General features: G+C 71.2%; 48 protein-coding genes and 1 pseudogene. 21 read left to right on the top strand and 28 right to left on the bottom strand.

What is annotated here, in order from left to right:
• Positions 1-853 precede the first annotated feature (853 nt).
• Entirely contained in the window at positions 854-1,561 is a 708-nt protein-coding gene (locus ABTZ58_RS23735; RefSeq protein WP_351360082.1) for an anti-sigma factor, read from the top strand.
• Positions 1,562-1,760: 199 nt separating this feature from the next.
• Here the strand turns inward: ABTZ58_RS23735 and ABTZ58_RS23730 are convergent, their stop codons facing one another.
• Both ABTZ58_RS23730 and ABTZ58_RS23725 read right to left on the bottom strand, forming a co-directional pair.
• Complete coding sequence (locus ABTZ58_RS23730) at positions 1,761-2,441, bottom strand: response regulator (RefSeq protein WP_351360265.1); 681 nt, start codon at positions 2,439-2,441, stop codon at positions 1,761-1,763.
• Complete coding sequence (locus tag ABTZ58_RS23725; protein ID WP_351360079.1) at positions 2,426-4,774, bottom strand: sensor histidine kinase; 2,349 nt, start codon at positions 4,772-4,774, stop codon at positions 2,426-2,428. Before ABTZ58_RS23725 ends, ABTZ58_RS23730 begins: the two co-directional genes overlap by 16 nt.
• Before the next feature lie 210 nt (positions 4,775-4,984).
• Here ABTZ58_RS23725 and ABTZ58_RS23720 point away from each other — a divergent pair, with 210 nt between their 5' ends.
• The 3 genes from ABTZ58_RS23720 (at position 4,985) to ABTZ58_RS23710 (ending at position 7,642) form a co-directional block, all read left to right on the top strand.
• A complete protein-coding gene (locus tag ABTZ58_RS23720) occupies positions 4,985-6,022 on the top strand; it encodes a CPBP family intramembrane glutamic endopeptidase (RefSeq protein WP_351360076.1) in 1,038 nt (345 codons plus the stop codon).
• A gap of 90 nt (positions 6,023-6,112) precedes the next feature.
• On the top strand, positions 6,113-6,934 hold the full coding sequence (locus ABTZ58_RS23715; protein ID WP_351360073.1) for an AfsR/SARP family transcriptional regulator: 822 nt from the start codon (positions 6,113-6,115) through the stop codon (positions 6,932-6,934).
• Between the two features lie 372 nt (positions 6,935-7,306).
• Positions 7,307-7,642 (top strand): WhiB family transcriptional regulator, encoded by a 336-nt coding sequence (locus tag ABTZ58_RS23710; protein ID WP_351360070.1) that lies wholly within the window; start codon positions 7,307-7,309, stop codon positions 7,640-7,642.
• A gap of 447 nt (positions 7,643-8,089) precedes the next feature.
• Here the strand turns inward: ABTZ58_RS23710 and ABTZ58_RS23705 are convergent, their stop codons facing one another.
• From ABTZ58_RS23705 to ABTZ58_RS23695, 3 genes are all read right to left on the bottom strand, one after another.
• Positions 8,090-8,347 carry a hypothetical protein gene (locus ABTZ58_RS23705; RefSeq protein WP_351360067.1) on the bottom strand — a complete coding sequence of 86 codons (258 nt, stop codon included), beginning with the start codon at positions 8,345-8,347 and terminating at the stop codon, positions 8,090-8,092.
• Between the two features lie 138 nt (positions 8,348-8,485).
• Positions 8,486-9,160 (bottom strand): DUF4232 domain-containing protein, encoded by a 675-nt coding sequence (locus ABTZ58_RS23700; protein ID WP_351360064.1) that lies wholly within the window; start codon positions 9,158-9,160, stop codon positions 8,486-8,488.
• A gap of 254 nt (positions 9,161-9,414) precedes the next feature.
• Positions 9,415-11,478, bottom strand: coding sequence for an AAA family ATPase (locus tag ABTZ58_RS23695; RefSeq protein ID WP_351360061.1), 2,064 nt, complete (start codon positions 11,476-11,478; stop codon positions 9,415-9,417).
• Positions 11,479-11,673: 195 nt separating this feature from the next.
• Between ABTZ58_RS23695 and ABTZ58_RS23690 the strand changes: the two genes are divergently transcribed.
• Together ABTZ58_RS23690 and ABTZ58_RS23685 are read left to right on the top strand one after the other, a co-directional pair.
• Entirely contained in the window at positions 11,674-12,078 is a 405-nt protein-coding gene (locus ABTZ58_RS23690) for a winged helix-turn-helix transcriptional regulator (RefSeq protein ID WP_351360058.1), read from the top strand.
• Positions 12,079-12,442: 364 nt separating this feature from the next.
• Positions 12,443-14,299 carry an ATP-binding protein gene (locus ABTZ58_RS23685; protein WP_351360055.1) on the top strand — a complete coding sequence of 619 codons (1,857 nt, stop codon included), beginning with the start codon at positions 12,443-12,445 and terminating at the stop codon, positions 14,297-14,299.
• A gap of 259 nt (positions 14,300-14,558) precedes the next feature.
• On the opposite strand, the gene ABTZ58_RS23680 is transcribed toward ABTZ58_RS23685, so the two are convergent.
• Positions 14,559-15,419 carry an SGNH/GDSL hydrolase family protein gene (locus ABTZ58_RS23680; protein WP_351360052.1) on the bottom strand — a complete coding sequence of 287 codons (861 nt, stop codon included), beginning with the start codon at positions 15,417-15,419 and terminating at the stop codon, positions 14,559-14,561.
• A gap of 441 nt (positions 15,420-15,860) precedes the next feature.
• Between ABTZ58_RS23680 and ABTZ58_RS23675 the strand changes: the two genes are divergently transcribed.
• From ABTZ58_RS23675 to ABTZ58_RS23665, 3 genes are all read left to right on the top strand, one after another.
• On the top strand, positions 15,861-17,234 hold the full coding sequence (locus ABTZ58_RS23675; protein WP_351360049.1) for a DNA primase family protein: 1,374 nt from the start codon (positions 15,861-15,863) through the stop codon (positions 17,232-17,234).
• 162 nt (positions 17,235-17,396) lie between these two features.
• Complete coding sequence (locus ABTZ58_RS23670) at positions 17,397-18,401, top strand: CPBP family intramembrane glutamic endopeptidase (protein WP_351360046.1); 1,005 nt, start codon at positions 17,397-17,399, stop codon at positions 18,399-18,401.
• Positions 18,402-18,757: 356 nt separating this feature from the next.
• Positions 18,758-20,101 (top strand): class I SAM-dependent methyltransferase, encoded by a 1,344-nt coding sequence (locus ABTZ58_RS23665; protein ID WP_351360043.1) that lies wholly within the window; start codon positions 18,758-18,760, stop codon positions 20,099-20,101.
• A gap of 215 nt (positions 20,102-20,316) precedes the next feature.
• Here ABTZ58_RS23665 and ABTZ58_RS23660 read toward each other — a convergent pair whose 3' ends face one another.
• The 3 genes from ABTZ58_RS23660 to ABTZ58_RS23650 all read right to left on the bottom strand — a co-directional run bounded on the left by ABTZ58_RS23660 (position 20,317) and on the right by ABTZ58_RS23650 (position 22,526).
• A complete protein-coding gene (locus ABTZ58_RS23660) occupies positions 20,317-21,252 on the bottom strand; it encodes an AraC family transcriptional regulator (RefSeq protein WP_351360040.1) in 936 nt (311 codons plus the stop codon).
• Between the two features lie 78 nt (positions 21,253-21,330).
• Entirely contained in the window at positions 21,331-21,927 is a 597-nt protein-coding gene (locus tag ABTZ58_RS23655; RefSeq protein ID WP_351360037.1) for a hypothetical protein, read from the bottom strand.
• A gap of 140 nt (positions 21,928-22,067) precedes the next feature.
• Positions 22,068-22,526 carry a nitroreductase family deazaflavin-dependent oxidoreductase gene (locus ABTZ58_RS23650; RefSeq protein WP_351360034.1) on the bottom strand — a complete coding sequence of 153 codons (459 nt, stop codon included), beginning with the start codon at positions 22,524-22,526 and terminating at the stop codon, positions 22,068-22,070.
• 204 nt (positions 22,527-22,730) lie between these two features.
• Here ABTZ58_RS23650 and ABTZ58_RS23645 point away from each other — a divergent pair, with 204 nt between their 5' ends.
• A complete protein-coding gene (locus ABTZ58_RS23645) occupies positions 22,731-23,651 on the top strand; it encodes an MBL fold metallo-hydrolase (RefSeq protein ID WP_351360031.1) in 921 nt (306 codons plus the stop codon).
• Positions 23,652-23,735: 84 nt separating this feature from the next.
• On the opposite strand, the gene ABTZ58_RS23640 is transcribed toward ABTZ58_RS23645, so the two are convergent.
• Positions 23,736-24,920 (bottom strand): hypothetical protein, encoded by a 1,185-nt coding sequence (locus ABTZ58_RS23640; protein ID WP_351360028.1) that lies wholly within the window; start codon positions 24,918-24,920, stop codon positions 23,736-23,738.
• Positions 24,921-25,500: 580 nt separating this feature from the next.
• On the opposite strand from ABTZ58_RS23640, the gene ABTZ58_RS23635 reads away from it, so the two are divergent.
• The gene (locus ABTZ58_RS23635) at positions 25,501-26,619 is read left to right on the top strand and encodes a glycosyltransferase (RefSeq protein ID WP_351360025.1); all 1,119 of its coding nucleotides are present in this window, start codon (positions 25,501-25,503) and stop codon (positions 26,617-26,619) included.
• A 66-nt stretch (positions 26,620-26,685) separates the two neighbouring features.
• Entirely contained in the window at positions 26,686-27,690 is a 1,005-nt protein-coding gene (locus ABTZ58_RS23630) for a zinc-binding dehydrogenase (RefSeq protein ID WP_351360022.1), read from the top strand.
• A gap of 35 nt (positions 27,691-27,725) precedes the next feature.
• Here ABTZ58_RS23630 and ABTZ58_RS23625 read toward each other — a convergent pair whose 3' ends face one another.
• The 3 genes from ABTZ58_RS23625 to ABTZ58_RS23615 form a co-directional block, all read right to left on the bottom strand.
• The gene (locus ABTZ58_RS23625; protein ID WP_351360019.1) at positions 27,726-29,723 is read right to left on the bottom strand and encodes an ATP-binding protein; all 1,998 of its coding nucleotides are present in this window, start codon (positions 29,721-29,723) and stop codon (positions 27,726-27,728) included.
• 397 nt (positions 29,724-30,120) lie between these two features.
• Positions 30,121-31,929 carry a sensor histidine kinase gene (locus ABTZ58_RS23620; RefSeq protein ID WP_351360016.1) on the bottom strand — a complete coding sequence of 603 codons (1,809 nt, stop codon included), beginning with the start codon at positions 31,927-31,929 and terminating at the stop codon, positions 30,121-30,123.
• Positions 31,926-32,750 (bottom strand): response regulator transcription factor, encoded by an 825-nt coding sequence (locus tag ABTZ58_RS23615; protein ID WP_351360013.1) that lies wholly within the window; start codon positions 32,748-32,750, stop codon positions 31,926-31,928. The genes ABTZ58_RS23620 and ABTZ58_RS23615 overlap by 4 nt, the downstream gene beginning before the upstream one ends.
• 455 nt (positions 32,751-33,205) lie before the next feature.
• Between ABTZ58_RS23615 and ABTZ58_RS23610 the strand changes: the two genes are divergently transcribed.
• The 4 genes from ABTZ58_RS23610 to ABTZ58_RS23595 all read left to right on the top strand — a co-directional run bounded on the left by ABTZ58_RS23610 (position 33,206) and on the right by ABTZ58_RS23595 (position 37,369).
• Positions 33,206-34,699 (top strand): efflux RND transporter periplasmic adaptor subunit, encoded by a 1,494-nt coding sequence (locus tag ABTZ58_RS23610; RefSeq protein ID WP_351360010.1) that lies wholly within the window; start codon positions 33,206-33,208, stop codon positions 34,697-34,699.
• A gap of 95 nt (positions 34,700-34,794) precedes the next feature.
• Entirely contained in the window at positions 34,795-35,448 is a 654-nt protein-coding gene (locus ABTZ58_RS23605) for an ABC transporter ATP-binding protein (protein ID WP_351360262.1), read from the top strand.
• Positions 35,445-36,701: an ABC transporter permease gene (locus ABTZ58_RS23600; protein WP_351360007.1), complete on the top strand. Its 1,257-nt coding sequence runs from the start codon at positions 35,445-35,447 to the stop codon at positions 36,699-36,701. The genes ABTZ58_RS23605 and ABTZ58_RS23600 overlap by 4 nt, the downstream gene beginning before the upstream one ends.
• 47 nt (positions 36,702-36,748) lie before the next feature.
• Complete coding sequence (locus ABTZ58_RS23595; protein ID WP_351360004.1) at positions 36,749-37,369, top strand: hypothetical protein; 621 nt, start codon at positions 36,749-36,751, stop codon at positions 37,367-37,369.
• 163 nt (positions 37,370-37,532) lie between these two features.
• Here ABTZ58_RS23595 and ABTZ58_RS23590 read toward each other — a convergent pair whose 3' ends face one another.
• Complete coding sequence (locus ABTZ58_RS23590; RefSeq protein WP_351360001.1) at positions 37,533-38,684, bottom strand: FAD-dependent oxidoreductase; 1,152 nt, start codon at positions 38,682-38,684, stop codon at positions 37,533-37,535.
• A 78-nt stretch (positions 38,685-38,762) separates the two neighbouring features.
• On the bottom strand, positions 38,763-38,960 hold the full coding sequence (locus tag ABTZ58_RS23585) for a hypothetical protein (protein ID WP_351359999.1): 198 nt from the start codon (positions 38,958-38,960) through the stop codon (positions 38,763-38,765).
• 633 nt (positions 38,961-39,593) lie between these two features.
• Between ABTZ58_RS23585 and ABTZ58_RS23580 the strand changes: the two genes are divergently transcribed.
• Entirely contained in the window at positions 39,594-40,307 is a 714-nt protein-coding gene (locus tag ABTZ58_RS23580; RefSeq protein ID WP_351359996.1) for a TetR/AcrR family transcriptional regulator, read from the top strand.
• Between the two features lie 319 nt (positions 40,308-40,626).
• Here the strand turns inward: ABTZ58_RS23580 and ABTZ58_RS23575 are convergent, their stop codons facing one another.
• The 3 genes from ABTZ58_RS23575 to ABTZ58_RS23565 all read right to left on the bottom strand — a co-directional run bounded on the left by ABTZ58_RS23575 (position 40,627) and on the right by ABTZ58_RS23565 (position 43,888).
• Entirely contained in the window at positions 40,627-40,953 is a 327-nt protein-coding gene (locus ABTZ58_RS23575) for a hypothetical protein (protein ID WP_351359993.1), read from the bottom strand.
• Between the two features lie 39 nt (positions 40,954-40,992).
• A complete protein-coding gene (locus ABTZ58_RS23570) occupies positions 40,993-42,360 on the bottom strand; it encodes a carotenoid oxygenase family protein (RefSeq protein ID WP_351359990.1) in 1,368 nt (455 codons plus the stop codon).
• Positions 42,361-42,424: 64 nt separating this feature from the next.
• Entirely contained in the window at positions 42,425-43,888 is a 1,464-nt protein-coding gene (locus ABTZ58_RS23565; RefSeq protein WP_351359987.1) for an MFS transporter, read from the bottom strand.
• A 577-nt stretch (positions 43,889-44,465) separates the two neighbouring features.
• Here ABTZ58_RS23565 and ABTZ58_RS23560 point away from each other — a divergent pair.
• The gene (locus tag ABTZ58_RS23560; protein ID WP_351359984.1) at positions 44,466-44,636 is read left to right on the top strand and encodes a hypothetical protein; all 171 of its coding nucleotides are present in this window, start codon (positions 44,466-44,468) and stop codon (positions 44,634-44,636) included.
• A gap of 708 nt (positions 44,637-45,344) precedes the next feature.
• Here the strand turns inward: ABTZ58_RS23560 and ABTZ58_RS23555 are convergent.
• A complete protein-coding gene (locus ABTZ58_RS23555) occupies positions 45,345-45,875 on the bottom strand; it encodes a DUF6518 family protein (RefSeq protein ID WP_351359981.1) in 531 nt (176 codons plus the stop codon).
• Between the two features lie 549 nt (positions 45,876-46,424).
• On the opposite strand from ABTZ58_RS23555, the gene ABTZ58_RS23550 reads away from it, so the two are divergent.
• The gene (locus ABTZ58_RS23550; protein WP_351359978.1) at positions 46,425-47,012 is read left to right on the top strand and encodes a TRIC cation channel family protein; all 588 of its coding nucleotides are present in this window, start codon (positions 46,425-46,427) and stop codon (positions 47,010-47,012) included.
• 167 nt (positions 47,013-47,179) lie between these two features.
• Here ABTZ58_RS23550 and ABTZ58_RS23545 read toward each other — a convergent pair whose 3' ends face one another.
• From ABTZ58_RS23545 to ABTZ58_RS23525, 5 genes are all read right to left on the bottom strand, one after another.
• A complete protein-coding gene (locus ABTZ58_RS23545) occupies positions 47,180-47,560 on the bottom strand; it encodes a PIN domain-containing protein (RefSeq protein ID WP_351359975.1) in 381 nt (126 codons plus the stop codon).
• Positions 47,557-47,814 carry a hypothetical protein gene (locus ABTZ58_RS23540; protein ID WP_351359972.1) on the bottom strand — a complete coding sequence of 86 codons (258 nt, stop codon included), beginning with the start codon at positions 47,812-47,814 and terminating at the stop codon, positions 47,557-47,559. Before ABTZ58_RS23540 ends, ABTZ58_RS23545 begins: the two co-directional genes overlap by 4 nt.
• Positions 47,815-48,131: 317 nt before the next feature.
• Positions 48,132-48,674 carry a hypothetical protein gene (locus tag ABTZ58_RS23535; RefSeq protein ID WP_351359969.1) on the bottom strand — a complete coding sequence of 181 codons (543 nt, stop codon included), beginning with the start codon at positions 48,672-48,674 and terminating at the stop codon, positions 48,132-48,134.
• 64 nt (positions 48,675-48,738) lie between these two features.
• Positions 48,739-52,719 (bottom strand): non-ribosomal peptide synthetase, encoded by a 3,981-nt coding sequence (locus ABTZ58_RS23530; protein WP_351359967.1) that lies wholly within the window; start codon positions 52,717-52,719, stop codon positions 48,739-48,741.
• 77 nt (positions 52,720-52,796) lie between these two features.
• Positions 52,797-53,009, bottom strand: a complete 213-nt coding sequence (locus ABTZ58_RS23525) for an MbtH family protein (protein ID WP_351359964.1) — start codon at positions 53,007-53,009, stop codon at positions 52,797-52,799.
• Positions 53,010-53,675: 666 nt separating this feature from the next.
• Here ABTZ58_RS23525 and ABTZ58_RS23520 point away from each other — a divergent pair.
• On the top strand, positions 53,676-53,951 hold the full coding sequence (locus tag ABTZ58_RS23520) for a hypothetical protein (RefSeq protein ID WP_351359962.1): 276 nt from the start codon (positions 53,676-53,678) through the stop codon (positions 53,949-53,951).
• Positions 53,951-54,349: a PIN domain-containing protein gene (locus ABTZ58_RS23515; RefSeq protein WP_351359959.1), complete on the top strand. Its 399-nt coding sequence runs from the start codon at positions 53,951-53,953 to the stop codon at positions 54,347-54,349. Before ABTZ58_RS23520 ends, ABTZ58_RS23515 begins: the two co-directional genes overlap by 1 nt.
• 260 nt (positions 54,350-54,609) lie before the next feature.
• On the opposite strand, the gene ABTZ58_RS23510 is transcribed toward ABTZ58_RS23515, so the two are convergent.
• From ABTZ58_RS23510 to ABTZ58_RS23495, 4 genes and pseudogenes are all read right to left on the bottom strand, one after another.
• Positions 54,610-55,113, bottom strand: a complete 504-nt coding sequence (locus ABTZ58_RS23510; RefSeq protein WP_351359956.1) for a sensor histidine kinase — start codon at positions 55,111-55,113, stop codon at positions 54,610-54,612.
• A 97-nt stretch (positions 55,114-55,210) separates the two neighbouring features.
• A complete protein-coding gene (locus ABTZ58_RS23505; RefSeq protein WP_351359954.1) occupies positions 55,211-55,504 on the bottom strand; it encodes a hypothetical protein in 294 nt (97 codons plus the stop codon).
• A gap of 1 nt (position 55,505) precedes the next feature.
• Positions 55,506-55,775 carry a hypothetical protein gene (locus tag ABTZ58_RS23500; RefSeq protein ID WP_351359951.1) on the bottom strand — a complete coding sequence of 90 codons (270 nt, stop codon included), beginning with the start codon at positions 55,773-55,775 and terminating at the stop codon, positions 55,506-55,508.
• Positions 55,776-56,427: 652 nt separating this feature from the next.
• Positions 56,428-56,569: pseudogene (locus ABTZ58_RS23495) on the bottom strand (IS5/IS1182 family transposase); the annotation flags it as partial.

Raw genomic sequence — 56,569 nt, 5'->3', positions numbered from 1 at the left:
GGGCAACGTCGGCGTCGATGCGGCTGCCTCAGACGAGTTGCCCGTCAGTGCCGGTTTTTCCGCACTGCGTGACGCGGGAGTGGAGCCTGCCATGAGCGCCCGCAGGAGTGGGTCCGAAGCACGTGTCGATGTGTTCCGTGCTGGCTGCCACGGCGTGCGGACCGCCGCGTGGCGCTGCGCGGAGGGGCAGTCTTGCGACCGGCTCGGGTGGCCGCGCGGCACAGGCTGAAGCAGCCGGCCCCTGTGGGGCGGTGCCAACTGTCCGGATGTGGTGGTGTCTCAGCGCCTGAACGACGAACAGACGGTGAACCGGACCGGCACCGCGCCCGTAGTGGTCAGTGGATCCTGGCTTCAGCCCGCGGGACAGTGCGCTTCTGACCCCCGGCAGAAATCGCCCGCCCTGCGCTGGCGGCCGGATCAACGGAGCGGGCCACGTCAGCCCCCCCCCCCCCGCGCGGACGCGGCCCGCTCCACCGCCCGTTCTGGCCGGGCCGGACCAGTGTCCCTTTTCCGGCGAATTCCCGGCAGCAATCGTCTGGGCCCACGCGTCACGTACGCGAGCCACCTGGGAACTCCCCCGCACGCATCATCGGAAGCGCGCCGTCATCCCCCGTCGGCAGCGGACGAGGGCAGCCCATGACGCGCACCGCACACCATGTCCGGTATGAGGTCCCCTCGGTTGGGATGACCTCCGCCTTGGGATGCACCGCACCAGATGCCGCGGCCTGATCTGAGGTGATCCAACGACACCGCCAGGCTCGCCGACCTGCCCGGAAAGCGAAGTGAACCGGCGAGTAGGTCACGACGTAGCAAGAGGCGAAGCGCGGGGACCCGACAGGCGCAGGAGTGGTTCATGAATTGTGAACAAGTGGGGTTCGATCTTGCGGTGGAAGCCCTGACCGGAGGGCGTGAGACGACGGACGCGGCAGGCGATGCCCATCTCGCGCAGTGCGCGTCGTGCAGGCGGAAGCGCGAGGAACTGCGCGGTCTGGCCGGGCTGCTGGCGAGCGTCACGCCGTGGAGCCAGGAGGAGATGCCCGCCCCTGATCCGCAGCGGGCGATCTCCGCGTTGCGCGGGCAGACGGCCGCGCCGCCGACGATCGGCGCCGCCGGGCCGGCACGCGCGCGTCCTTGGCCACTGTCCCACACCGTCCTCGCGCTCGGCTTCGCGTTCGCGGCGGGTCTGCTGGTCCACCGCGGTCTGCTGACCGCCGTTGAAGTCGGCCATCGCGGCACCAGGCACCGGCACGGAGCGCTACGTGTGGTGTCGGCCGTCGACAGCGCCGGCGGTGCCGACGCCGACGCCGAGTTGCACGCGCGGCCCTGGGGCACCGAGATCACGTTGTCGCTGGAGTGGGAGAGGCTGAGCGGTCCGCGGCGGTGCCGCCTCGTCGCCGTCTCCGCGTCCGGTGAGCGCGAGGCGGTGGTGAACTGGCGGGTGCCCGCGGGAGGATACGCCGTGTCCGCCCGCCGGGACAGGCTGACGCTGACCGGCAGCAGTTCTCTCGCCCTTGACGAGATCGCCGCTCTGGAAGTGGAGACGGCGGCAGACTGCGACTGACGTTCTCGTAGCGGCGACGGCGGCGCCGGGCTCGTCACCGCGCCGCACCGGCCCGGGCCCCGCTGGTCGTCCGCTGGGAACCTGCGGGCCGCCCGATCGGCACGGGAACGTCTGCGGAACAGGTGAGTGCCGTAGGTGCCCAGGCTGTGGTCATCCACGGCACGTCAGCCCTGCGTACCACGACCGGTGGCAGAACCCGTCAGTGAGCCTCGCCCCCCGACGTGCCGCGGGGCCGGATCAGTCCCGTCTCATAGGCGAGGATCGTCGCTTGGACGCGGTCACGCAGCTGTAGCTTGGTGAGCAGGGCGTTGACATGGGACTTCACCGTGCCGGTGGTCACGCCGAGCTCGACGCCGATCTCCGCGTTGGTCAGGCCGGAGGCGATCAGCAGCAGCACCTCGCGCTCCCGTGGCGTCAACTCCGCCAGCTGCCCGGAGATGTCAGGCGGTACGGGCGCCCCGCGCGCGAACTGCCCGATGAGCCGGCGGGTGACGGCCGGGGCGAGGATGCCATCCCCGACGGCGACCACACGGATCGCGGCGAGCACGTCCTCGGGCATGGCGTCCTTGAGCATGAAGCCCGACGATCCGGCCCGCAACGCCTCGTACACGTAGACGTCGAGGTCGAAGGTGGTGAGCACCAGCACCCTGGGAGCGTTCTGCAGGGCGGTGATCAGCCGGGTCGCGGTCAGTCCGTCCATGCCGGGCATCCGGATGTCCATGAGCACCACGTCGGGCGCGGTCCGTTCGGCGAGCGACACCGCCGTCGCGCCGTCGCCGGCCTCGCCGACGACGGTCAGGTCGGGTTCGGCGTCGATGACGGCGGCGAAGCCGGCGCGCACCACCGCCTGGTCGTCGACGACCATCACGCGTATGGCGATGTCGGAACCTCCTCGACAGGGGCCGAAGTGTTTCCGGCCGGCAGAGACACGCGCAGCGTACCGGCCGCGTCGACGGTCATCTTGCCCTCCGCCGACTCCGCCTGGATCCGCAGGCGTTCGGCCACCGGTCCGGCGACGGCCAGCGGCACCCCGGTGACCGTGATGTGGACCTGTCCCCGGCGCCGCAGCAGCGTGACCCGGCCGGGGCCGCGGTCGCCCGCGCCGAGTGCGGTCTCGACGAAGCGGTACGCGGTCAGGGACACCGGCGCCGGCAGCCCCTCGGCGGCCCGGGGCAGTCCGCGCAGCGTCACGTCGCGTCCGGCCGAACGCAGGACACGGCACAGTTCGGTCAGGTCCTCCGCAGCGGGCTGCGGAGCGTGCCGTTCCGCGTTGTCGGCGGCACCGCGGAGGCCGCGCAGCAGTTCCCGCATCGACGCCAGTGCCGCCCGGGCCTCGGAGGCGACCTCGTCGAGTCCGCCCTGTTCCGCCTGGCACACCATGCGGGTGGTGCGGTCGAGCACGGTCGCGTGCAACTCGACGGCCATGCGGTGGCGTTCGGCGGCGGCTTCGGCGGCCGCCTGCCGCTCGGTGTCGGTGACGGCGTTCTCCTCGCGTGTCACCACGCGCAGCCGTCGCCTGCGCACGCCCAGGCCGGTCCCCCACAGCGCCAGCAGCAGTGGACCGAGCACGCAAGTCAGCAGGAACGCCGTCCGCATGACGGCACCGGGCTCGCCGGGTGGCAGCGCGAGCACGCCGTCGACGGCGGCGGTCACGGTCATCGCGGCCACCAGGTTCACCGTGGCCGCGATGACCGCGCCGAGGGAACGCACGGCACCGCGGCCGTAGGTGGCCACCGCGTACACCGCCATCGCCTCGGCCGTCACGGCGCCCGGCAGCAGGCCCGTCCAACCGGCCGGCATCAGGTCGGCGGCGCAGGCGGCGGGCACCAGCCAGGCGGTCGCGGCCACTCCCCACAGCGCGCCCCATGCCGAGCGGCGCCGCCACAGCAAGGGCCCGGCGTGGGCGGACAGCAGCAGGGCCAGTACCGCCATGCCGGAGGCGCTGCCCGGCTGCACTCCGTCCGCGACGGTGGACAGCACCAGGAACAGCGGGACCACCACGGCGAGGAACACCAGCGAGGCGTCTGTCAGGCGCTGCTCGCGCAGCAGGTCGCGCCGCCGGGCGGGCCCCTGCTGGGGCAGCGGGCCGGTGCTGTCCGGCAGCGTGGCCGCCACCCGCCACCCGTCGTCGCCGTGCGGCGCCGCGTGCAGTTCGCCGCCGACGGCCGCCGCCCGCTCCCGCATGCCGGTCAGCCCGTTGCCCGAGCCGAGACCGGCGGTGGCCCGCGCCCGGTCCGCCGCGGCCCGTGGTGCCCCGTTGTCGACGGTCAGGCTGAGCGCGCCGTCGGTACGCCGGATCCGTACCCGTACGGGCGCGCCAGGGGCATGCCGCAGCGCGTTGGTGAGGGCCTCGCGGGTGATACCGAAGGCGGCCTCGGCCGCCGGACCGGCCAGGTCGTCGGGGATCTCGGCGTCGATGGGGCGGCCAAGTCTGCTGAACCCGGCGACCAGTTCGTGCAGGTGTCCGCTCATCGGCCGCGGGTCGGCCGGTTCGGTGTCCCGCATGACGGCCATCAGCCGCCGCAGTGCCGTCACTGTCTCCTCACCGGCGCGCACTGCGAACGCCAGCGCCTCGGCGAGCAGTTCGGGCCGGCTGCCGCCGAGCCGGCGGGCGGCGTCGACGGTGACCACCACGGAGGTCAGATGGTGGGCGCTGACGTCGTGCAGTTCCCGGGCCAGCCGATTGCGTTCGGTATGGCCGGCTCGCCGCCGCTCTCCATCTGCCGTGGCCAGCCGCCCGGCCGCCGCCCACCGCCTGTCACGCCACTGCCGCCGTGCCTCGCCCAGACCGGCGCAGGCCATGTACAGCGAGGCGGTGAAGCCCAGGTCGGTCAGCAGTGCGGCCGGGGAACCGCCGTCCAGGACCTCCGGCAGCCACGCGCAGCCGACCGCGACGGCCGTGGCGAGTGCTGTGACGCGCCCGCCGCACCGCAGCGCCACGCAGTACATCGCGACCGGTGCGGAGAGGTTCACGAAGTGCTCGGGAGCGGTCAGTCTGCCGGCCAGCAGCGCGGCCAGGGTTCCGGCGAGCGCCCATAGCGGGGCGCGGTGGCGTTGTCCCAGCGCGGCCACCTGGAGCACGAAGGCGGTCAGCAGACCCGCGGGAAGAAGAGGTCCGGTGGACGCGCCGCCCGGCAGCAGCACGAGCACGGCGAGGACTCCGTTGGGCAGCGCCACCAGGGCCGGGAGCAGCCAGTTCCGTATGCGTTGCATGTCAGGTGCGAGCGTAGAGGAGCGACCCGGCGGCGTCTGCTGCAGGTACGGGAGATGGAGCCGCCCGGCGGTGTCTGCTGCAGGTACGGGAGATGGAGCCGCCCGAAGGTGTCTGCCCCAGGTACGGGGGGTGTCTCCACCCTGGGATAGAGGGGCACTTCGTGCCGGTGACGGACGCCGCCGCCGTGACCCGCCGCAAAGCTGGTGGCCATGACTCGCCCGCCTCTGCTCGCCGCGCTGCCCTACCACCGTATGGCCCGCTATACGGGGCGCCACCGCTGGTGGCGGCCGCTGCTCGGTGCCTTGCTGGTGATAGGCGGCTGGCTGCTCCTGTTCCTCGTCCTGGACACCGCGGCCCACGCCCTGGGGAAGGCGGCCGGTTATCCCGAACTGTTCGACGGCATGCTGGACTTCGGGCCGCTGCGGGGAACGGTGATGGACCTGGTGTTCATCGCGATGGTCCTGCCGCTGGTGCTGCTCACCGTTCGCTGGGCGGGGCGCCGCCCGGCGGGGACGGTGTCGTCGGTGACGGGGCGGCTGCGTGGACGCTGGCTCGCACGGTGCCTGGTGGCCGCCGTACCGCCCGTGACGCTGCTGGCGTTCGCCGTGTTCTGGCTGCCGGGCGACGACGGCGGGCCGGGTGGGCCGATGGCGTGGGTGGGGTGGCGACCGTTCCTCGTCTCGCTAGCGGTGCTGGCCGTCCTCGTCCCCTTGCAGGCCGCGGCGGAGGAGTACGTCTTCCGGGGCTGGCTCCTGCAAGCGGTCGGCCAGTTCCTTCACTCCCCGTGGTGGGCGGTGGTGCCGCAGGCCGCGCTGTTCGCTGCCGCACACGGCTGGGGGACGCCATGGGGCTTTGCCGACCTACTGGTGTTCGGCCTGGTGACAGGGTGGCTGACGATCCGCACCGGGGGTCTGGAGGCGGCAGTGGCGCTGCACGCGCTCAACAACCTGCTGGGCTTCGGGGTGTCTGCAGCGCTCGTCGGCGGTCTCACCGACGACGGTACGGCGGCCGACGCGCCCTGGACGCTGGCCGCCGTGGACACGGTGGCGACCCTGCTCTACGCGGCTCTGGTGCTGTGGCTGGCCCGACGTCACCGGCCGGCGCAGGTCTCGCCGTCGGTGGTCCGCCCCGTCGTACCGCACTTGTTCGGCGCCCACCCGTCGGCGCCTGCGCCGGTAGTGCTGCGCCCGGCGCCCGCCGCGGCACCGCCCGGCGGAGCAGATCCGCTCACGCGCCGACCGTACTGATCCCGCGGGACGTCTGCCGGGTGTCTCGGCGGATGTCCCGGACGACCTGCCGATCGACCAACCGATTCGAACGACAATCAAGGGGGGACCGTGTCCGCACAAACCCACGGTGTGAGCTTCAGTCTGCTCGGGCCCGTGACGGCCACCCGGGACGGGGTTCCGCTCGACCTGGGCCCGCGCCAGCGTCGCGTGCTGCTCGTCCGGCTGCTCGTGGCGCGGAATCGCGCGGTGCCCCTGGACCGGTTGTGCGACGACTTGTGGGCGGGAGGGCCCCCCGCCCGGGCGGCCACCTCGGTGCACGCCCACATCAGCAGACTGCGCCGGGCCCTGGACCCGGCGCCCATGCCCGGCGCCCGCTGCACTGTGCTGCTGACGACACCGTACGGCTACGCTCTGCCCGTCGCCGACGAGGACCGGGACACCGTACGGTTCGAACGCGCCGTGGCGGCCGGCCGTGCTCTGCTGGACTCCGGGCGGCCCGCGCGTGCGGTGGAGGTGCTGGGCGGCGCTCTCGACTCCTGGTACGGGGACGTGCTGGAGGACGCGGCCGGGCACCCGTTCGCGGCCAGGGAGATCGCCCGCCTGCAGGAATGCCGACACACCGCCCGGGAGCTGCACATCCGCGCCATGCTGATGGCCGGGCGGCCGGAGCGGGCCGTGCACACGGCGCGGGACCTGGTCGCCGACGAGCCGCTGCGGGAGTCGGCATGGGACCTGTTGATGCGCTGCCTGTGGCTGCTGGGCCGGCCCGCTGAGGCGGTGCAGCAGTACGACCGGGCCCGCTGGCTGCTGCACAGGGAACTGGGCGTCGAACCCGGCCCGGCACTGCACGGCTTGTGCGGCGCGATCAAGCGGCGCGAGGCCTCGCTCGCCGACTGCGGGTCGTGGCGGACCACTCCGGTGGCCTGCTGACCGGCGGTCACGGTCGTCCGGGAGCGGGCGTTCACCCGGCTCCCGGACGGAGGATCCTCAAGCGAGATCACAGACTGCCACCCCGGGTGTGAGCGGCTGTCAGCCGTTGGCGACCAGCAGAGAGCCTGCACGCCGCCGGCAGGGCCCCGCCCAGGCGTGGCCGGCCGCGTCGGCACGACGAGCACGGGCTGGGGCGGCTGGTTCATCGTGCCGGCGTCCTGCCCTCGGCCGGACGGGACGCCGGCAGGCGCCGAACCGTGACGGGCTCACGGCCGTAGAACCAAGTGCCGCAAGAAGCCGGGAGCCGCGTGCTGTCCGCCGCCCCACCGGCGGTGGGCCGGTGTTCCGGCAGTGCTACAGGAGTGACATCACATGAAGGCTGCCAAGTCCGTTCCCATGCCGTTGACCACCGGTGCGGAGGCCTGCACCGCCTACGACGGGTTCTTCCCCGACGACTACCACGCCGGTAGCCCCGAGGTCCAGGCGGCCACGGCCCTGTGCCGCCGCTGCCCGCTGGTGCGCGCCTGCCTCATCTGGGCGCTGGACAATCCCACGCTGACGTACGACGGCATCTGGGGCGCCACCACTCCGGCTCAGCGCAAGGTGCTGCGCCGGGACCTGTTGCGTCGCCTGGGCCGGGAGAAGCTGTCGCGCACACTGCAGGCGGAGTACGACAGGACCATGGCCGGTCTATCCAGGGCCGCTTGAGCCCCGGCTCCCCGTACCCTCACGTGCTGACCACCCGGGACGGCGTCGACCGGCCGGTGGGGAGGCCAGGGCGGTCAGGGTGCGTGTCGAGTTGCGCCGACCGCCCCTGGGGCGCCGAGGTCTCACCGTCCCTCACAGCCGCCGAACGGCGCGCCCGGCGCGGCTGCGTCCCCCTCGTGCTGACGGACAAAAGTTCCTTCACGCCGCCGAGATCACCGCTTTCGAGGTGGCAACGGCGGAGCCCTGGTGAGTCTCTGTGAGGGGTGCCGTGACACCCCCCACGCACATCACCGCTCCGGATGACGGGCGGCTTGCGCGCAAAGCCGGTGCCGCCGCGTGCCGAGAACCCACGGCCGGGGACGGCCACAGGCGCCCGCGAGGTCCCGGCCTCCTTCCCAGGAAGCCGGGGGCCGCGTACCGGGCCCCCGCAGCCCATTCGGCTTGCTCTCAGCGCGCTGTGTCCGGGGCCCGGGACATCTCGGCGCGCACCGCGTCGATCGCGCGCTGCGGATCGGGCAGGGGCACGCCGTCGAGTTCGTGCACCTCCACCAGGCCGAGCAGTGGCGGCAGATCGCTCAGTTCCTCGTACTCGACCCGGCAGGACCCGCACGCATGCAAATGAGCTTCCAGCGCGGCGCTGGCTGGTTCCTCACGGGCATTGAGCAACCGGGCGGCGAAGGCATGGCGGGTGTGCTCACAGTCCACGGGTGCCTCCGGTAGGGGTGTGCCGCCGAACCGTCGCGACACCGCGGCGGCCACCTCATTGTGCCCTGGTTCGCCTCAGCCGCGCCGTGCGGTTGTGGGTCGGTCGCGCCGGGCCGCGTAGGCGCCCGCGGGTTCCGTTCAGGACGTGAACGGAACCGCTTCCTGCGGGTTGGTGTGCCAGTTGGTGACGAGGGGCTTGTCGACCAGGATGGTGCCGGTGGGCACCGACGTCGGGTTGGGGTCGCTGTCGCTGGTGGCGACGATGACGGTGGTGTACTCCACTCCGCCGTCGTTCGTGGTGGTCTTGGGGGCGACACCGGCGTAGACGGTCTTGCTTCCGGAGAGGGTGATCTCCTCGCCGGCGGTCTGCTCGGCCGGTGCGGCTTCGATGCCGCCGGACCCGAAGGCGATGGTCGGGTGTCCGCCGGGCAGGACGCAGGTGATGCCGGGCTTGGCCTTGGCGCTGAGCTCGACGTAACCTCCGCCCTGCGTCTTCGTCTTGTAGCCCCAGACGAGGTCGTTGGTGCCGCAGCCCTGACCGTAGCCGCTCTTGTCCTTCGCCTCGTCGGAGGAGCCCTCGCCGGAGCCGGAGGAACCGCCGCTACCCGTTCCCGACCCGGATGCTCCCTGCTGGCCCTCGCTGTCCGCCTTGTCGCCGGCGGCGGCCGACGGGCTCTTCGCCGCGCTGGAGGGGGTGCCGGCGGAGGTGGACGAGGACGGTTCGGCGGAGCCGCCGTCCTCGCAGGCCGTCATGAGGAGCCCGGTACCGAGGAGGGCCGCGAGGGTGATGGCGGTGCGGGGTCGGTGCTTCATGCTGAGAGTCCTTTTCGGTCTGGGTGTCGGCCTACGTGGCCCCAGGGGTCCGGTGGCGGCTCTGAGTGCTGCTGGTTTCCCCCGTCGACCAGCACGACGGACGGATTCCGTCCAAGGTTCAATGGCGTGGGACGCCATGGCCCGACTGTCACCGGTTGGTGACATGACAAGGGTCAGGTGGCCCCGTCCGCCCGTACCTCCAGCAGGCGGCGGTGGCGATACCCGGGGCAGCGCTGCCGACGAGGCGAGGCGCCTCAGGCCCGCGCCGCCCGACCGGAGGAGGACCACTCCTGGCGTCGCCACAGTTCGTCTGTGAGGTGGGTGATGCCCGCTGCGAGGTAGCGCCTGTAGGTGCTGATGGGCAGGTTGAGGCGCGCGGCCGCCGCCTCCTGGGTGGCACTGCGTCCGAAGTAGGTCGTCTCGACGACGTGCCGCAGCTTTTCGAGCCGGGGGGTGCCGCTCAGTGTCCCGGCGGCCTGTTCGATGGCCGCCCGCAGTCGGGCGACCCGCGCCTCCGGGTTGCCGGGGCCGACCAGCCGGCTGTTGACGAGGGGGTTGGCGGCCAGAGAGGTCTCGTGGTGCCAGGCGCGCAGCGCGTGGCGGACCGCGGTGTCGAAGTTGCTCCGGGGCAGTAGCGGGGCATGGTCCGACGGGCTCGGACGCTGTGGCCCGTACAGCAGGCGATCCCCGCACAGTTCGAGCCACGCGTCGCGCGGGACGGCTCGCCAGTCGTGGACGAAGGCCGTGGTCAGTTCGCCGTCGAGGCGGAAGTGGTCGAGGTAGTCGAGCAGCGGTTCCCAGAAATCGGGGTTGGGGAGCACCACGAACGACACGGCCAGAGAACGGTTGTGCAGGTACTCGGCCAAGGACCGCATGATGGTGAGGTCTCCGGCAGGGCAGGGCACGGGGTCGCCGTTCTCCTGTGCCACGAACCGGACGACGGTCACGTGTTCACCGGGGCGCAGGGGGCTGGTCCGTTCGGTGTACTCCCAGAGGGCCGCCAGGAGGGGGTCACCGCGCCTTTCGTCGTCGGTGAGACGGGTCAGGCGCAGCAGGGTGAGGAACCCGGCGCAACGGCCGGTGTCGGGACGGCGGTGCACGATGAACGCCTCGGGCTGCCGCTCCAGCCAGAACTGGGCGAGGGTGCCGGCGGAGGGGTCGGAGACCTGGCGGGCCAGCCGGATCACGTCCTCACGGTCCTCGGGCCGGTAGGCGTCCTCGAAGAGCTCACCGCGGCCGCGCCACGTGATGAACCGGGCGGCCACCTCTCCGTTGCGGTGTAGGTAGTTGAGCGCCATCATCGCCGGCAGCAGCGCCGGGCCCCGGGCCTCCAGTGCCCGCTCGATCAAGGAGGCCCGTATCTCCCGGTGCATGGTCTCCCATCCGCGTGGATCCCGTATCCGCAGATCCGTGTTGAGCAGGTCACGGACCAGATCGTGCGGGAACAGCCCGTGCGGAGAGCTTTCGATGAACGGCTGGCGGCGCAGCCAGTCGTACATCGTCCTCGCGTCGTCACCGAACGTGGCTTTCAGCAACTCCTCCGTCGTCGTCAGTAGATGAGCGCAGATCTCCAGTGCTCGCTGATGGGAACGGGAGGGGACATTGCCCACGAGTTGTTCCAAGAGGCTCTGCAGGACCTCCTCGGACGGTGCCCACCGGGCGGTGCCCTGGGTGTCGGCGACCGCGACCTCGGCCGCCAGGGCCAGGGCCAGGGGATGCCCGCCGGCGAACGCCAGGAGGGCGGGACGCAGTTCCGTACGGACACCGCGGGCGTTCAGAAGGGCGTCGGCGTCCTTGTCGGACAGGTCCTCCATCGCCACCGTCCGCAGCAGTCCGTGCCAGGCGGGATCGGCGCGCCACTGCACGGCGGGGGGCAGCCGGCTGGCGATGACCACCAGGGTGTCACCGGGCAGGCGGGGCAGGAAGTGGTCCCTGAGCCAGGTCTCCAGGCCCTGGCAGCGTTCGAAGGTGTCGATCAGCAGGACGCTGCGGGCGGCGAAGGCTCCTGTGGCCGATGCTTCGATCCCTGCGGGCGAGGCGGGCACCGTTCTCGCGTCGATCCGTATCACGTTCCTGCCCGCTGCCTCCGCCTCGTCGGCATAACGCCGCAGCAGGGTGGACTTGCCCACCCCGCCGGGTCCGTGGAGGTAGAGGACGCAGGCACTGCCGGGCTCCCCCGCCAGCGAGTCGCGGAAGAGTGCCAGCTCGGCGCTGCGGCCCACGAACGCCCGGTCATGCGTCTGCCGAAGGCGCTGCCCCAGGCTCACCTGCGGCTGAGGAAAGGACAACGGCTGGGGTACGGGGCCGGGTATGTGCACGTGTCAAAGTTAAGCGAACGCGAGGCGCTTCGCAGGCGGCTTCGGCGGTCGACCGTGACCCCGCCGGGGTGCGAGGCGGGACGCGCAACAATCAACATCGGTTCCCCACAGACCAGTTACGTATGGTGACAAGAAACGACGGGTATCTACAGTGGACGGCCAGGACCGCACGCGTGTACAGGTGGTGAGCCGGAGGTGACCTCCGCAACTCGACGGTATCCCCGCAGAGGCCGGGGCAATCTGTTCGATCCGCAGTGCCCGACCCGCCGTCTGCTCGACAGGATCGGCACGAAGTGGATGTCGATGGCCGTCAAAGTGCTGGCGGAGGCGTCTCCGGAGGAGGTGCGTTTCGCGGAACTGCAGCGCAGGATGGCCGGAGTCTCGCAGAAGATGCTGTCGGTCACGCTCCAGAGCATGATCCGCGACGGCCTGGTCAGCCGCCGGGTGGAGGAGTCGGTGCCGCCGCGTGTGCACTACCGGCTCACCCCGCTCGGCCTGTCGCTGGAAGGGCCGCTGGCCGCTGTCCGGGCATGGGCCGAGGAACATATGGCCGAGATCGACCGCGCCAATCAGCGAAGCCGAGAAGACGTCCGCGATTGACGCAGGCCGAAGACGGCAGGCCCAGGTGCCGGAACGTCAACGACCTTCGTCGGTGACGGCAGCCTCCGTCACCGGACCTGTCCCCTGTTCACGCTGCGCAGCGGAGTCCGGTCGGGTACCTGCCCCGGGAACCGGGCTCCGGCTCGGACATGACGGCAGCCGGCCGGTCACTCACCTCTCAGGTCAGCAGTGAGAGGAAGTGAGAGCGCAGTGAACTGTTGAGTGATCAGCTGATGGTTGTTGACTCCCCTGGTCGGTGGCAGGGCAGGCCCGCAGGCCAGGGAGAGGGACGATGTCGGCACAGCAACACCGCGGCGGGCGCGGCGTTTTCGCTGTCGCAGCCGGTACGGGCACGCCGGATCCGGTGCCTGCCTTGCCGGGGGCGGATCTGTGCTTCCGCCTGCTGGGCCCCCTGGAGGCACGACGCGGGGAGACGCTGCTCGATCTGGGCCCGCCCAAGCGCCGGGCCCTGCTGCTCAGGTTGCTGCTGGCGGGCGGTCGCGCGGTGTCTGCGGAGCGGTTGTGCGATGACCTGTGGGACGGCCTGCCGCCCTCTGCGGCCATGTCCTCGATCCATGCCCACGTGTCCCGGCTGAGATCGGTGCTGGAGCCCGGGCGGTCAGGGACGAGACAGGCCAGGGTGCTGCGTTCCGTTCCCACGGGATACGCCCTGGAGATCGCTCCGGAAGCCTGCGACAGCGTGGTGTTCGAGCGGGCGGTGCACCAGGCGCACCGCTTGGCCACCCAGGGGCGCGTCGGCGAGGCCCGTAGGGAGGTGGAACGCGCACTGGCGTTGTGGCAGGGAGTGCCTCTCGCCGACGCCTGGCGCTCCAGGTTCGCTGAACAGGAAGCAGCGCGTCTGACTGAGCTGTACCTGTCCGGTGAAGAGCTGCGCACGGGACTTCTCCTGCAAGCCGGGGAAGGCGCCCGGGCCGTCGCCGCCGCCGAGGCCCTGGTGGAGCGGGACGTGCTACGGGAGACCTCATGGGTGCTGCTCATGCGCGCGCTGTACTTCGCGGGCCGCCCCGCGGAGGCGCTGGTGCGGTTCGAGACCGTACGCAATCTGCTGGACGCGGACCTCGGGCTCGAACCCAGCCCTCTCCTGCGCGACACCCAGGCGGCCATCCTGCAGCATCGGGTAGCGGACCTGAACCCGCCGTGGCAGCAGCCCTCCCTCACCGGTCCCGCCCTCCCCCGTCCGACGCCCGGGCCTGAGAGCGCCGTACCGCTGGTGGGGCGAGACGTCGAACTGGGGCTGCTGATGGACACCCTGCGGCTCGCGGCGTCAAGCCGCCCCGCATGGGCGGTCGTCTCCGGCGGCAGCGGACTGGGCAAGACACGACTGGTCCAGGAGACGGCGGCACATGCCCGGGCGGACGGCTTCGCCGTGCAGTGGATCCGATGCGCCCACGAGAGTCAGGCACTTGGCCGGTGCGGGGACACGGACGGTGAGCGCCTCTTCGGTCACAGTGACGTGACGACGCTGACGGCCGAGGGGGACGGCCAGCCGCTGCTGTACATCGTCGAGGACGTCGATCAGGCGGCCGAGCCGTTGCTGAGGAACGTGCGTCGGGCGGCGGTGCGCGGTCTGAGCGGACCGCTGGCCGTGGTGTGCACGGTCACCGACAACCCTCCGCTGAGAGCCGAACAGCTGCTGGCGGACCTCGCGCGCCAAGGCGCGACTCGTCTTCAGCTGGCTCCGCTGACATGCGATGCCGTCCACGACGCACTGCTCCTGAGTGCGGGTGGCCGGCATCCCAAGGTAGCGCCGTCCCGTGACGAGGCCCAGGCGGTGCTGCGGCGCTGCGGCGGCATCCCGTTCCTGCTGAACGAAGTACTCAAACTGCCGCCTCATCAGCGCTGGGGAAGCGAGGCCGTGGTTCCCGCGTCCGTGCGCAGTGTGCTGAAGGTGCGGCTGGCCAGGCTGACACACCCCGCGCTGATGGTGCTGCAGGCTGCGGCAGCTTTGGACGAAGACGCTGCCGCCCGGGACCTGGCTGCCATAACGGGTCAGCCCCTGGAAAGCTTGCTGGAACAGGCCGACGAACTGCTCGAGGCTGGTCTGCTCGACTGGACCGCGGGATCCGCTCCGGCGGACCCCGGCACGTACCGCTTCACCTCCGGACTGCTGCGTCAGACCGTGTGGGAGGAGACGACCTCGTCAAGGCGCTTCGTGCTCCGACGGGCCGCGGCGCGCACGGAGTCCGCGGCCCGTCCCTGACCGGCTGTCGCGCAATCCTCCCGGGTGAATGGCCCGGTCACCGAGGGGACTTCACGATGGCCCGCCCTTGGCCGGGAAGCAATCCCGGAACGAGCCGCGCTCCCGGGGCACGGCGCGGTGGGTGAAGTGACTCGTCGGGCCGGCGGTCACCGTGGCGTACAGGGCGCGGTTTCCCTTGCGCCGCGTCGCATGATGCTGCGCCCGTGGGGGAGAGGGCGCGGTGGGAAAGGCATGGCGCCTGTCCCACCGCGCCGCCGTGTTACTTCTTCAGACGCGCGTCAACAGCCTGGGCGATGAACAACTGCCCCATGATGTTGGGGTGTACGGCCATGGTGCCGGGAGCCGGGTTCAGCGGCGGCTCGATCCAGCGCTTGTTGGCCGGCTGGCACATGTCGTGCCCCTTGGTGGCGTTGTACACGTCCACGAAGACAGCCCCGGCCTTGCGCGCTTCGGAGGCTAGCATCGAGTTCAGCCGCTTCGTGGTGTCGCGCAGGTAGGCCACGTCTCCGTCCGCGATCGGTGCCAGGGGCCTGCACTTGGCACCGCTGTCGGGCACCAGCGAGGGGTAGCCGACCACCGCAACCCTGGCCTTCGGGCTGCGACGCTTGACGTCGGTCAGCACGTCACCGAAACGCGGAGCGAGCTTGTTGACACGCTGAGCCAGGACGTCCGTCCCGCCCTGCGTGTGAGCCGCCTTGCAGGGAGCACCGGTGGGCTGTGCCAGGCCCTGCAGCACACATGCCGTGATGACCTCGGCGAACCCGATGTCGTTGCCGCCGATCGTCAAGGTCACCAGCGTGGTGTCCTTGCTGAGTGCCTGTGCCTGCGGCGGCTTGCTGCCCTGGTGGTTCCAGATGCTGCGGGTCGTCGCACCGGAGCAGGTGACATCCTTGAACGAGCCCACCTTGTACACGTCGGCCATGAGCGACGGGTAACTCGAGGTGGAGCGCTTGCACTCGGCGTCCTTCAGCTGGCTGAGCCCGGCACCTGAGGCGTAAGAGTCGCCCAGGGCGACGTACCGCGTGCTCGGCTGGTCCGCCGAAGCGGTGGTGGCACCGGTCGTCAGTCCCGCGACAGCCGCGCCCGCGACCGCCACGGCCACCGCTGTGCCCTGCGTCAAGCGTCGAACTGTGAATCTTGCCACTTAATGTCCTCTCACCTTATGGGGCAGACAGGAGGCCCCACAGTCGCTACGTCGGCATCGACCCGCCGGTTCACGCTCGGGGCGGCACAACCTTCACCCGACGGATGCGCCGGCCCGAGCGCTGGCAGGGTGCGTCCGCGCAGGCGATGAGCGCGTATGCGGTCCGGCGTGCCGCCAGTACAGGGCCGAAGGCTGCCGCGACCGAACGACAGGAGCGGTTCAGGCGGCCTCGTCCACCGTGGTCACACAGCCGGACGGCCCGGGACTGTGTGAGGTGGGCAACCCCGGGATGTCGTCATGGCGGTGAACCAGTGTCGGGCAGCCGCCGTTCAGCGATACATACCCCCGGCTGACTTCTGTGCGGGCGGTCGGCCGGGGGTGACATGAGAGTCCGACTGCCGTCTGCGAGGAGCGCTCGTGACCATCCAGGCACCGCATTCACCGGGCTTGTCGCTCAGTGCCGGTGGGCTGCTTCCGGACACCTTGACAGACCACGGCGACGCCAAGTTGTTCGTCGAGCTGTACAGCCGCATGTTCCGGCATGTTCCGGGACTGGGCTGGTACCGCTGGGCCGGCCATCGATGGAAGGCCGACGAGAACGCAACGGTCATCTGGACCGCGGGAGAGATGGCCGATCGGCTGGCACTGGAAGACCCCACCGGTCGGTTCACCACCGCCGATCTCGCGCGACACCGTCGGCGGGCGCTGTCGACGGCCGGTATCAAGGCGATGCTGTCACAGGCCGCCTGCGCGCCCGGTATGACCCTGAGCGCGTCGCTGCTGGACGCCGACCCGTTGGAACTGTGTACGCCGGCGGGAGTGGTGGATCTGCGCGACGGTTCACTGAGCCCCTCCGACCCCCTGGTCCACCGGAATTCCCGGTCCACCACCGTGGCACCGCGACAGATGCCCACGCCGCGCTGGGACGCCTTCCTGCGGGACACGTTCGGCGATGACGGCGACGGCGCTGCCATGCGGTCGTACGTCCAGTTGCTTCTCGGCTACTCGGTCACCGGCGAGGTCGGGGCCCAGGTGCTGCCCTTCTGCTACGGGCGGGGAAGCAACGGCAAGTCCGTCCTGATGGAAGTCATGATCAGGATCCTTGGTGATTACGCGGACGCCGCGCCGCCGGGTTTCCTCCTGGAGAGGTCCTACGACGCCCATCCCACCGACCTGGCCGAGCTGCGCGGCCGACGCCTGGTCGTCTGTGCGGAGTTGGGGCCGCACGACCGGTTCGACGAGGCGCGCGTGCAGTACCTGACCAGCGCTGATCAGCTGTCGGCGCGCCACATGCGCGGGCAGTCGTTCAGTTTCACACCGACGCACAAGTTGTGGTTGTTGGGCAACCACCGTCCCGAGGTGGTGACAGGAGGGCCCGCCTTCTGGCGGCGGATGCGCCTGCTGCCCTTCGACCGGGTGGTCGACGCGGAGCGCAGGGTCGACAATCTGGCGCGGGTCATGGTGGCAGAGGAAGGGCCGGGCATCCTGCGATGGCTGCTGCACGGAGCATTGCGCTACGTGCACGGCGAACGGGACCTGAGCGGACCGCGCAGGGTGCGGGAGGCGACGGCCGCATACGCCGAGACGGAGGACCACACGGGCCGGTTCCTCGCCGAGCGGCGGGTGTGTGCGGGGGCGGGTCCTGCCGGGGGCGGCCGTCTGTACGCGGAGTATCGGCGATGGTGCCGCTTCGAAGGTGAACCGCCCGTCAGCGCACGCGACTTCATCGTGCGGTTCCGCGAGGTCTGCGCGGGCACCCGCCCCGCATCGCCCAGGACATCGCCGCCGTAGCCCCGCGTTTGAGGAGCACCATCGGGGCGACCGAGGGCAGAGACCGTCTCCATCCGCGGGTAGAGAGCCCCTTCGTACCGCCGGGCGATGCCTGGGGGCGGCAGGCGCCGGGATGCTGTGGTCATGACGACGCAACCGCCCGCAGCGCTCGAGTATCACCGGATGGCCCGGTCGGGGGGCCACCACCGCTGGTGGCGCCCGCCGCTGGCCCTGCTCTTCCTGCCTGTTTGGTGGATCGTCCTGTACTTGGCGATGGACCTCGTGGCCTACTTCACCGGCGTGGCCGTCGGTGTCCCGGAGAAGACCCGTGAGGAGCTGGCCTGGACACCGCTGCAGGACACGGCGCTGGTCCTGCTCTCCCTGGCGCTGGCGATCCCCGCGGTGATGCTGACCGTGAAGTGGATCGAGTGCAGACCGCCAGGTGCCCTGTCCTCGGTCACCGGCCGGCTGCGCTGGCGCTGGCTGGCCCTGTGCGCGGGCGTCGCGGTGCCGATCACGGCCCTGCCGATCGGCGGGGCGATGTTCCTGCCCGGCAGCGCGGACCCTGACGACATGTGGGTGGGCGGGGAGGCGTGGCTGCGCGCCGCCGTCGTCCTGGTGGCGATAGTGCCGTTCCAGGCGGCGGCCGAGGAGTACGTGTGCAGAGGCTGGCTTACCCAGGCGGTCGGCGCCTATGTGACGCGATGGTGGATCGCCGTCGTTCCGCAGGCCGTGCTGTTCGCGGCCGCCCACGGATGGGGAACACCCAGCGGGTTCCTGTCCCTGACCGTCTTCGGTCTTCTCACCGGCTACCTCACCGTGCGCACCGGCGGACTGGAGGCCGCCATCGGGATGCACGCCGTCAGCAACACAGTGATCTTTCTGCTGGGAGCCTCCGTGGTGGGAGGACTCTCCTCGGACGAGACCGCCGCCGACGCGCCCTGGTCCATGGCGCTGATCGACATGACGGCGACCGTCTTGTACACCGTCGTCGTGCTGTGGCTCCATCGCCGGCGAGGGCTGCGCGGGCAGCCGGTGAGCCCGAAGGCCCCTGCCGTCACTGTCCACCCGGAGCAGGCGCTGCCGGCTGCTGGCACCGCTGCTCCGGGCCCGGCCGTCCCCGGCACCACCGACGACGACGCGACCCTTCAGCTCGTCCCGGCGATCGACTCCGGAGGGGCACGGTGACCGCACAGCACCCCGAGCGGCGGCACCGGTGGCCGGGCTGCGGCAGCCGCTGCGACTAGTCGGCTTCGCGCGGCCGTCGATCCGTGCCCGCGCGGCGGGTCGGGCACGGGACGCAGCCTGCGGAGCAGCCACGGCGGTCCGCCCCGTCGACGACGCGGGGGAAACGAGGATGCCTACGGATGTGAAATCCGTGCGCGGGTTGTGCGGCGTGAACCGACGCTGTCCTGGCCTCGTTGTCCTCCACGATCACTCATCGCGCCCGCCAGGCCCGCCCCGGGACGGTTGCGCGGTGGTCGGGACCTGGGCGACCAGTGTCCGGGCTGCCGACGGGTGCGACACCTTCCAAGGAGGAACCGATGTCCGAGGTCGCCGCGGTCCTGGCCAGAGGTGCCGCATACGCACTGGGTGAACCGCTGCCCTTGCGTGTCCGCGCGTGGGACGGCAGCGAAGCCGGACCGCAGGACGGGCCGGCGCTCGTCCTGCACAACCAGCGTGCCCTGCGTCATCTGCTCTGGCAGCCCGACGAACTCGGTCTCGTACGGGCCTGGGTGACCGGTGACCTGGAGATCAGCGGGGACCTGTACGAAGCCCTCGACCGGATCGCCGGGCTTCTGTGGGAACGCGATGAGGACCCTTCACGCTTCTCCGCGCTCACCCGTGCGGCCACCCTCCTGCGGACCCCGGGAGCGGTGAGCACGTTGGGCAGGACCCTGGCGCTCGCTGGTCGTCTCCGTCCGCCGCCGCGGCCGGCAGAGGAGGTCGTACGCCGCCGGGGCCGGGCACACACCCGAGGTCGCGACCGTGCCGCGATCAGCCATCACTACGATGTCGGCAACGACTTCTACGCACTGGTGCTGGGCCCGTCGATGGTCTATTCCTGTGCCTATTGGGACTCCGCCGAGCCCTCGCCGGACGCGTCGCTGGAGAAAGCGCAGTCCGACAAGCTCGACCTCATCTGTCGCAAGCTCGCCATTGAGCCGGGGCAGCGGCTTCTCGACGTTGGTTGCGGCTGGGGCTCGATGGCCCTGCACGCCGCCATGGACTACGGAGCCGAGGTCGTCGGGGTGACGATCTCCGAGGAACAGGCGGCCCTGGCGCGTGAACGCGTTAGCAACTGGGGCATGTCCAAGCAGGTGGAGATCCGCGTGCAGGACTATCGCGACGTCACGGACGGCCCGTACGACGCGATCTCGTCCATCGGCATGGCCGAGCATGTCGGAGCGGATCAGTACCGCGCCTACGCGGCCCATCTGCACACGCTTCTGCGGCCCGGCGGTCGTCTCCTCAACCATCAGATAGCCCGCCGTCCCCTGCGCGACGAGGAGTCCTACCGCATCAACGCGTTCATCGACCGCTACGTCTTTCCCGACGGCGAGCTGGCACCCGTGGGATCGACGGTGTCGCTGCTGGAGGCAGCCGGGTTCGAGGTGCGCGACGTGGAGGCGCTGCGGGAGCACTACGCGGTGACCCTGCGCGCCTGGGTGGCCAACCTGGAGGCCAACTGGAGCCAGGCGGTGCGCCTCGTCGGGGAGGGGCGGGCCCGGGTGTGGCGGTTGTACATGGCTGCCTCGGCTCTCGGCTTCCAGCGCAACACCATGGGCGTGAACCAGATCCTCGCGGTCAGGACCGCGACCGACGGCACATCCGGCATGCCCCTGGTGCGGACCTTCGGGGAGAGGGCGTTCTCCATGGCGACCTGAGGTCCCCTGTCTGCCTGTGGTCCCGCGCACGGGGCGGACCTGCGGTGCACCCGCGGCTGCCCCGGCCGTACGACAGGCCGGGCGGGCGGCGCCCACTGCCCGGGAGCCGGCAGGTGGACGCCGGCGCGGTCCCGCCCTGCACCAGACAGCTGCGCCGGACAGGTGAGCACGCGGCCTTTTCGCGCGGGTGACCGACGCGCCCTCGCGGCGATTCCTCAACCGGCCATGGCGGGGACGGCCGTGGTTTGCTGCTCCTCGCGCCAGCGCTTGCGGTAGCCGCCTGCCGCCTGACCGAACTCGCGCTTGAACGCGTTCGCGAAAGCGAACTGGGACGAATAGCCCACGCGCGTGGCGATGGACGCGAGAGGAGCGTCGGTCTCCCGCAGCATCCGGGCGGCGGTGGCCAGCCGCCACCAGGTCAGGTAGGCCAGGGGCGGCTGTCCCAGGAGCGCACTGAAGCGGCGGGCGAAGGCCGCGCGCGACAGGCCGGCCCGTGCCCCCAGTTCCTGCACGGTCCAGGGCTTGGCGGGATCCTCATGCATGCTCTGCAGTACGGCAGCGATCGCAGGGTCCTCCAGCGCGGCTGGCCAACCGCGCTGTCCGGACCTGGCAGCCTCCTCCGCGGTGTACGCGCGGATGATGTAGATGAGCAGGAGATCGAGCAGCGACGTCAGCGCTGCACTGCTTCCCGGCTGGGCCTCCTTGAGGTCACCTCCGAGAAGGTCGACGGCGGCGCGCAGGGAGGGACGGTTCCCCACCGAGGCGGGCAGGTGCACGACCGCGGGCATCTCGGCCAGGAGCGGGTGCGTCCGCTCCTGATCGAGGCGGTAGGCGCCGCACAGCAGGTCCACGGGAGTGTCCTGGGCCGCGGGCTGCGCCTGCGGTGCGCCGGACAGCGAGTCGGCGGGCAGGACGGGGACGGACTTCAGGTAGTGCTTCGACCCGCGAGGCAGGAGCACGACATCTCCGGCGGTGAGGGCCACGGGCGCGCCGTCGACCGGGACCAGCCAGCAGCTTCCGCTCAGGACGACATGGAAGCCCGCGCCGGGAAAAGGACCGTGGCACTCGCTCCACGTTCCCGAGTTCTGCGCCCGGGCGGTGATCGGCCGTCCGGTGCGCATCATGGTGATCACATCACTGAGGACATCCATGGCTGACACTCTAACGGAAGTGTTGGAGGACGCATGAGTATGGATGCCGGGAAAAAGTCTACTCAGCGTCCGTTTCGGTCATCGGCCCCGGATCAGGTCGGACGCCATCGCGCTGGGTACGACAAGGTCCGTCAGCGCCTCCTCGAAGGCCGGCGGTCCTTCCTCCGGAAGGGAGGCGAACCACTTGCCGTCGACGCCCTCGCCGTTGACCTGGCCGGGCTTCGTGTCCTTGGCGTAGCGGTACACCGGCAGCCCCGCCACCGTCAGCTGCTCGGTTCCGTCGGGTCGTTCCAGCGAGCCGAGGAGCTTCGTGTCCAGACCGGGGGGCAGAGAGGCGCCGTCCGCGGGTACCGGCGGCCACAGCCGCGCGCATTCGCCCGTACAGGCCGACTGAGGAGGCGTGTGCTTGTCCTGGGTGAAGCGGTAGAGCGTGAACCCTGCGCTGTCCGTCACGACCGGGCCCAGCTCGGGGTCGCTGGCCAGTGTGAGCACGCCCGCGGATGCCGCACCGTCCTGGGCGGAGGGTATACCCGTCGTGGCACCAGCCGCCGAAGCGGCCGGCGTCTTCGGGGAGTCGCCCGTGCGGGCGTTGCTGTCGTCGCCCGTCCCGCATGCGGTGATCGTCGCCAGTGCGAGGGAGGTCAGTGCGAGCGCACCAACGCGATAGAGGTTCATGAGATCCGCTCTCGTCGTGGCCCCCTGTCAGGAGGCTGTGCCTGCTGCTACGGGCAGGCGCCGGAACGGGTTCACCACTGCACCGGCCCGCCGACGGTGGCGGGGCGGACGCACCGGCGAGAACGAGGCGGGTCAGCCGGTCACTCGGGCCGTCCGTGGGGTTCGAGGACGACGACGGGGATCTCCCGGCCCGCGCGGTGGCGGTAGGTCTCGAAGTGCCGGAACGAGGCGGCGGCCACGGGCCAGAGGCGCTCACGTTCCTGCGGATCGGCCACCCTGGCGCGTACGGCGTGCCGCCGCGCGCCCACCTGAACGACGGTGACCGGGTGTGCCAGCAGATTGTGGAACCATGCCGGATGTCTGGGGTGTCCGCTCTTGGAGGCCACGACGATGAGGTTGTCACTGTCCATGACGTAGATCAGCGGTGTGATCCGGCGGATCCCGCTGCGCGCGCCCCGGTGATGCAGGAGCAGCATGGACGGCAATCCGGGCAGGTGGTGGCCGAGTAGGCCGCGGGTCGTCCGGTAGAGGGCCACGTGCAGTCGGGTGAGCCGGCTGAGGAACGCCCAGTTCCTGTCGACCCATGGCAGTGCGTCCATGGCGGCACACAGTAGTGGACCACCCGCTCGCGGTGGGGCGGCCGGTCGGCGGTGCGCGGCCGACGTGCTCCTCGCGGACCGGCCCGGTCCGGAAGACTCCTGCGTATAGATACGAGCCCATGACGCATAGGAACGGCCGTGCCAGGGCCATAACTTGGCGGCAGGCGAGGCACGGCCCGCCGCGCAATTTCTATGGAGGCCACTATGCAGAGCACCATCACGCTGGGCGACGTGAGTGTCACCCGAGTCGTCGAGTGGGAGGGTGACATCGCCCCCGCCCTCGACATCGTGCCCGGCAGCACACCGCAGTTGTGGGAGGAGAACCGGTCCTGGCTGGCCCCGGACTTTTGGGACCCCGAGTCGGGGCTCTACCGGGCGCACATGCAAACCTGGGTGGTCCGCAGTGGGGGCAAGACGATCCTCGTCGACACGGGCGCGGGCAACGACAAGGACCGGCCGTACCTGCCCGTCTTCAGCCGGCTGAGCACCGGATTCCTCGACGACCTCGCACGGGCCGGCGTGCGGCCCGAGGAGGTGGACTACGTCATCAACACGCACGTCCACGCCGACCACGTGGGATGGAACACCGTACTGGCCGGCCGGGAGTGGGTGCCGACGTTCCCCCACGCGAAGTACCTGATCAACAAGACCGACTTCGAGTTCTGGAACCCCGTCAACGGTACGGACCGCAAGGCCGTCGCTTTCGGTCTGCCGGCCCATCTCGGCAACCAGAACATGTTCGAGGACAGCGTGGCCCCGGTGCACCAGGCCGGCCAGGCGGTGCTCTGGGAGGACAGCTACGTCATCGACGAGAACCTCCGCCTCGACCTCCAGGCCGGGCACACCCCCGGCTCCGCGGTGCTCACGCTGGAGTCCGGGACCGACCGTGCCGTGTTCGTCGGCGACATGATGCACAGCCCCGTACAGATCCTCGACCCCGATCTGCACACCTGCTTCGACGAGGACCCCAGGCAGGCGAGTGCGACGCGCCGGCGGGTGCTGGAGTGGGCGGCCGACAACAACGCGCTGGTCCTCCCCGCCCACTTTCCCGGTTCCGGCGCTGCCGAGGTCGAGCGGAACGGGAGCCACTTCTCCATCAAGGAGTGGGCCTCCTTCGGCCGCTGACCCGCCTGCCGGCGGGCGGCGACCAGATCCGCCGCGCCGGTGGCCGTCGGCACACCGTCGCGCTCATCCCCCGGTCCTCTCCGCTCAGCAGCCGTCGAGCAGGGACGGAGCGCGCCACGTGTACGCGGCCCGGTGCCCGGCGGAGCCGGCGGACGCCGGTTCGACGCGTCCGCCGGACCGTCCGGTCACGTACTTGTCGTAAGGCACGCTGGCCAGGGTGACCGCGCACCCGTCGGCCACTTGCAGGTGCCAGATCTGGCCGGAGTCCTTTGTGGTGCAGTCCGAGAGGTACGCGCCCGTGCCATTGGTGTCGAGGCACTTGTTGGCCTGGACATGCTTGAGCAGATAGGTGCCGTCGTCGACGGAGTAGCGTCGCCAGACCGGGTCGCAGGCTCCCTGGGCGACGCCCCTGTCCCCCTCCCGGGCCAGACAGTCACCGGTCTGCGCGTGGGTCAGCCGGTGGCGCTGTGACTCCCACTGGCCGGGGGAGGGCAGCGCGGCGACCTGATAGGCGGGTGTGCCGTCCGCGGCGTTGGCGTTCTCACCGGTCTCGTCCTCGTCCGCGGCGCCCGATGCGTCCGCTTCCGGTTCCCGGGCGTCCGGCGGCACCGGACTCTCGCCCTCCTCGTCCCCGTCCTTGGTCGGCGTTTCGTCGCCCTGCTCCACGTCGGCAGTGTCCGAGGGGGTGCCGTCGAGAGCCGGCGGTACGGCCGGTGGATTGTCGGGGCCGCTGGCCACCAGGTCCGCGAGGCCGGTGTCGTCCTTCGGCGCGCCGTCCTCGCTGCCGTCACCCGATCCGGCCATCAGCACGACCACCGTGATGAGGACGGACACGGAGGCGGCACCCGCGACCAGCAGTGGTCTGACCCGACGTCCGGTCCGCTTCCGTGGGGCGTCACCGCCAGAGCCCGGCTCGCCGCCGTCTTTGGCGGCGGTGCCGCCGTCGGGGGGAGCACCGGTACCCCGGAAGGCGGCCGTACCCGGCTCGCCCGCCGCCGCTGGTGTGAACTGCCCGTCCGGGGCGGCATCCGGCCGTCGGGTGCTGAGCTTGGAGATCCGGCTCAGCCTGGTTTCCTGCGGCTCCTGACGAGGGCCGGGGTGAGAGTCCTCCTCGTCCTCGTCAGGCTCTCCGGCGCCGGATGCGGTGGCGCCCAGTGCTGCCAGACGTCGTGCCGCGCCCGTCCGGGTGCCATGCCGGGCGATGGCCAGGTCCAGTGCGTCACCGAGGGGGGCCGCCTCGGACCGGGGCACCGCCTGACGCTTCGGCACGCGTTGCCCTGGCCCTTCTTCGTCCTGGACCTCCCGGGGACGGTGTTCCTCGGGCTGGTGTTCCGCGGGATGCTGTGTGTTCCCCACGTGTCCTCCGTGTGGTTGAGCCGTACCGGTGGTGCGGCGGCCCTCCACCGCCGTTCCTGCCCTTCCCACTACGAGCGCTCCCGGTTTCGGTTCAGTGGCGGGGCGCGGCGTCGTGTCGAGGCGCACGGTGCGCGACGGGTCGCACGGGCCGATCAGGCGCAGGTCACCTGGGAGGCGGGACAGATGTCCGGCTCGAACCGGCGATCTGATCCTGGTGTCCTCACAACGGCCTTCGCACGGAGGGCGGTTCGAAGAAGGGGCGAAGGCCGGGGCGGCGTGACAGGCGGGACCCCATGGTCGGCCGGGCGCCCGGCGGAACCGAGCAGGAGTGAGCACCGTTTGGCGTACCGGCTGAGCAGTCGCTTCCCTCATGATGGCGACAAGGCCGTGGGCCGGACGTACGGCGTGTGCCCGAGCCGCTGCGGGAGGCGCGCGCCGCAGGGGCCAAGCCCCCGCGGCCGGCCACGTCGCTGTTCCCCAACGAAGGTCTCCCATGCGCATCCTGTTTTCCAGCACGCCCGCCCACGGTCACGTACTGCCTCTTCTTCCGCTGGAGAGGGCGGCCCGCCGGGCCGGTCACACCACCGCCTTCCTGACCCACTCCTCCGTCGCGGAACTGGCCGCCCCCACCCGGGTTCACTCGGCGGGCGCGGCACTGCCGGACACGCTGGAGGAGTTCCGGCGCAGGACCGGGACGGACGCCACGACCGACATGAGCCCGGCGACGGTGGGTGAGTTCTTCGGCGGTACGCGCGTGGATCTCGGAGCCGAGGACGCACTCGGCGCGGCCCGGGACTTCGCTCCGGATCTGGTAATCGCGGAGACGGCGGACTTCCTGGGTCCACTGGTCGCTTCCCGGCTCGGTGTGCCGTGGGCGTCGCACGGTGTGGGCATAGCCCTGGAGGCGCCGCTGGCCGAGGCCATGTGGGCGACGGCCGCCGCTCGCGCGCGGGAGCGGGACATCACGCTGGTCCGGCCGTTCGCCTCGGTCGATCCGTGGCCGGACTGCCTCCAGCGGGATGACTGGAAGCCGTCGCAGGACCGCATCACCATCCGTCCCGAAGCTCATGAGGGGGAGGGCGCCTCCGACTGGGAGGCGCCGGTGTTCGACGGGCGTGAGCACCTGCCGTGCGTCCTGGTGACGCTGGGCACGGTCATCGACGACGCCGACGCGCTGACCGCGCTCGCGGCTTCGCTCATGGAGTACGACATCAACATCGTGATCGCCCTGCCGCCGTCGTCCGAGCCGCGGACCCTGCCGGTGCAGAGCCCGGCGGTGCGCGTGACCGGCTTCGTGCCGATGGCCAGGTTGCTGCGGGGAGTTGACGCGGTCGTCTCCTCCGGCGGCGCCGGCACCGTGCTGTCGGTGCTCGGTGCCGGCCTTCCGATGGTGATCTGGCCTCTGGGCCTGGACAAGCCCCTCAATGCCGAACGGGCCGCGGCACTCGGCGCCGCGGAGGTCATCGGCCGGGCCGGCGAGGCCGGGGCCGCCGTGACCCGGGTGCTGGAGACACCGTCGTACCGGGACGCGGCGAGGACCGCGGCAGACCGGATCGCTGCCATGACGCCGGCCGAGGAGGTTCTGTCCCTCCTGACCAGCCGCAGCGGGTGAGACCTGCCGGACGGCGCACAGCACCCCGGTCGGCACACGGGCCGGCGACAGACAAGGAAGCAGAAAATGCACGCAGTACGGCAGCACTCCTTCGGGCCGGCCGACAACCTGGTGTACGAGCAGGTGGAGTCACCGTCTCCCGGCCCCGGTGAGGTGCGGATCGCCGTGTCCGCGGCGGGCGTTCACCTCATGGACACCGTGCTGCGGGCCGGACGGGATGTCGGCATGGCGCTGCCGCGACTGCCCATGACGCCGGGCCGGGAAGCCGCGGGCGTGGTGGACGCGGTGGGGGACGGGGTCGACGGTGTCTGGCTGGGCGCGCGCGTCGTGGCGTATCTCGGGGCGGAGCGCAACGGTGGCTACGCCGAGCTCGCCCTGGCACCGGTCGAGGCACTGCACCGCATCCCCGACGGCCTCGACGACGACGCTGCCGTGGCGATGATCGGCACCGGCCGGACCGCGGTGGGTGTGCTGGAGCAGGCGGCGCTGACGGAGCGGGACACCGTGGTGGTGACGGCGGCGGCCGGCGGGATGGGCACGCTGTTCGTCCAGGCGGCGCGGGCGGCGGGCGCCGTGGTAGTCGGGCTGGCCGGCGGTGCGGACAAGACGTGGGCGGTGCTGCTGCAGGGCGCCGACCGTGCCGTCGACTACTCCCTGCCCGGCTGGCAGGCCCAGCTAGTCGAGGCCCTGGGCGGTGCCCCTTCGACCGTCGTCCTGGACGGTGTGGGAGGGCAACTCGGCCGCGCCGCAGCCGAGTCGCTCGGCAGGGGCGGGCGGCACCTCTACTTCGGCTGGGCGTCCGACGAAGGACGATTCGCCTCGTTCACCGATCAGGAACTGGACGAGTACGGCATCACCTCGCAGCTCGTGGTGGGCCCTGCGCTGTTCGCGCTGCCGGGCGGTGTTCGGCGGCTGGAGGAGACGGCGCTGGCCCAGGCGGCGTCCGGCCTGCTGCGTCCAGTCGTGCACTCCTTCGCCCTGTCCCGGGCGGCGGATGCCCACCGCGCGCTGGAGACCAGGGCCACGCTGGGCAAGGTGGTCCTGCGCCCGGAAGCCGCTGACCGTATGTGACGGCCCGTCCAGCCGTCTCCTGCGCCGGAACGGTGTCAGGGCGGCCCCAGCGGCAGACCGGACTGTTCATGACGCCACATCATGTCCTCGACACGTGCATGGGCGGTGGCCAGATGACGCCGGTACGTGCTGTACGGCAGGTTGAGCCGGCCGGCCGCCGCCTCGTGGGTGGGTGCGCCCGTGAGGTAGGCGGCCTTGGCGGCCCGGAACGCCTTGTCGCCCCCGCGTTCGCCGGCCAGCGCCTCGATGGCGTTGGTCAGCACCTCGCGCAGGGACATCCCGTGCTCGGTGACCAGGCGGCTGTTGCGCAGGGCGTTGACCTCCAGCGCCTGCGGACTGCGCAGGTCGCGCAGCGCGCAGCGCACGGCGGTGGCGAAGTCCGTCCGGCTGGTGAATGGAGCTGCCGCCGTGGTCCGGTCCGGACCGGAACCGGACAGCAGCGCCTGCTGTTTGTGCGCCAGCCATGCCGCGGGCGGGACGTCGCGCCAGTCATGGGCGAAGAGACGGTAGGCGGCCTGGCCCACGGTGACGGTGCGGGACAGCGGGGCCATGTCGCAGTACTCCATGTGCGCGTTCCAGAAGCCGTCGTCCCGCAACAGGATGAACGACCACGCGGGCGGCGTGCCCCGCAGCAGTTCGCCCAGCATGCGCCAGAGCATCAGGTCCATCACGGGGGAGGGGCGCTGGTAGTGCTGCGGATGGATGTTGAACCGGCTGACCGCGATGTGCTCGCCGGGCTGCGCCGTGCCGTGCGCCCTGACGTGCTCCCAGGCCGCGTCGGCGACCGGATCGTGCCCGCGTCCCTGGAACGGCTGCATCCGCAGCCAGGCGGAGACGGCCGTGGTCGCCCCGGATCCGCGCAGGCGCTGCACACGGAAGTCGTGCGGCAGGCTGCGCAGCCAGTAGCGGGCGATCGCAGCCGATTCCGGGCCCTCCGCGCGGTCGACGAGCGCGAGCACCTCGGCCTCGGCGGAGGGATCGTAGGGGTGGTCCTCGACCAGGCCCGGGCTGTACCAGCCGTGGGTCTGCGCCATGTGGCCCTCGCCCCGGTAGAGGAACTGCAGGGAGCCGACGGCCCCCAGCAGCCGGTCGGCGGAGGCGGAGCCCACTTGGTCGATCAGATGGCCGTGCAGGTCGCGGAAGAGCTGGTCGAAGCCGTCGGGGTCACGCCAGCGCAGGTCGGCGGCGAGGGCCTCGCGTACCACGTCGTGCGGGAAGAGACCCGCTGAGCAGTGGTCCATGAACGGCTGCTCCCGCAGCCACGCGAACACCTCCGCGGCGGTGTCGCCGATGACGGCCCGCAGGAGGCTTTCGGTGGTCAGGTGGGCCTGGGCGCTGACTTCGAGGGCGCGACGGTGCCGCAGGCTCGGCAGGTCTCCCAGTACCTGCCGCAGCAGCGAACCGATCACCTCCGGGCCCGGGTTCCACTGCCCGGACGTCTCCGGCCCGGCACCCCCTCCGCGCGCCGCGTGGGCGGCCAGGACGAGGGCGAGCGGATGTCCGGCGGCGAAGGTGACCAGGGACTGCTGCCGGGCCGGCTCGATCCCCTGCTCGTCCAACAGGGCGACGGCCTCGTCCGCGCTGAGGGCTTCGAGCCGCACCACTTTCAACAGGTCGGCCCAGACCGGGTCCGCCGCCCAGGTCGGGTCCGGAGCGTGCCGGCCCGCCACGGCCACCAGGACGTCGGCCGGCAGGGCGGGCAGGAACTCCTCGCGCAGCCACGTCTCCAGATTGCGGCAGTACTCGAAGGTGTCGATCAGCAGCAGCGCGCCCGGGGCGTGCGCGGCGGCGGCCGCGGCCTTTTCGAAGGCCTCCGGTGTGTCGGGCACGGTCCGGCCGTCGACCTCGACCACGAGTCGGCCGACGGCGCGTGCCTCGTCCGCGAAGCGCCGCATGAGGGCTGACTTGCCGATTCCGCCGGGGCCGTGCACGTACAGCACGCACGGGGCGCCGGGACGTCCGCCGAGGGCGTCCCGCAGGAGGCCGAGTTCGGCGCGTCTGCCGACGAACGTCCGGTCCCCGGCTGCCTGCAAGCGGTCCCCTAACGTGCCCGGGGGCGGTGTGTTCATCGCTGCCTGCCTCTCTCGCGCCGCCCTCCTACGCGATCGGCGGCCGTGTGCCGGTGCTCCTCTCACCAGGGGCGACGACACAGCTCATGTCGTCGGGTGGTGGTGAGGTAGGCCCACCGGTGCCCGCGTGGTGGGCCGTTCGCGACCGGCGCCGTGAACGGTCCACGCTACTACGTGCCCTCCAGGGGCCTCCCCGAGTCCTGAACCCGAACCCGAACCCGAACCATGACGCCCCGGAGTCCTGAACCCGACCCATGACGCCTCGGCGGGCCGCCGAACTCGCCATCGGCCCGCCGCCGGACCCGGAGCGGCAGCCTGAATGCCGCATCCGACGAGGGCCGGGGCCTGCCCCGGCAGGTGGTTACACGTGCTCAACGGCGGTCGCGGGCAGCCGGAGCGTGAACACCGTGCCCTCGCCCAGAACGCTGTGGGCGGTGACCGTGCCGCCGTGGGCCCGGGTGAGCTGGCGGACGATGGCCAGGCCCAGGCCGCTGCCGCCGGTGCGTCTGCTGCGGGAGCGGTCGGCGCGCCAGAAGCGGTCGAAGACGCGGTCGAGGTCGTCGGGTGCGATGCCCGTCCCCGTGTCGGCGACCTGGATCAGCACCTCGTCGTCCCCGTCCGTCGCGTTCAGGGTGACCGTCCCGCCGACAGGGGTGTGCCGCAGCGCGTTCGACAGCAGGTTGGTGACGATCTGGCGCAGGCGTACGGGATCGGCGTTCAGCACCGGGTCGCCGGTCACGGACACCGTCAGCGTGATCCGGCCGGTACGGGCGGCGGCCTGCTGTCCCGCCGCGACCTGCTCCAGCACGTCCCGTAGGGCCAGCGGCTCGGGATGCAGGCGCAGGGTCCCGGCGTCGGCGGCGGCCAGGTCCCGGAGATCGTCGACCAGGTGCTGCAGTTGCACCGCCTCCTCCAGCAGGGAGGCGGTCAGCGCCTGGTCGAGCTCGGCGACCCCGTCCTGGGCGGCCTCCAGCCACACCCGCATGTTGCTGAGCGGGTTGCGCAGTTCGTGGGCGACGTCGCTGACCAGCGCCTTGCGCTGTTCCTCCAACCGCTCGCGGCGCTCGCCGAGGTCGTTGAAGGCCGCGGCGAGCTGACCGATCTCGTCGCGGGTGTTGATCCGTACCCGGCCGGTGTCCTCGCTCAGCGCGGCGTCGGTCAGTGCCCGCAGCGGCCGGACCAGCCGGGCACCTACCAGCACCGTGATGGACACTGTCAGCAGCAGCACCAGCGCGGCGGCGATGACGATGCGGGTGGTGTTCGCCGGTGACAGGTCCAGCCCGATGGCGCCGCCGCCGTCGGCGGGGGCACCGAGGTAGAGGGTGGCGGGCGGGGCGACGTACGGCCGCAGCTGCTGCCGGCGCGCGGAGTCGATGCACGCCTGACCGGCCGGGGACGCCTCGGGCGCGGTGAAGCCGAGGCCGACCCGAACCGGTTCCTCCCCCTGCCGCTTGGTGCACCGCGCGATCAGCCGGTTCAGCTGCTCCAGAGCGATGCGTTCCCGGTCGAGGGGCTGTTCCAGCTTCTCCAGGGCGCAGGCGTAAGACACCTTCCCCCGCTCTTCGGCGTCGACGTGGAAGACGGGACGGCCGCTGGGCGCGCGGGTGAGCCTGGGCCTCAGGCCCGTCCCGCGCAGACAGACCGCGACCCTGTCCGCGCCGTCGTCGAGTGTCCGCCGTTCGGCCTGGGTCAGCGCGTAGGGTCCCACCGCGCGTGCGTCGATGCGTTCGGCGCTCCCGCCTCCCGCCGGGGCGAGAGCGAGGGGGACGCGCAGTGGATCCACGACCGTCCAGGGCCGCTCGGGCAGCGGAGCGTCGGGCGCGGAAGCGGCGAGCATCGTGTCCCCGTCGCGGTCGACCAGGGTGATCTGCCGCCCGGTCGTCCGGGCGAGTGAGCGGACCGTCGCGTCGGCCCCGTGCCAGTCACGGTGGCTGGCCGCGTAGGCGAGGAGGGCGTCGTAGATACGCGCGTCGTCGGCGAGAGCCTGACCCTGCTGCTGCCGTACGGCACTGGTCGCTGTGCGTGCGGCCAGCCAGGCGGTGGCGGCCACCGCGCAGCAGGCGATGAGCACGGACGTGGCGAGCAGGCGCACCAGCAGGCTGCGGTGCAGAGGGACCCGGCGGCGTACCGGGGAGGCGCGGCCGGCCTGCGCTGTCGAACCCGGCGTCACGGCCGTTCCTCCGTGTGCCCCTCGTTGTCACCATGGCCGTCCACTGTCCGCCGCGCGGGCCGTGTCGGCGTCTTCTCGACCGGGCCGGACACCGTGTGCGCACCGGTGCCGGTGTCGGGGTCGGGGTCGGGGTCGGTGAGTTTGTAACCGACCCCGTACACGGTGACGAGCCGGGTGGGGCGGCGGGGATCCGCCTCGATCTTCCTGCGCAGATTCATCACGTGCATGTCGATGCTGCGTTCGGTGATGTAGCGGTCGAAGCCCTGGGTGTGAGCCAGGAGTTGGCGTCGGGTGAAAACCTGGTCGGGACGCGCGGCCAGCGCCGCCAGAAGCTGGAACTCCCCGGGGGTGCACTCCACGAGGCTGCCGTGGACGGTCACGGTGTGCTGTGCGCGATGGACGGTGACGGCGCCCACGCGCAGGGGGAGATCCGCCTCGCCACCGGTTTCCGGGCGCCGCACGCGCCGCAACAGGGTCCGTACGCGGGCGGTCAGTTCGCGCGGGCTGTAGGGCTTGGTGAGGTAGTCGTCGGCGCCCGACTCCAGGCCGGTGAGGAGGTCCTCCTCGGTGGAGCGCGCGGTCAGCATCAGGATCGCCAGGTCCTCGCGTTCTGCGCGTAGCATCCGGCACACGTGGTGGCCGTCGGCTCCCGGCATCATCACGTCGAGGATCAGGACATCCGGGCGCAGGGCACGGGCGCTGGCCAGTGCGGTCCCGCCGTCGTGCACGACGGTGGCGCGATGCCCCTCCAGTGTCAGGTAGCGGCGGACGACCTCGGCCTGTTTAGGGTCGTCCTCGGCGATCAGGGCGTGCGCACACATGCAGGTGACCTTACGGCGTGCCCGCCGGGCCGGGACACCCTCACATGACCCCCTGACAGGACCCTGACGATGTGACCCCGTTCGCCTTTTCCGCTTGCGCCGGACGTCACGCGCTGCACCTCGGGAGGCGACACGGCGGACAGAAGCAGGAGTTCGCCGTCACGGCCATCGCGCGATGACAGTGCGCTGACCGCGGCCTGACCGGTCCCTGACATTGTCGCGGCAGGCTCGTCCCACGGCCCGATCCAAGGGCCCCGACGGCTGCGGTACCCGTGTCCGGCACATGCCGTCACCGCACCGCGGTCGCGACGGCGTCCCGCTCATGCCCGTGCCGATGCCATGACGCGAGGTGTGGTGACGGCCGCCGTCCCCCCGAGCCCCGTTCCGTCCATACCGACCGGGCGCCTCGCAGCCGCCCGCACCGAGCAGCGTGTACGAAAAGAGTCGGCGAAACAATGAAGGAAGACCGCACGGCGACGGACGGCGAGCCCGCCGACCCTGACCGGACCATGCGCCTGGCCACGGTGACGCCGTGGAGCGGCACGCCCCACGAAACACCCCCCGCGGTGACCGAAGAGGCAGGCCACGCGCCGGCCCGCCAACCGGTGACCGCCCACGCCGCGGCCGTACGCACGTCATCGTGGCGCCGTCCGACAGCCCTCGCCCTCGCCCTCACCGTCCTCGCGGCGGGCGGCGCCGCCACGGCCGCCACGCTGTGGCCCGACAGCACCGCCGACCGTCCCGCGGCAGGGCCGGGGCCGGTCAGGACGGTCCCCGTGACCCGCACGACCCTCTCCGACCACCGTTCGCTGAGCGGCACTCTGGGTTTCGGCACTTTGCGCACCTTGCAGCCCTACGGCAGCGAGGGCCGGGTCACATGGCTGCCGGCTCCCGGCACGGTCATCGAGCGGAATGAGTCCGTCTGGCGCGTCGACGACCGCCCGGTCGTCCTTCTGTACGGCGAGACGCCGGTGTTCCGCCCGCTGGACACTGTCGGCCTGGTGGGCCGGGACGTCCGCGTCGTCGCGGACCACCTCCGCAGCCTGGGCTACGACATCGGGCCCCAGCCCGCCGAGGGCACGTGGGTGAACACCCCGGCGCGGGCCGCACCGGCCGCGGATGGCGCCGAGGAGGAGTCCGCCCGACCACCCGCGACGGCGGCCCCGCCACCGGTTGGCGCCTCGCCCGACCCCGCCTCGGCCCAGCCGCACGACCGCCCGGAGCCGGACGGCACCAAGGCCGGCGCCTCCGCCGGCCCGGACACCGGCACGGGCCGAGCCGTCCCGCCCGCAACCACTCCCACCAAGGTCCGCAAGGGGGACGCCGTGCTGACCCCCAGCCTCATGGACGCCGTGCGGCGCTGGCAGCGCAGCCTGGACATCGCCGCGACGGGAGTCATCCGGCCCGAGGATGTCTTCGTCACCTCCCGGGCCGTGCGGGTCGGCAAGGTGCTCGCGGACGTCGGCAGCGAGGTGACCACCGGCCTGATCGCCGTCACCTCCACGCACCAGCAGGTCACCGTGGCCGTGGACGCCGCGGACGCCGGAGCGGTCCGGCGCGACGCCCGTGTCCGGGTCACGCTGCCCGACCAGACCCGGGTGGACGGCACCGTCACCGCCGTGGGAACCGTGGTCGAGGACGACCAGGGTGACGGCACGGGAGAGCAGGGCGCGACCGGCCGGCTCACCGTGACCGTCCGGATGGCCGGCGAGGTCGCCGCACAGGGCCTGGAGTCGGGTCCCGTCCAGGTGGAATTCCCCGGCCGGACCAGGCGCGACGTACTGGCGGTCCCGGTGGGAGCCTTGCTCGCCCTCAGCGAAGGCGGCTACGCCGTGCGCACCGCGGACGGCCGGCTCATCGCCGTGAGCACGGGGATGTTCGCCAGAGGCATGGTCGAGGTCACCGGCTCCGGCCTGCGTGAGGGACTGCGTGTGGAGACCAGCTCGTGACCGCGAGCAAAGACGGGCTGCGCCCCGGTGACCCGGTGGGCGCGGGTCACGCCCCACGCCCCACGCCCACCGTGATCGCCGTACGCGACGCGGTCATGGCGTACGGCGCGGGCGTGCGCGCCCTCGACGGAGTGTCCCTGAGCGTGTCGGAGGGCGAGATCCTGGCGATCACCGGACCCTCCGGATCCGGCAAGTCCACCCTGCTGAACATCATGGGCACCCTGGACCGTCCTACCTCCGGCACCGTGGAGGTCAACGGCGTCGACGTGTCGCGACTGACGGACCGTGAGGTGGCGGCGGTGCGCGCACGCAACCTGGGCTTCGTGTTCCAGCAGTTCCACCTCACCGACGGGCTCACGGCCGCCGAGAACGTTGCCACCGGTCTGCTGTACGCGGGGGTCTCCCGGCGGCGGCGCCCCCTGCTGGCCCGCGAGGCGCTCGCCCGCGTCGGGCTGGCCCATCGCACCGGGCACAGACCCGCCATGCTCTCCGGCGGGGAGCGGCAGCGCGTGGCCATCGCGCGGGCGCTGGTCAACGAGCCGGCGCTGCTCCTCGCCGACGAGCCGACCGGTGCCCTGGACACCACCAACGGTGCCGCCATCCTCGGCTTGTTCCATCGGCTCCACGCGGAGGGCACCACCATCGCCCTGATCACCCACGACCGCGCCATCGCGGCCCAACTGCCCCGCCGAGTCGAGATCCTCGACGGCCGGATCGTCACCGACACCCGCATCGGACACCCCGCATGACCGACGTCAAGAGCCCGCCCGCCACCGCACCTGCCCCCTCCCGCCCCGCCCGTCCGACGCCCGTCCGGCTGTCCCCGGTGGACCTCGTCGGACTCGGCCTGCTAGGCGTGCGCATCAGGAAACTGCGCGCGGCGCTGTCCGCCCTTGGCATCTCCATCGGCATCGCCACGTTGATCGTCGTGACGGCGGTACCGGCCTCCAGCCAGGCGGCGCTGATGCAGCAGTTGTCGGCACTCGGCACCAACTTGCTGCGGGCCCAGGCCGTGTCCGCGCAGGGTGGCGGGGAGAAGTCCGCCCTGCCCGCCGAGTCGGTGGACATGGTCCGCCGTATCGGCCCGGTCCAGCGGGCCGCCGCGGTCGCCAACACCCACACGACCGTGCGCCGTTCGGAGCACACCGACCCGGGCGCCTACAACGGTGTCAGTGTGCTGGCGGCCCACCGCGACCTGCTGCGGACCGTCGGCGGCACAATGGCCTCGGGCACCTTCCTCACCCGCGACAACGACCGGTTCCCCACGGTGGTCCTCGGGTCCCGGTCGGCCGAGCGCCTCGGATTCGGTGCCCTGCGCCCGGGTCAGCCCGCGCCCCAGGTCCGGATCGCCGACCGTTGGTTCACCGTCATCGGCATCCTGCGCCCGGTCCCCCTGGCCTCGGACCTCGACCATGCCGTCCTCGTAGGTTGGGAGGCAGCCCGCGCCGAGTTGGGCTTCGACGGCCGCCCCACGGTGCTGTACACCCGGGCCCGGGAGTCCGCGGTGGAAGCCGTACGCGACGTGCTCCCGGCCACCATCGATCCGCAGACGCCCGGCCTCGTCCAGGTCAGCAGGCCTTCTGACGCCCTGGCTGCCAAGCGGGCCAGCGAGTCCGCCTTCTCCGCGCTGTTCTTGGGGCTCGCCGGTATCGCCCTGCTGGTCGGCGGGATCGGGGTGGCCAACACCATGGTCATCTCGGTCCTCGAACGACGCCGCGAGATCGGCCTGCGGCGGGCCCTCGGCGCTGGCCGCGGCCAGATCCGCGGGCAGTTCCTGACCGAGTCCGTCGTCCTGTCGGGTTTCGGCGGCGCCGCTGGTGTCCTGCTGGGCTGCGCCGCCGCCGCCGGCTACACGACGCTCCAGGACTGGCCCCTCGTCCTCTCCGTCACCACGGCCGCCGCGACGCTGGGCGGCGCAGTCCTCATCGGCGTCGTCGCGGGCGTCTACCCCGCCGTACGCGCCTCCCGCCTGACCCCCACGGAAGCACTCGCCTCTACCTGATCACCTCGCGCGGGCACAGCCCCGCGTACGTCGCGAAAGGCACGCACATGCTCACCTCCGTACAGGGACGCCACCGCGCTCCCCGTCGCGCCGCCGCCCTCGCCGGGCTGACCGCCGCTCTCGCCCTGGGCCTCGCCGGCTGCGGTGATTCCGATGATTCTGCCGGTTCCGGCCAGCGCGACGACGTGGCCTCCCTGGAACGGGACAGCTCCCCTACCGCTTCGACCTCGTCCGCCGACCCCGGTGAAGGCCGTCCCCGCATCCGTCTGGACAGCAGCGACGCCGAGGTGCTCGCCCTCAACAACGCCTACGCCCGGTGCCTTCAGGACAACGGTGGGAAGGTCGACCGGCTCACCGGCCCCAAGGCGGCGGGACGGTTCGTCCTGACCGCCGCCGAGGAGAAGGACCAGCCGCCCGCCGCGCTCAAGGCGTGCGAGCAGAAGAGGCCGGTTCCCCCGCCGGAACTCGACCCCCAGCAGAACCCGCACTACGCCGACAATTTCCGCGCCTGGGTCAAGTGCATCAACGAGGACGGCATCCCCGTCGAGGCCCTGCCCGACGGCAGTGGCTGGAACTACGGCGAGGGCATCAGCGAGGACGAGAAGGCGGCGCCCCGCACCCAGGAAATCATCCGCGCCTGCGAGATCGAGTCGTTCAAGCAGTCCTGAGGCCCGGGACGCGCCGTGAGGTCAGTTGCAGGTCCGAGGGCGGTCCGACGGGGCCCCGGCACGTTCGCAGTTGCGGGAGCAGCGGGGTCCGTGTCAGCGGCCGTGTCCCTGGCGCCGGCATGGAAGCCCTCCCTCGCAGACGCTCTGATCGATGGTCAGAACGTCACGCGCCGGTCGGGCCGCTGGTGAAGAAACCGATCATCTGCTCCAGGCCGTCCTCGCCGAACATGGTCTCCAGGTTGCTCGCGGAGTCGGCAGCGGACGCCTCGCTGCGTGGGAAGAGCGCATCCTCGTAGGCGGCCAGAGCGGTCTCGGTGTCGCCGGGGTGGGCGGCGATGGCCTGGCCGAGTTCGGCGCCGTCGAACATGGCCAGGTTGGCGCCTTCGCCGGCGAAGGGGGACATCAGGTGGGCGGCATCGCCGAGCAGTGTCACGCCGGGCACGCGGTCCCAGCGGTGCCCGACGGGCAGGGCGTGGATGCGGCGGGGGGTCAGCGGACCGTCGGCGTCGGCTATCAGGCCGCGCAGGCCCTCGTCCCAGCCCTCGAAGTAGGTGAGCACCGCGGCTCTGCCGACGGCGGGGTCGGTGAAGTCGATGGTGTCCAGCCATGCCTCGTCGGCTTTGAGCGCGGTGTAGACGTGGAGGCTGCCGTCGGTCTCCCGGTGGGCGATGAAGCCGCGCTCGTCGCCGAGGCAGATGAAGAACCCGCCGCCGATGACGGCGGCACTGCTCGGGTGGCGGGTGTCGGCGTCCAGCAGGTCGCTCTCCACGAAGGAGATGCCGGTGTAGGCGGGCTTGGCGTCCGAGACCAGCGGCCGGATCCGCGACCAGGCGCCGTCGGCGCCGACCAGGAGGTCGGTGGTGATGCGGAAGCCGTCGGAGAACTTCACCTCGTGACGGCCGTCACCGAGCGGCCAGGCGCCCGTGACCTTGCTGCCCCAGCGGATGGTGCCGTCGGGCAGGGAGTTCAGAAGCAGCTCACGCAGGTCGCCGCGGTCCACCTCGGGACGGCCTTTGTCGCCCTCATCCTCCTCGCAGACGTGGACGGTGCCGTCGGGGCCGAGCAGGCGCATGGCCTGGCCACCTTCATGGATGATCTTGCGGAAGTCGTCGTGCAGGTCGGCCGCGAGCAGTGCCTTCTGCCCGTTTTCTTCATGGATGTCGAGCATGCCGCCCTGCTGGCGCGCACGCCGGGAGGACTCAAGGTCGAAGACGGCGGCTTCGATGCCGTGGCGGTGCAGGACGCGGGCCAGGGAGAGGCCGCCGAGACCGGCGCCGATGATCGCGATGGCGTGGTGGGGGGTGGGGGTGGCCATGGTCGTACTCCTTGCTCGTGCAGAGGCTTGAAGGTGCGGGGCGGGCGGGGCTCCGTGCGCGCCTCGGGAGGCGCTCGGTCAGGCGGCCTTGTTTCGGCCGTGGCTTCGGACGCGGCACCGGCGCTTGCCGCGCAGCGGGACTTCCTCGACCAGCAGCCGGTTCATGGCGACCTTGCCCTGCCGCCGCACCGCCGGCGCGTTCGCGCCGATCGGCGCGCTGCTGCACCACGTGAGCGCGGCAGGCACGAGGTCAGCGGCGTCGGTGCTGTGCGGCATGGCTGGCTCGATGAACGCAGTGAGTAAGGAAGAGCACGACCGAGGCGAGGAACGTGGACGTGCGGTTGAACAGGTCACCGAGCTTGCTCGTACCGGGATCGCAGGCGGTGGCCAGGGTGTGGCCGGTCACCAACCCATTACATGGGGTCGAGGCTGTCGAGGTCGGCGACGATGGCCTGCGTTGCCGTGCAGACGATCAGGCCGTCGAGTTCCGGCAGCAGGGCTGGCATCACGCCGAGCAGCACCCAGCGGATGTTCTCGGGTCCGTAATGTTGTCGGCGCTCGCTGCGCTGGCCGGGAAGGGGCCGTCGTGTACCTCACCCCTTTCGCGAAGCAGCGTAGTGCCGTGGGAATTGAGGTCTGCGCCTTGGTGTACCTCATCATTCGTAACGAACATGTTCGTGAGGAACAAGTTCGTTATGATGAGACGTGACGGTGCACTTCTGATGGAGGCACGGCCGGCAAGGAGCGGCGTGGACATCTCCGTGCTCCTGCCTACGAGCACGTCCGCCCTCACCTCTCGCAGGGGCGGATTCCAGGGCGGGGAGAGAGCTTGTTGGAGCGGGCGCGGAGCGCCCCCCTAGGCAACGAACGCGTTCGCCGCGAACCCGTTCCGTTCCTAGGCTGTGCGCCATGCCTGCACCGCAGAGCCGCCGCGAGCGGCCAGCCAAGCCCGCGCTGACCCGCGAGGGAATCATCGACACCGCCGTACGCCTGATGGAGGAGGAGGGTCTGCAGCGTGTCACCATGCGCCGTCTGGCACTCGCCCTCGACACCGGCCCCGCCTCGCTGTACGTGTACGTCGCCAACGCGGCCGAACTGCACGCAGGCATCCTCGACCGGCTCCTGAGCCGGGCCGACTTGGCCGCAGCCACCGCAACGGGCGACTGGCGCGACCGCCTTGACGCTGTCCTGGCCAGCTACGAACGTGTGTTGTTCGCACATCCCGCCCTGGCCCACTCCGCCCTGATCAGCCGCCCGAGCGGACCCAACTACCTGGCCCTGCTCGAGACCCTGCTGGACCTGCTGGACGAGGGGCAAGTGCCCGCCGGCCAGGCTGCTTGGGGCGTCGACCTCCTGTTGCAGACGGCGACCGTCTCAGCCGCCGAGCACTCCGCACGCCAGGAGAACGCCCGCGCGGACGAGGAATGGAGCCAGCTGACCACGGCACTGGCCAGTGCTTCGCCCGACATCAACCCGCACATCCACGCCCAGGCCGCCGAACTCGTCTCGGGCACACCGGATGAGCGCCGCCGCTGGAGCGTGGCGATGCTGCTCAACGGCATCACCGCCACGCCGCGCCCCGTAGCCGAACAGCGAGCCGAAGGATCGGATCCCACCGAGTGACATCGCAAGGCAGCCATGCCGACAGCGCATCGGGAACAAGCCCGCGAACTCCTCGTCCGTGAGCAACAGCCCTCAGTTCGTCCCGGATACGGATCGCACGATTCCCCTGCGCGGACGCGGCCCGCGCCGCTCGCACCGTCCCCGGGACCGGCCGGAACCCCGCGGCTGCATCGCCACCCGTACCCACCGAATACGACGACGTCGGCCTGCAAGACCACACCCGGGTCTCGAAGGCCGACGTCACGCGAAGTCCCGGCTTGACCAACAGCGCCGGATGTCACCGGGACCCTTCGCCACGCTCACAGCGTGGTACGGCACCTCAGTCGCGCAGCGCCAGCCACAGCGCCGGGACGATGAACAGCAGAAGCCAGGGTTCGACCAGGACGGTCACGCCGAGGCCGCCGTAGACGGCCGCCTTCGCGGTGCGCTTGCCGTGCTTCTTCTTCCCGGTCGGCCGGGCCTCTTGTGCGTCCAGCTTGTGCAGATCGGCCGCCAGGCCGTCGGACATGTGCCCGAGGGGGTCGGTCTTGGTGAGGGAGATCGGGCCGGGGGCGACGGTGGGGACTTCGGACCGCTGCGCACTGCGCGGCGCGGTCGGCTCGGGGTTCTGCTGCTCGGACATGGGGTCCTCCAAAGGGCTGGTCATGCTGGTCAGGTGAGGGGCGCGCAGGCCGCGGGACGGCACTCAGGCGAGTTCGGAGTCGGCTATCCACGAGCCGTGGATCATGGCGGGCACCCGGCGCGGCAGTCGGACCGTCGCGATCGGCGGTACGGACAGGTCGGAGGCGTCGAGCACGAGCAGCCGGGAGGCGTCGGCGTTGAGGTCGCTGACGACGGTGAGCAGGTAGCCGGCGTCCTCGCCGCCGGAGGCGCCGGTGTTCCCGGCGGGCACGAACACGGCTTCGCTGGGCAACTGCCCGGTGCCGAACGGCAGGAGCTGCCGGGTTCCGGTGCGCCGGTCGTATTTGACCAGGGTGTGGTTGCCGATGCCGAGGTCGTCGGGGAAGGACAGTGCGTACTGGTAGCGGTGCTCGCTGCCGGTGAACGCGTCGTTGATGGTGGGGAACTCGACGGTGAGGTCGTCGGTCTGCTCCTCCGTGACCCGGCCGGCGGCGAGGTCGAGGGTCCAGCGGCGGTTGCGGGAGCCGGAGTTGGGCTCGGCACCGCGGTCCGGTGCGCCGATCCACCAGTTCCAGGACCGCTGCCAGCCCTCACGTCCGACGGTGGGGCCTTCGACGACGACGTGTCCGTGGGCGTCCTCGTAGGCGTTGGCGAAGTGCATGCCGTATCCCTGGGTGATCTCGAACCAGCGGATCTCCCGGGCACGGCCGGTACCGCGTGGCATGACGCCGATGCGGCTGGCCTGGGTGTCGTTCCAGGTGTAGGGGATGCCGGAGTGTTCGGTGGGGTCGAAGGTGACCGAGCCTTCCAGGAAGACGACATGGTTTCGGGTGATGGCGAAGTCGTGTTTGAGTGCGGCGCTGGCTCCGGGTACTTCCTGGCTGTCGAGGAACGTGCCGTCGGGTGAGGCAACGTGGTGGATGAGGTATGGGGGGAAGGGGGAGGAGGCGAAGAAGTGCAGTTCGCCGGTGGTCGGGTCTTCCTTGGGGTGTGCGGTCATGGCGGAGGTGAGTTTGCCGTCGAAGTCGTAGGCGCCGACGGTTTCCAGTTCGGCGGTGAGCTCGAAGGGCAGGGCGGCTTCGGAGAGGGCGAGCAGGCGGCCGGCGTGTTCGATGACGTGGGTTCCGGCCGTGCTGACGGTGAGATCGGGGCCGTGTTCGGTCATGTAGGGGGCGCCGTCGAGGGCGGGGGTGTGGACCCAGCGGTTGCGGTACCACTCGGCGCGGCCTTCGTTGAGGCGGATGCCGTGGACCATGCCGCTGCCCTTGAACCAGTGGGTGGGAGTGATGCCGGGCTTGGGGTTGTGGCTGTTGCGGATGAGGCGGCCGGTCAGTTCGGGCGGCAGGTGGCCCTCGACGGTCAGCTCGGTGGCGGTGATTTCGTCGGCGACGGGGGTGTAGTGGCCGGTCAGGTAGGGCTTGGTGACGCTCATGGGAGAGGGCCTTTCTGCGCTGGTGCGGATGAGTTGTGCGAGGTGAGTGCGGGTACGGGCGCGGTCACTGCCGCTGTCGGCGGGCTGTACTGCGGCGGGCGAGGGCGGGGACGAGGGCGGTGGCCGCCAGCAGGATCAGGGCGGAGACCTCGAGCGCTGTGCGGTATCCGGCCGTGAGGGCTTCCAGGTGGGTGTGGTGGCTGGGGGAGGCGGCGGTGACGGAGGCGGCCAAGGTGCTCAGGGCCGCCAGTCCGATGGCGCCGCCGATCTGACGGGTGGTGTTCACCAGGCCGCCTGCCAGTCCCGCGTCCGCCGGCCGTACTCCGGTGACGGCGAGTGAGGTCAGCTGGACGAAGGCGATGCTCAGGCCCAGACCGATGGCGATGCTGGGGCCGAGGACCGCTGATGCGTAATCACTGTCGGCGGTGATGCGTGAAAGCCACCACATGCCGCCGGCTTCGACGAGCAGTGCCGCGGTCAGCGTGCGCACGGAGCCGAAGCGCCGGGCGAGGCTGGGGGCCAGCGCGGAGCCCAGCATGTTGGCGGCGGCGAGCGGGAGTTGGGCTAGGCCGGTGGCGAGGGGTCCGGTGCCGAGCACATGCTGCTGGTACAGCGGCAGGAAGAAGAACAGGGCGATCCATACGGACCCCAGTAGCGTCATCAGGATGTTGCCGGAGGCGAGCTGTCCCACTGTGAACAGGCGTGGTGGTAGCAGCGGATACTTCTGACGTCGCTCGATCGGCACGAAGGCCGCCAGCAGGAGCACGGCGAGTGTGAACGATGCCAGGACCTGCGGACTGGTCCAGCCGGCGGTGCGGGCCATGGTCAGGGCCCAGACGAGGGCGGTCAGACCGAGCGTGACGGTGGCGGTGCCGAGATGGTCGAACCGGCGCGCTTGTGTGCCGGTACGGCGACGTGCGGGCACCACGGCCGCGGTGGCCGCGAGGACCAAGGCCGCCCCGACGGCACAGGCGTGGAAGATCCATGACCAGCCCGCGACCTGGGCGAGTGCGCCGCCGAGCAGGACTCCTGCGGCACCGCCGGCGCCCGTGACCATGCCCCACACCGCGAGGGCCCGTCCTCGCCCGGGGCCGGACGGGAAGACGTCCATGACCAGGGCGAGTGCCGCCGGGGCGATGGCCGCGGCGCCGACGCCCTGTGCGGCTCGGGCCGCGATCAGTATCTCCGGGGCCGTCGCCAGCCCGGCAGCGACGGATGCCACGGTGAACAGGCCCAGTCCGCCGAGCAGGACGCGCCGGCGCCCCAGTAGGTCACTGAGGCTGCCGCCCGCCAGCAGCAGCGCCCCGAAAGCCAGGCCGTAGGCGTTGACCACCCAGGTGGTGCCGGTGTCGGACAGTCCCACACCGGCACGGATCTGCGGCAGGGCGACGTTGACGATCGAGGTGCTGAGCAGGACGACGAACTGCGCCGAGGCCAGGACAGCCAGGGCGGCACCGGGCCGGACGGACAGAGCGGGTGAGGGGGCGGTGGTGTCGGGCGGGTGCGCGGTGCGGTCCTGCATCTGCATAGTCGTTCCTCAATAGTGTGGTCAGTCACTCACTATCCGGGCAGTGAAGTGGCCGTGTCCGGGCTTTGCGGGGGTGCCGACGGGGGCGTTGAAGCGCGATGTTCTGTGAGTAGTTAATCACTCACTCAGAATCGTGTCAACGTCGGGAGCTCCGCCGGACTCCGGCCCCGGCCCACCGCTCAAGACGCAAGCCGAAGTGGGCAGGGGCGAACGGCATCGGCAGCCCGGTGTCGCCGCGCGGAGAAGCCGCGCGCCCGTGCCAGACCGGTGTGGCTGGGGAAGCGCTTCGCGTCCTGTCCGTGAAGTCGTCGGGACGCGGCCGACATGCGGGCAGGCCCGAGCCTGAGCCGCCCGCCCGCCCTCGCGCCCGGCGGCGAGGCGGTCGGCGTGGCCGCCGTGGCGCGGCAGAGCAGCCCGACGAAAGCCATCCGGACCTATCGTGCGCCGCCTGGGCCCTGACAACGCCGGACCCGAGAAACGCCGCGCCTCGAACCGCCGATCCCGCCTGGCCGTAGTGGGGTGAGACACAGGCGATCGCGTCGCTCGAGATGAGCCTCGCGGGAGGTGAGGAGGCCCTATGGGCGATCAGTTCGCGGTGCGCGTCATCGTCGGCGTGTGTATCGGTCTGCTGGCCGGCTCGGCCGCATTGTTGGTGATCGGCCTCGCCTACCAGGCCTGGTCGCACCGCTGGGGCGGGCGCGTGCCCACCGGAACACCGGCCAGCACAGTGCGAAGTGCGGCGCGGTGAGCTGATGCCCCAGGGGCTGGCCCGACCGCGGGACTGTACGACGTCGCCGTACACCAGCAGTCGGGAGGCCTCCGCCAGGGCGGGGCTTGATCGGCTGCGGCGGCCGGTCGTCGGGGTGCGAGGCCGGAGTGTGGCGCCCCCGGGAAGACCTGACCGGTGGGGCACGCGCGGTGGTCGGGGTGACGGGGCGCGTTCCGGGCCGTGGCCGACAAAGCGCTGCGGAACGTGCAATGGTGGCCGTCGACAAGTCCCACGACACCTTGGTCGACGAACTCGTGCTGCGGGCATGGGTGTTGGGGGGAGGAGAGACAACCCGTTTGTCGAAGTGGCCGGGTCTTCCCCCGCCCGCCGACGGACGTGCAAGACTCCGGCCTTCCGAGAGCCGATCCGGTCCGGCCGTCATCGCCGCAGAAGACACAGTGACTCTCGTGGGCCGCCCGCCTTGGCGCGTGTGCGCCGATCCCGCTGCCGCCGCCTGGTCGGGACCCGTCCGGCCCCCGCGGACTTCCGTTCCAGGCCGATGGCCCGTGGAGGGGCGGCGGGAGATGCCTACCGGGCAGTCGAGGCGTCGCCGCGATGCCGCTCCGTGTCAGGCGGAGACCATGGTGAGGGGCAGTGTGACGGCGGCATAGGCGAGCAGCGCGAAAACCGCGGCGGTCCCGGAGGCCCAGGCTCTCTCCGCGTGCGTGCGAGCCATCAGCAACGGAGTCAGGACGGCGAATGCGAGACACGTCCACGCCTGTGGCGCGTAGTGGAGGTCCCAGGCGTACATAGCCCTTCCATGCCGAGGACTCCGGCGAAGGCGGCCAGTCCGAGGACACGGCGTCGCGCGTCCCGGTGGTGCCGCCACCAGTGGCCCGCGACGCCGAACAGAGGCCCCGCCACCATGGCCATCCCCAGCCAGATAAGGGGAAAGAAGAGACTGCCCGCGCCGTCGCGCCCGAACTCGGCGTATCCGTAATACCCGACGACCAGGCCGACTTCCGCGCCGAGGCCGCCGAGCGCGGCCTGCCATAGGGGCCGCAGCCGGTCAAGAAGCGCCCCGACGGCGAACGCGGCACTGCACCAGACGGCGCCCGAGTTGGCGATCTGGTTCCATGCTCCCGGCAGCCATCCCTGGGCCAGGTTGGTGAGCACGCCCAGCAGCAGGCCCCCGCTCGTCGCTGTCGCAACCCGGCCGCCCCACCCGAGCGGCCCGCTCCTCCATATGACCAGGCCGCCGCGCCTCCAGGTGGTCATCGTCGCCTCCGTAAAGCCTCTGCGGGCGCACTCTGCACCCTGTCTCTACATAGAGTGTATACAGGGAGTGTATAGAACCCTGGGTGCGGAGCGCATGAGGAGGATGCGGCGCGCTTCCTCGGCCGTCACCGGCTGCTCCGTCCCTCACCGGCCGCCCCACGCGCTCTGCGCCGGCGGCGACCGGCACCGGCGCCCGCGCTGATCGGCCGGACACTACGGGCCCGTGCTGGCGCTGTACGGCGTACTGAAGCTCATCGGCTCTGCATGTTCATGGGCCTGCTGCACTCCACCGGGGTGCAGCCGCCGGATCGGTTTGTGCCGGCTGACAGCGACCGGCGTGGGACGGTGGCAGCGGTGGGGTGTCGGTGGCCTCCATCGACAGGCGGATGGCCTGGAGCGTCAGGGGCACCTATACTGACCTGCCGCGGTGGCCGCGCGGAGCCGTCCAGGAGCCGGTGCCCTGGTCTACGGTTCGTCAGCAGGCTGACCGACCCCGGATACCCTCTTGCCCCGCTGGCGGCGGCGCTGCTGACGTACTTCGGCAAACCGTTGCACCGAGAGCCCTACCTCTTCCACTTCATGGACGCCATGGCACTCGGCCTGCTCTGCGTGACCGGCACGATCAAGGCACTGCAGCACGGGATGCCGCCCGCGCCCGCGGCGGCCCTAGGTGTCGGCACCGCCGTCGGCGGCGGAGTCCTGGCCAGCGTGGTGTCCAGGGAACTGCCCCCGATCATGCGCTGGGACGCTGACCTGTACGCCGTGTCGGCGGTCGCCGGTGCGGCGACCGTGTCGGTGCTGCACAGCATGGGCTCTCTCGACGTGGGTATGGCGACGCTCGCGGCGACCGGAGCCTTCGGTCTCCGGCTGCTGGCCATGCACTTCCACTGGAGGCTGCCCCGGTCCTCGGTGTGGCGGGCCGCAACCGGCCACACACGGGCTGCTGTGACGGCCCCCGGCAGGCCGGAAACGCTCCCGCCTGTAGCCATTCGCCGCCCGGCCTTCGAGCACAACGAGGACACACTGCGTCTGCTTCTCCCTGACCTGGCGGCGCAGAGATCACCACGGCAGCGCGGTTACGCCGGGCGCACGGCGCGGCATCTGCCCGAACTGCACCGGCTCGGCCACGGGAGGTGACGGGGGACCGGCGACGGCCGCCCCGAGCCGAGGCCGGTCTGCCGGGCCGGTTGGCTCGATGGACAACAGCCCACCCGCCAGGGTGACGGATGCGATCACCCGCACGTGAATGACACATGCTCGCAGCCCCGCCGGACGGCAGGGCTGCGGGCTGGGGGCTGCTGCGTTCAGGGGGTGAGGTCCAGTACGCGGACCGGCTCACCTGCCCACCGGTGCGGGGCCGTGGTGGCGATGACCGCACCGTCGGGACGGTCCGGCGTGGGCTGCGCCGCGTACTGGCTGTGCGCCGCGGCCCAGGTGTCCTGCCGCGCGACGGCCAGGGCGGCGGCCAGGTCCAGATCGAGGACGGTGATGCCGGGCAGGGAAGCCAGGTGCTCGGCCGTCCCGGGCCGGGCACGATCGGCTTCCACCAACACACACGCCGGGGCGTACAGGAACCAGCCCGACTCGGCATGGGCACGGTGGATCAGACGGGAAGCGAGAACGTTGCCCTGGCCGGCCGCGGCCATCGCGGTGTCGTCCAGGACGATGTGGACGGCGTCGCTCACCGGCTGGTCACCTGGGCCAGGCGCCGGTCCAGCTCGTTGTCCAGGTCCTGTTCCTCAGCAACGGTCGGCGCGTAGCCGTTCCACTCCTTCAGCGCGGCCCGGGCTTTCTCCGCCCGCTCAGCCCGCTCGGCCGGAGTCAGCAGCGTCTCAGCGAGACGGGCGAGGTACGCGCGCAGCGACAGCCCTTCAGCGGCAGCTATAGCGGCCAGCCTCTCCTTGGCTTCCTCGGGGATACGGACGTTCGCATCAGACATGGTCGTGCTCCTTCCCATCCTTGAAGGGTACGCGTACGTACCCGTACCCGCCATGCCGTGGCGCGGCTCCCGGGGCCGGTGAACGCCCTTGCCCCTGAGTCGGCACTCCTGCAGGACCGTCTCCCTATTCATCCTGACCAGGCCTGTTCCACCCGGGGCCCGGGGGCCCCAGGGCCCCGCGGGCGACAGGAGGCCGCGGCGGGGCATTGGCACATGCCGCGGACGGCGGCGCGACGCACGCGGAGGGAGCGGCGGGACGTCCCGTGCCCTGCCGGGCGGGGTTCTGAGACGTGACGACATCACGCCCCTCGCGCGGGTCAGTCGTAGTAGCCATTGAGGTCGACGGGGTGCGTGTCGGAACCGAGCGCGGGCAGCGGACGCCGGTCCGCGCCACCGCGTACCCCGTCGTGCCGGATGACCTGCTCGGCCTCGGGCGGGGCCGGCCACAGGACGATCCGGTGCACCTCGGTGGCACCGTCCTGCTCCTGCGCCTCGCTCCGGCCGCGGGCCGAGGCCCGCAGCCGGTACCAGCCGGCCGCCGGCGGGGTCAACCGCATCCGCGGGTCGTCGTCGTTTTCCAGCGTCCCGCCACCGAGGTGGACGCTGACCTCCACCACCATGTCCCACGTCTCGTCGTCGCGTACGGGTGCGGTGGGCAGCAGTTCCAGTGTCAGCCGCACCTCGGAGTGGGCGCTGCCCGTCGACAGCCACATGGCGTCCGGGACCGCGGCGACCAGCCCGTTGGAGAGGTCCGGCAACTGCATCAGGTCCCTTTCCCACACGCCGTCGTCAAAGGCCGGACCGCTCAGGGACACCGACCCGTGGAAGGCGCTGGTCGTGCCGTCGAAGACGATGGTCATACGCGGGTCCTTTGGACTCGGTGGGTCAGGTGGCGGTCCGTCCGCGCGGCGCCGCACCAAGGGATCAGCATGAGCGTCCCGTCAGACGGGCTGCCAGTACCGCCCCCACGTGGCTCATGGGTCCGGGCTTGGTCATGTCGTCATGTGTGGACGCGACGGGATGGACGTGGAGGCGCCCGGTGAAGTAGGGCTGCCAGAGTCGGAGTATTTCGCTGTCCGGGAAGTCGTGCTCCTGCGTCGCGGGGAAATGGACGATGTCGCCGGTGAAGTGTCCCGGAGTCGTGCGCTGGACTGCCCGTGCGTCATTCCGGATCCCCTGGATCACCTGGCGGACATAGGCCTCGTCCACGTCCTTTTGGGCAGGGATCTCGTCCCCGATGATCTTGATGGTGTCGGCCACGGTGAGTCGGGGTCCCGCGGTGTCCACGGCTCTTCCCAGGGCGATCAGGAGCGCGGCCATGACGGTGTGGTCGTCGGGCTCCCTGTAGGGGGCGCTGGTGTCGAACGGGTATGCGTCCAGCATGGCCAGGAGACCCACTTCCTCTCCGGATCGCTGGAGCTGCACCGCGATGGCGTGGGCGAGAGGGCCGCCCTGGGACCACCCCAGGAGGTGGTAGGGGCCGTTGCGCTGAACGCTCTTGATGTTGCCGATGTACCAGGCGGCCAGGGCGTCGAGGCCGGACGGGGCCGCCGGGGGGCGGCTGAATGCCGGAGCCTGCAGCCCGTACACGGGCTGGCCGGTGTCCAGGTGCCGGACCAGGCCGACGTAGGAAAAGCTGACGCCGCCGCGAGGAGGCAGACAGAACAGCGCCGGCCGGTCCCCGCGGCCGTTGAGCGCGAGCACCGGCCGCAGGGGTTCCTGCTCGACGCCGGTGAGGAGCTGCGAGGCCAGGCCGGCCACGGTCGGGTACTGGAACAGACTCGCCAGCGGTATCTCCACCCCCAGCCGTGTTCTGATGCGGCTGACGAGACGTGTGGCCGAGAGGGAATGCCCGCCGCGTTCGAAGAAGTTGTCGTCCACTCCTACGGAGGGGAGCCCGAGGACGTCGGCGAACACCTGGCACAAAATCTCCTCCTGGGAGGTGACCGGTTCCCGGCTCGGAAGGCCCGTGGGGGGAGCGGGTGAGGGGAGTGCGGTGCGGTCGAGTTTGCCGTTCACGGTCAGCGGCAGGGCATCCAGTTCGACGATCATCGACGGCACCATGTAAGGGGGCAGCCTGTCCTTCAGAAACCTGCTGACAGCAGTGGGAAAGTCTCGCCCGCTGTCGTCCGTCCCCTCCTTGACGGGAGCGACGTACGCGATCAGGTACTTGTCGCCCTGCGCGTCGTCCTGGACGATCACCGCGCACTGGGCTACGGAAGGATGCGAGGCCATGACGGCCTCGATCTCGCCCTTTTCGATACGGAATCCTCGGACCTTGACCTGGTCGTCCGCCCGGCCCAGGTACTCCAGCTGTCCGGCCTCGTTCCAGGACACTACGTCGCCGGTGCGGTACATGCGCTCGCCGGGCTCGCCGTAGGGATTCGCGACGAAACGTTCCGCTGTCAGGGTCGGACGGTTGAGGTAACCACGAGCGACCTGGACGCCCGCGACGTACAGTTCGCCGGGGACACCGACCGGAAGCGGGCGCAGAGCGCCATCGAGCACGTAAGCCCTGGTGTTGGCGACCGGACGCCCGATCGGGGGTGTCATCGGCCAGTCGGCGACGTTCTCGGGGAGTGAATAGGTGGTGACCACATGCGTCTCCGCCGGACCGTAGTGGTTGTGCAGCAGCCGTCCTTCCCGGCGCTCGAAGAAGCCGCGTACGTGCCCGCTGAGCCGCAGCGCCTCCCCGGCCTGTGCGACATTGCGCAGTGCCGGCAGGTCCCTCCCCTGCTCGTGCGCCGCCTCGGCGACTGCCTCGACCACCAGGTTGGGGGCAAACAGTTCTCCCACCTCGTGGTGCTCCAGCCACCTCACCAGCAGATCGGCACTGCGCCGGTGCGTGTCCCTGGGCACCACCAGCGTCTTGCCGAACCCCAGCGCGGCCATGATCTCCTGCACGGAGACGTCGAAACTCAGCGCGGAGAACTGCGCGGCTCTGTCTCCCGTGCCCCCGCCGTGCATCCAGTGATTCCAGACGAGCAGGTTCATCAGGGCGCGTGCGGGCATCACCACCCCTTTGGGCCGTCCCGTGGACCCGGAGGTGTACATCACGTACGCGGGATGCTGGTCCAGCAGCGGCGAGAGCCGCTCGTCGTCGGCCGGATCGCGGTCCGACTCCTCCCGCACCTGTGCTCTTGTCTCACGCGCATCCAGCGACAACCACACCGATCCGGCCGCGGCAGCCGATGCCCGAATCTGCTCGTCCACGGTCTCGGACCCGAGGACGACAAGCGGCCGGGCATCACCCAGCATGTAGTCGATCCGGTCGGCCGGGTACTCCGGGTCCACGGGCATATAGGCGGCGCCGGTCTTGAAGACCGCCAGCACGGCCGTGATCATCTCGACCGAACGGGGCAACGCGAGAGCCACGATCGCCTCAGGCCCGGCCCCCTGGCCGAGCAACAGCCGGGCCAGACGGTTCGCCCCGGCGTTCAGCTCCGCGTACGACAGCCGAGTGTCCTCGAACACCACTGCCGTCGCTTCCGGCGTCCGTGCCGCCTGCGCCTCGAACAACGCAGGCAGTGTCCCGGCCGGGATCCTCCGGGCCGTGCTGTTCCACTCGACGAGGACGCGCTCGCGCTCATCCACGGTCGCGACGTCCAGCCGGGCAGTGAGGGAGTCCGGCTCCGCACCCGCCAGGTCCGCCAGAATGCCGAGAAACCGGCGGTGGTACGCGGCGTTGTCCTCGGCGGTGTACAGAGCGGGATCGGCCAGGCAGTCCACCCGCAGCCCGTCCGGCCTGTCATAGACCATGAACATCAGGTCGTTCACCTCACCGAGCGCCACATGCGAACGGGAGGTGGTCTCGCATCGCCCGAACCGCGGGCTCTCAGAACTGGGCAGGATGTTGACGGCCGGGCCCGTCAGCTGGCGGCCGGTCCCTGACAGGTTCAGGTCGTGGTAGAGGTCGCCGTACCGGTACCGCTGATGGGCGAGCAGGGCACGGGTCCGCGCCGAGGCGTGCCGTGCCATCTCGCGGACGGTCGTCTCCGGGCCCAGGTTCAGGCGCAGCGGCAGTTCGTTCGACATCGCGGCGACCGCGTCCGCCACCGCCGATCCCCGGCGAGCGGTGACGACCATGCCCAGTACGACCTCCGGCACACCCGCCACCCTGTGCACGAGCAGCCCTGCCGCGCCGATGAGCAGGGCAGGCAGAGCGACACCCGAAGCCCGGGCCGGGCGCCGCAGCGACTCCGCGGTCTCACCCGGCACCCCACCTGTGCTGCGGTGGGGCTGGCCGGACGCGGAAGACCTCCCGGCGACCCTGGACAGGGACACCGCCTCCGGGGTGTCCGCCATCTGCTGTGCCCAGAACGCCCGGTCGCGCTCGAACCGCTCACTCCGGCGGTACAGGTCGTCGTCGGCCAGGATGTCCTCCACCGTCGCGAACGGCTGCGACGGGCAGGGCAGACCGGCGTCCAGGCGCGTGTAGATCTCCGCCACCCGGTTGAGGAAGACCGCGTGCCCGAACCCGTCCAGCGCGATGTGATGCACCTTCAGGTACAGCAGGGTCCTCTCCGGGGACACGAGGAACGCGGTGAGGGCGTACCGGCATTCCTTGCGAAGATCGACGGGACGGGCGGCGTCCGCCCGCATCCACGCCTGCGCGGCTGACAGCGGGTCGGGCTCCCCCCGCACGTCGGTCACGGCCAACCGGTAGTCGTGCGCGGGCAGGACGACCTGCCACGGCCCGTCGTCGTCCTGCCCGAACCGCAGACGCGACATCTCCGCCTCGGCCATGGCCTGACTCAGCGCCTTCTCCATCAAGGAGAGGTGCAGGGGCCCGGCGATGTCGTAGTACTCGGCGAGGTTGTAGGCCGCACTGGCCGGATCCATCTCCTGCGCGTGCCAGAAACTTTGCTGCGCGGCGGTGAGAGGTTTACGGGCGGGATTCGGCATGATCGCAGGCCTTGTCGGTTGCGCGGGATGAACCCGTTCGTGGCGGGGGGGAGGAGGAGGTGCCGAAGAGGGACCGGTCAGCTGCCGTCCGTCGCATCGGCAAGGCTCTTGGGGCGCATATCGGTCCAGTGCGCCCCGATGTACTCGACGCAGTCGGGACGCGATGCCTTGCCGAAGAGCACGTCCCAGCCCTGGGGAACCTCGGCGAACGCCGGCCACAGGGAGTAGTGGTGCTCAGCGTTCCTGAGCACCAGGAACTGAGCGTTCGCGTCTTCGAACGGGTTGGCCATCTTTCACTCCATGTCCCTCGTTGCTTGCGGTGGTGTCAGTCCCGCCCCCGCCTGTGAGCGCAGTGAGGCTGGCGTCGGGCAGTGGCCTGCCCCGGTCGTCCCGGGCGGCCGAACACGTCCCTCGGCCGCCTCCGACGCCTCCATGTGCTGTGCCTGTACGGGGGCGACCGTCTCGCGTTCTCCAGACGACACCGACACCGACACCGAGATCCGCGCACTCCTCGGCACGACACCGGAGAGGTCCGACACCGTGTGCCTCCCTCGCCTTCGTGCAGCCCACGCTTGACCAGCAGGAACCGTGCGACCGCGACATGGCTTCTTAAGGGTCGGTGACCGCTGACCCGACCGGAGAAAGCCCGGTGATCACGCCGGCTCGTACGAGCGGAGGACGGTGCGGTCCCATGCCGATCCCAGGCCTGGGGGTGTGCACTGGAACCGGCACCCCGTACAACGCGGAGGGTGCCCAGGCGGTTCACCCCGTCTTCATGGACCTGGCGGGAAACGCCGGTGAGGGCCGTACCGCCCGCCCCCGCGCGGGCAGGGGAAGGGGTGCACGCGCTCGACGTGGTACGAGGGGCGTTCTCTGCCCGTGCGTGCGGGCGGTGCCGACGAGGATGCTACCGCGTCCCTCTACCCACGGTAGAGGGACGCGGTAGCATCGGAAGCATGGCAGCAGACGAGACGAGCATCAAGGTGAGCACGGCCGCGCGGGACCGGCTGGCCCAGCTGGCGGCCGAGCACGGCACGACCATCCGGGGCCTGGTCGAGGACCTCGCGCAAGACACGCCGACCCGGGCCGAGTACGCCGAGCGTGCCGAGCTGGCCCGCGCCGAACTCGCCGCGGCCTTGGGCAGCGTGCCGAGCCCGGAGGCCGAGGCGAGGGCCCGGGCCTTGCTGGAGCACCTGGGTGAGACGCGGCACGGCCGACAGGCAGCCGCGTAGTGGCGGCGATCGCGGTCGTCCTGGACCACACGGCCGCCACGGCACTGTACGACCCGAAGGACCCGTTCAACGAGGCGGTCGCCGCGTTCTACGTCCAGGCATCCGGTGGGCTGGGCAGCCTGTACGCGCCGGTGCTGTCGCTGACGGCCGGCGACGCGGAGCGGCCGGGCCTGCTCGGTTACATCAAAGGGCTGCGGTTCATCCGGATCGAGGCGTTCGACACCGACGCCGCGGTCACCGCCACCGAACTGCTGCGCTTCGGGCACTCCTGGGCCGCCGTCCACGCCATCCACGCGGCCCGTCCCTCGGCAGCCCACCCCACCGGACGCTTCCTGCTCACCCTGACCCCGAAGGCTTACGCGGGCACCGGCGTCCAGGCCGTCCACCCCGATCAGTGAACACGGACTCCGGCGGGCAAGAGGGCCGGAAGGCACGGGCGCCCGTCCGGGCCGGTCGGCCGCACCGACGCCGGCGAGGCCGGGTCGCCGTGACGTGTTTCGCCGAGGTCCCGGCCACCTGGGAGGAAGGGCCCGGCCCGGTCCCGGTACCCGGCTGAGACTCCCGTCCCGTGCATTCGAGACAGGGGCGCCCCTAGGGTGAGCGGTCGCGGACGCCGGACTCCACGGCGAGACCGGAAGAGAGGGTGACGGGGTGCAATTCAGCCCGCTGGGTCCCGGTAGACCGTGAGCCCCATCGTCTCGGGCAGCGGGTCGGCGCCCCGGATGTCCAGGTGCACCCGCAGTCCGGCCAGCTCTGCCCGCTCGGCGAGACGGGACAGGCCGTCCGGGCTAGGGGGGCGGGGCGACCGGCGGGCCCGCGCCGTTCTCTTTGAGCGGAGGATGCCGAGCAGGTGCCGCATCTCGGTCAGGGCGCTCCTGCTGGTGGTCTCGATGACACGCAGGGCGTCGGGGAGTTCCTCGGGGCGGGTGGCCACGACGTGGTTGGCCACCGCGGCCTTGACCGCGATGATGCCCAGGCTGTGCGCGACGATGTCGTGCAGCTCGCGGGCGATGTGCAGGCGTTCCTCGGTCACCGCGCGTTCGGTCAGCTGCTCGGCGGCACGTGCGGCGTAGGCGCGCCGTCCGCGTACGGCGGTGCCCAGGGCCCAGGCGCCGGCGATCAGGGTCCAGCCGATCAGCAGCGGGCCGGGCCCTCCAGCCACCAGTACGGGGAGGAGCTGGAGTGCTTCGCCGCGATAAGGCCGACGAGGCCGAGCAGTCCCGCCGTGCCGAGCGGCACCCATCGCCGTACCGGCCGGGTCAGTGCGACCGTGTAGAGGGCGAGGGGAGGGCGAGGGCGAGGGCGAGGGCGAGGGCGAGGGCGAGGGCGACTGCGGCGAAGGGGTCTTCCACGACGCCGAGCAGCATGGACAGCGTCGAGGCCGTGAGCACGACGGCGAAGACGGGCTGCGGCCGCAGCCGCTGCACCGCGAGCGGCAGCACGGTGGTGGCGATCAGCGCGTCCGCCATCCAGCCGTGCAGGCCGTGGCGGAGCGCGGCGGGGGTGCCCTGCCGGTGCGGCGCACCCTGGACGGTTCCCGGCCCGAGCGTCAATTCAGCCGCTTAAATGATTGAGCGGGTCACGTTCCCCCCTGCTCCGCTTGTTGACAGCGGCGAGTTTCACGCTCAATGTTTCCTGGTGCTCGGCTTTGTCGGCAACCGGCTCGACGTCCGCGAGGGGCACATACCATTCTCGGCCGCCGCGCTCTGGTCGCAGATAAGCGGTAGTGCCGAGAATGTCAGTGAGAATGCCTTCCCGCCCTTTCGGGTCACGGTGCAGCTTCCCGATTCTCTCGTCGTACCCGGCGGGTCGCTGGGCGTTCACCGCTCGCCCCCTTGCAGGGTCCGCAGGGCCTGTTCGACGGATTCCGGATAGGTCCCGTGTTCCGGATGACGCCGCAGCAAAACGGCACAGTCTGTTTTCAGGCTTTCGTCACTGCTTGGCGCTTTTAGCGTTTCCAGTGCGTTGCACTGCCGACAGGCGCTCATGAGGCATTCCCCCAGGGGCCTGCCCAGGGCTTCGCCTGGGCGCCTGTCGGGGCGCTCCTGGGCGGCCTCGCCCAGTGCTGCCGCGGAGGGCCGTACGAGGGCGCCCGTACGCTCCCAGGCCTCCTCTGCCTCCAAGTCACGGGACGGGCGAGGCTGTGCCTGTACGGGCGGGGCGTGCCTGACCCTGCGCGTCCTCCGCGCGGTCACCAATCGGGCGCCCATGACGTCTGGCCTGGGCGCCGTGCGCGGCGCCTGGGGCGCTTCCTGGGGCATTGCAGCGTGACTGTGCCTGCCGGGGGTGCGTCGCCCCCGCAGGGCCTCTCTCACGGGTTCGAGGGTTCGTAATAGGACGGGCATGTTGGCGCTCCTTCGCAGCGTCGACCACGCCCCCGGCCGTTCCAGCGGCGCGGGGGTCTTTGCTGCTCTAGGCGACGGCATCGCTACGCACAGCGGTATCGTTGAAGCGGCACCAGGACTTAGACGGTGTCCTATGTGGTGAGGCGGACGTACCGCTTGTAGCAGCAGAGGGCTGCGACGAGGCCGAGAAAGGCCAGGTAGTTGCGTGGATTGCGTTCATAGCGAGGGCTGAGTCGGCGGTAGCCGGACAGCCAGGAGATGGTCCGCTCGATC

Source organism: Streptomyces sp. NPDC094143 (assembly GCF_040303825.1).
Classification (GTDB): Bacteria; Actinomycetota; Actinomycetes; order Streptomycetales; family Streptomycetaceae; genus Streptomyces.
This window is presented reverse-complemented; position numbering and strand designations above follow the sequence as displayed.

What these genes read in the sequence shown, in the direction of transcription:
- ABTZ58_RS23735 (WP_351360082.1), top strand. Translation starts at nt 854, where the DNA reads ATGAATTGTGAACAAGTGGGGTTCGATCTTGCGGTGGAAGCCCTGACC.
- ABTZ58_RS23725 (WP_351360079.1), bottom strand. Translation starts at nt 4,774, where the DNA reads ATGCAACGCATACGGAACTGGCTGCTCCCGGCCCTGGTGGCGCTGCCC.
- ABTZ58_RS23720 (WP_351360076.1), top strand. Translation starts at nt 4,985, where the DNA reads ATGACTCGCCCGCCTCTGCTCGCCGCGCTGCCCTACCACCGTATGGCC.
- ABTZ58_RS23710 (WP_351360070.1), top strand. Translation starts at nt 7,307, where the DNA reads ATGAAGGCTGCCAAGTCCGTTCCCATGCCGTTGACCACCGGTGCGGAG.
- ABTZ58_RS23700 (WP_351360064.1), bottom strand. Translation starts at nt 9,160, where the DNA reads ATGAAGCACCGACCCCGCACCGCCATCACCCTCGCGGCCCTCCTCGGT.
- ABTZ58_RS23670 (WP_351360046.1), top strand. Translation starts at nt 17,397, where the DNA reads ATGGCCCGGTCGGGGGGCCACCACCGCTGGTGGCGCCCGCCGCTGGCC.
- ABTZ58_RS23665 (WP_351360043.1), top strand. Translation starts at nt 18,758, where the DNA reads ATGTCCGAGGTCGCCGCGGTCCTGGCCAGAGGTGCCGCATACGCACTG.
- ABTZ58_RS23660 (WP_351360040.1), bottom strand. Translation starts at nt 21,252, where the DNA reads ATGGATGTCCTCAGTGATGTGATCACCATGATGCGCACCGGACGGCCG.
- ABTZ58_RS23655 (WP_351360037.1), bottom strand. Translation starts at nt 21,927, where the DNA reads ATGAACCTCTATCGCGTTGGTGCGCTCGCACTGACCTCCCTCGCACTG.
- ABTZ58_RS23650 (WP_351360034.1), bottom strand. Translation starts at nt 22,526, where the DNA reads ATGGACGCACTGCCATGGGTCGACAGGAACTGGGCGTTCCTCAGCCGG.
- ABTZ58_RS23645 (WP_351360031.1), top strand. Translation starts at nt 22,731, where the DNA reads ATGCAGAGCACCATCACGCTGGGCGACGTGAGTGTCACCCGAGTCGTC.
- ABTZ58_RS23635 (WP_351360025.1), top strand. Translation starts at nt 25,501, where the DNA reads ATGCGCATCCTGTTTTCCAGCACGCCCGCCCACGGTCACGTACTGCCT.
- ABTZ58_RS23630 (WP_351360022.1), top strand. Translation starts at nt 26,686, where the DNA reads ATGCACGCAGTACGGCAGCACTCCTTCGGGCCGGCCGACAACCTGGTG.
- ABTZ58_RS23615 (WP_351360013.1), bottom strand. Translation starts at nt 32,750, where the DNA reads ATGTGTGCGCACGCCCTGATCGCCGAGGACGACCCTAAACAGGCCGAG.
- ABTZ58_RS23610 (WP_351360010.1), top strand. Translation starts at nt 33,206, where the DNA reads ATGAAGGAAGACCGCACGGCGACGGACGGCGAGCCCGCCGACCCTGAC.
- ABTZ58_RS23605 (WP_351360262.1), top strand. Translation starts at nt 34,795, where the DNA reads ATGGCGTACGGCGCGGGCGTGCGCGCCCTCGACGGAGTGTCCCTGAGC.
- ABTZ58_RS23600 (WP_351360007.1), top strand. Translation starts at nt 35,445, where the DNA reads ATGACCGACGTCAAGAGCCCGCCCGCCACCGCACCTGCCCCCTCCCGC.
- ABTZ58_RS23595 (WP_351360004.1), top strand. Translation starts at nt 36,749, where the DNA reads ATGCTCACCTCCGTACAGGGACGCCACCGCGCTCCCCGTCGCGCCGCC.
- ABTZ58_RS23590 (WP_351360001.1), bottom strand. Translation starts at nt 38,684, where the DNA reads ATGGCCACCCCCACCCCCCACCACGCCATCGCGATCATCGGCGCCGGT.
- ABTZ58_RS23585 (WP_351359999.1), bottom strand. Translation starts at nt 38,960, where the DNA reads ATGCCGCACAGCACCGACGCCGCTGACCTCGTGCCTGCCGCGCTCACG.
- ABTZ58_RS23580 (WP_351359996.1), top strand. Translation starts at nt 39,594, where the DNA reads ATGCCTGCACCGCAGAGCCGCCGCGAGCGGCCAGCCAAGCCCGCGCTG.
- ABTZ58_RS23575 (WP_351359993.1), bottom strand. Translation starts at nt 40,953, where the DNA reads ATGACCAGCCCTTTGGAGGACCCCATGTCCGAGCAGCAGAACCCCGAG.
- ABTZ58_RS23570 (WP_351359990.1), bottom strand. Translation starts at nt 42,360, where the DNA reads ATGAGCGTCACCAAGCCCTACCTGACCGGCCACTACACCCCCGTCGCC.
- ABTZ58_RS23565 (WP_351359987.1), bottom strand. Translation starts at nt 43,888, where the DNA reads ATGCAGATGCAGGACCGCACCGCGCACCCGCCCGACACCACCGCCCCC.
- ABTZ58_RS23560 (WP_351359984.1), top strand. Translation starts at nt 44,466, where the DNA reads ATGGGCGATCAGTTCGCGGTGCGCGTCATCGTCGGCGTGTGTATCGGT.
- ABTZ58_RS23555 (WP_351359981.1), bottom strand. Translation starts at nt 45,875, where the DNA reads ATGACCACCTGGAGGCGCGGCGGCCTGGTCATATGGAGGAGCGGGCCG.
- ABTZ58_RS23540 (WP_351359972.1), bottom strand. Translation starts at nt 47,814, where the DNA reads ATGTCTGATGCGAACGTCCGTATCCCCGAGGAAGCCAAGGAGAGGCTG.
- ABTZ58_RS23535 (WP_351359969.1), bottom strand. Translation starts at nt 48,674, where the DNA reads ATGACCATCGTCTTCGACGGCACGACCAGCGCCTTCCACGGGTCGGTG.
- ABTZ58_RS23530 (WP_351359967.1), bottom strand. Translation starts at nt 52,719, where the DNA reads ATGCCGAATCCCGCCCGTAAACCTCTCACCGCCGCGCAGCAAAGTTTC.
- ABTZ58_RS23525 (WP_351359964.1), bottom strand. Translation starts at nt 53,009, where the DNA reads ATGGCCAACCCGTTCGAAGACGCGAACGCTCAGTTCCTGGTGCTCAGG.
- ABTZ58_RS23520 (WP_351359962.1), top strand. Translation starts at nt 53,676, where the DNA reads ATGGCAGCAGACGAGACGAGCATCAAGGTGAGCACGGCCGCGCGGGAC.